The organism is Enterococcus sp. DIV0802b, from assembly GCF_050543535.1.
In the GTDB taxonomy this organism is placed as follows: Bacteria; Bacillota; Bacilli; order Lactobacillales; family Enterococcaceae; genus Enterococcus_D; species Enterococcus_D entomosocium.
In genome coordinates this window covers 173015-230533 of record NZ_CP172941.1, presented here as the reverse complement: position 1 = coordinate 230533, position 57519 = coordinate 173015, and the positions used below count along the sequence as shown (strand labels likewise).

Here is a 57519-nt window from a genome sequence, read left to right as displayed (position 1 = left end):
ATCACTTGATATTGCCCCCCACTAAATTGACTGCCGATCACTCCTGCTAATTCATTGATCTCATTCTTTTCTACTTTCGAATCATCTATCAAATTAAATCGTAAACGGGTAATGCAATGCCAGCTTTGGGATATGTTACTTTTTCCACCAACTAAGGCAATGATTTTTTTCGCTAATTCTTTATTTTCCATTGTTGCTCCTCCTTTACTAAAGAAAAAGCCCAAGTGAAAAAAACTTCCACTTAGGCTTATGCTCTTTTCTAGATAACACACCTTATCTTTATTTAGTTGTAATTCGTTCAATATGAATGACTAAATATACCAATTCATCCTCAGAGATTTTCCAATGGTACTCTCTATCTAGCATATCTTTAATGAGCAGACCACAGGCATAACTTTTCATATATCGTTCCTGAATCAGTTCACGTATTTGCTCGTCCATCTTCAACGACGTTTTTTTGTTTTTTTGGCGCATAATGAAATAACGAATATGAGTAATAAATCGTGAATAATCTGCTGTTGTTTTATCTAAGACTGTTCCATAAAGGATTTGGACGATTTTAACAATTTTTTTGATCACTTCTGTTATTTGCAATGTATCTGCCATATTCGACTGATCAATCTGTCCATTCACAAAATGAAGCGCAATAAATGCTGCTTCCTCTGGCAATAATTGCACAGCTAACTCTTGTTGAATAAGTGCCAACGCTTGCTTACCGATTTGATATTCTTTGTAATATAGATGAGGAATCTCCCATTTGATGGGATTTTCATTTTCTACCGAATTGTTCAACGAAAAAGTTAAATGGTCTGCTAAAGAAAACAACAATCCGGTACCAAACTTTTGATTTAATTCTGCTTCCCCAAGATCAATAATTTTTGCTGCAATACTTAATACTTCCGGCGTATAATTCTCTATCTTATGGCTATGCTTCTCCTCTTCATTGGGAGTAAAAATTTTACTGATCAATGCTTCATCAACCATGTCTCCACGTTTCTTTTTAAACCCAATTCCTGTCCCAAATAAAACTTTCTCAGTCCCTTGATCATCTCGTACCAAAACAATATTGTTATTCAGTGTTTTTACTATAGTCATCATTTCCACCTCCTTAAAGACAAAAAAACACCAAACCTAAAACGAAGCTTCCTGCGCTGTTACGCGAAGAATAACTTTGCTTTTGGACTTGGTGGTGCCTGACTTGTTTATCAGTAACACTCCTGCATCTTTGACAACATCGTACTATCTACAAAAGAAAATGTCAACCCTTACATTTTTCTTAAAATCGATGACTATACAAATCGATAAGGGCACCAAGTCGCAGTATTAGTTATAAAAACCAACGATTTTTTATAGCTACTTTTTCGTAATGTTTACTCATTTATTTAGGATTGTTTTCCAGAAAATCTAATTTAATAAGGAGGTTTTTTAAATTTTCATAACCGAATGATTTGTTATTTCATTCTTACTTCACCTGTTGTTTAAGAATTTCTGATCTTTTTCTCAAAGCAGACCACACTTACCTTCTGATCATTGACTGTTGTCACGGCTTTTCGTGTTTCTTTAAATCCTTGACTCTCCCAGAAAGATCTACCGGCTGTATTTTCTTCAATAACAGCGAGAGATACGAGAGAAATCCCCTTTATGCGCCAGTCTTGTTCTACTTGCTGATAAATAGCTTGCCCGTGCCTCTTACGTCTTTCGCCAACCAGCAGCAAGCCAATATACGCAGTGCCCTCTTGCGGATAATCAACAAGATAATCCATGATAGCAATAGGTTTTTGATCATAATAAATAATAGAAAATACCTTTTGCTCTTGAGCCACAGATGGCGGTAGAACAGTCATGTCCCGCATGAGTTGTTCGATGGAAGGTGTCTCTTTCGTTAAAGCAAAATAGGCCTGGTTTTTCTGATAAATACTATAGGCAGCTTGTTGGTTTTCTGACGTGACGGAATGAAACGTATACTCGTTCATGAATGCTCCTTTATTGTAGGTTTATTGAACCTTATTTCGACCAAAAGTGAAGCAGGTGGATTTGATGGCTCTTACTGCTAGTTTATCCTATTCAAGTCCCCTCGTAAATTACTCTCGAAACCTCTTCCTATTTACGTTTCATTCCTACGATGATAACCGAACTTGTCAACGTATAAAAAAGACACCCTAAAGCCTTAAGTCAGAAGCCTGCCACTTCTTCTCAAAAGCCCTTAAGATGTCTGATTATTGGCCATTTCTCTTGTCAAACAGTGAAAAAACTATTCCTTGACTGCGACTTTGTCCCACCAAGAAGTGGCGGTCTTTTGGATCACTTCATTCAAGTCTTCGATGTGCTGTTTTCCAGTACTTGCTAGCCATTCTTTGGCTGCTTCTGTTCCTTGTTTTACAAAGGGCTCAACACCATCTTTCCACGTTGCCCGGCCGCACAAGACGCCATTGAAGGTGGAGCCAGCTTCTTTGGCAAAAACCAGTGTTTCTTGGAATAAGCTGGCTGATACGCCTGCACTGAGAAAAATAAACGGCAGATGTGTCGCGTCGCTTTGCGCTTTGAAATACGCGGCAGCTTCTTCCTTGGTATGCACGGCTTCTCCCTTGGCAAAACCTGCCACATAATTCATGTTGACTGGTACTTCCACTTTTAACACATCGACTTTGTACTGCGGTTTTGAAAATTCCTTCATCAATCCAATGACTTTTTCTGGTTTGCGTTGCGCATATGCTTTTGAGTCGACTTCAGGCAGCTTAGCATCATAGGAAAGGACTTCTAAAAAGAAGGGCAGATCAGCCGCTTGGCATTCGCTGCCGAGTCGTTCCACAAAGACGTGTTTCAACTGATTGATCTGGGCATCTTCATCTACATCATAATAAAGCAAAAATTTGATGGCATCGGCGCCTGCTGCTTTTAATCGCTCAACTGACCATTCCCCTAATAAATCAGGCAAACGTCCCGGCGTAGTCGCATCATAGCCGGTTTTTTCATACGCCAGCAAAAGCCCCGCCTCTGGATCACGACTTTGCGCAGCTGCCAACCCATATTCTGGATCTAGTAAAATGGAAGACGCGTAAGGGGTCAATTCTTGTGAGACTAGCTTTTTAAACTGGCTGATTTTTTCTGCATCAGCCTCCACGCCAAGTGCTGCCATCATTTTTTTCAAGGCACCTCGTTGGTCGATTGCTAAAGCTGCGATCACTCCTTCTTTCGTTGACAGGCGATCCATCGCTGCTTTTTTGGCTTTCGTTACGGTTGCTTTCATTAAAATTCCTCCTTTTTTGTCCATGCCAAAGAATCAACCGCTTTCACTTTTTTCAGTGTTGGCGAAACGGTTGTCAGCCCGTATAAAAATGTCTATTGATGAAGCCGTTCGACTGATTGACCACCGCACGTATCGACTTCGTACACGAAAAGATACGTGCTCGTGGTGGTCTTTCTCAGTCATCGTTAGTTGTTATACGGATGAATCGTCACGCCTTTGACCACCCGATTGACGGTACGCGTTGGCGAAGGGGTATCCGGTGTATTACCGACTTTGATCGATGCCAACAGTGCGATCGTTTGCGCAAAAACAATGTCTACTAAGGCAAGATAACCGTCTGGCAATAATGTGTCATCTGGAAAGAAAAAGTTTGTTCCTGAAAAATTCACAGCTGCCGGCTGTCCGATGGCGGTCACTGCGGCGGCGATGCCGTCACTCTTTAACTCTTCCAACATATCAAGATCATACTGCCGCGTGTAGGGCGTATTGCTGACAAAAACAAAGACGAGGGTTTGATCATCTACGAATGATTTCGGTCCATGACGGAAGCCCATCGAAGAATCGAACACGGTGGCGATTTTTCCCGCAGTCAGTTCCAATACTTTTAGCTGTGCTTCCCTGGTCAACCCCGACAACGTGCCTGAACCAAGGTAAACGATTCGCTTAAAGGAACGGTCCGTCAGTACTTGGAGTTCTGTTTCTCTGTCGATCACTTCTTGCCCCAACCGGCTAAGGGTTTCAACATAATGCCCCTTTTCTGCCAGAGGCGTCTGGTCAAAAATCAGCAGTGCCGAAAGAGCCATGCAAGAAAAGCTTCCCGTCATCGCAAATCCAGCATCATTTGACCTCTCAGGCATCAATAACAGATAACTCGCTTCATCAGCGGCAGCTTGTTGTGCCAAAGATCCGTCGGCTGCACAAGTGATCGTCAAATGATAGCTGTCGGCAACGAATTGATCGACGATTTTGACCGCTGCTAAACTTTCTGGTGAATTGCCACTTCTAGCAAAAGAAACGAGCAGTGTTGGCTCATCCGCAAATAAAACTTGTTCTGGAGCAGCGACAATATCCGTCGTAGCAATACTTTCAAAAAGATAATCCACCGTTGCGCCGTTCTTATTCAAGTAAGGAACGATCGTATCTCCAACATATTGCGATGTCCCCGCTCCCGTGAAGACCACGCGGATTCGCTTGGCCGTCTTTTGCTTGATAGTACGTAAGAAAGCCGCGATCGCCTCTTGCTTTTCTTGATAGATCGTCAAGGTTTCTTGCCACAGTTCTGGCTGTTGTTTGATTTCCCTTGTTGTAATCTCCGCACCTAATTCTGCTAATTCCTTTGTTGACAGTTGAAACATCTCTCTTCCTCCTAGCTGCTGGTTTTCCAGTATGTATTCCCAGTGACGGTACGAGGAGCGTTGTCTTGGATGAATACTTAGCGATCACCCAAAGGGCAAACTTCCTCGACCTCACTGGTTTTGAATACACACCTTTTCTTTGCTCGAGCGGATCATTTCAGACTGTCTAGGAAATGCGCTACTCGTCGTTACGCAAGTGGCGGACTTTGTATCTAAATTGGTCTGCTCGAGCAACACTCAAGGTGTATTCGATCACTTCATTTTCAATATTGAACGTGCTGCGTACCAGGTTCAACACCGGCGCACCTTCGTGGATTTTTAGCAATGCCGCATCTTTCGCACTGGCAATGCTGGCAAAAAATTCTTCGTCCGCTAGGCGGATCACTTGATGAAAATCTTCATGGAAGATATCGTACAATGGTTTTTGCTCGATCATCTCACTCGTTAAATTCATGAAGCGCTTGACGGGCAGATAAGAACGCTCGATCATCATCGGTTGGCCATCAGCAAGACGCAATCGTTTTAACTTGTAGATCGGCTCGCCAATGGAAACTTGCAACTGAGTGGCAAAATATTTTGTCGCTTCCATTTTTTTGAATGCCAATACTCTAGTTTCCGGTTGTTTCCCCAGTGCTTTCATCTGTTCGGTAAAACTATAGGAACCCGATAAATTGGTTGCCTGCTTGCGGATATCCGAGACAAAGGTTCCTTTACCATGTTGGCGATAAATATAGCCTAATTTTTCTAACTCCTGTAGTGCCAAGCGAACGGTGGTCCGACTTAACCCGTAGCGCTTTGACAGTTCTCTTTCTGAGGGAAGCATCGTGTCTGCTTCCATTTCATTTTCGATTTTTTCAATCAGTAAATTTAACAATTGATCGTATAATGGTTGTCGATTTTTATTGATATTCATAAGCCCCTCCAAACTGGTTACTACCACATAACGAGTGTACTATTTCCCGATAGGCGTGTCAAACAATCGTCTACAGGGGCTCTGTTTCCTGAGCTTGCATCTCTTCACGTAGGAAAATGAACCAATTGCCAGCACGAGCTAAGCTAAAAAGTCAGCTTTTGCTTGCTTAGCAAAACTCCTCCTACGGTTTGCGCCGTTTCTTCTGCTAGCTTGCTTATTGCGGCCAAATGGATGGATACAGACCAAAGCCAGAACCGATCAAGCCGATCACTAGCAGCAAAGCGATACATTTCAACGGCGTCCAGCCGCGTTTTGATAAGAAGAAATACAGCATCAGTGTGATGGTCAATGGAATCACTTGCGGCAAGATCCCATCGAGGATTTTTTGAATATCGATCGTCACAGGCACTTCGTTGACTTTGTTAAACGTCAATTCATATTTGCCGTTAGCCAATTCGTTGACCGCCGCATTTTCTTGCAGTGTGTCGGTCAATTGTCCATTCTCATCCGTGGTATACAGCATGTCTTCGTAAGCGGCAATGGCTGCTTGATCATCCACGATCGTCGTCGCTTGTGTCACTTCATTGGTAGTACCGTTAGGGATCTGAATATCCAAAGACGTCGCCCCATACACGCAGGTCAAGGAACCGACAACAAAAATCCCTAAAATACTCGCTGCTCGGGTGAACTCTTTGGCCTTTTCCGTTAAGATCCCAATCGCATCTGTCCCTAAACGATAGGACCAATGCATCAAGAAGAACCGTAAACCAAATTGGGCCGCATTGAATACCAGTAAGAAAATAAACGGTGCAGCGATGTTGCCGTTGATCGCCATATTGGCTGTGATACCAGCTGTTATCGGTACCAGAGTGAACCAGAATAACGCGTCACCGATCCCGCCTAGCGGTCCCATCGCGGCGACTCGCACTGCCCGAATCATGGGAATATCGGCTTTGTTTTGTTCCATCGATAGAATGATCCCCATCACAAAGTTCACGAGGAATGGATGAGTATTGAAAAACTCTAGGTTATGGCTCATTGAAGCAGCCAAGTCCTTTTCATTTTTGTGGATCTTTTTCAATCCCGGTAAAATACTGAATAACCAGCCTCCTGCTTGCATTCGCTCATAGTTGAAAGAGGCTTGTAGAAATAAGGAACGCCAGACCATATTGTTCAAGGTCTTTTTATCCAGTTGTTCTGCGGGCGCTTGTTCGCTATAAGAATCGGGAATATTATATGCCATCTTCATCGCCTCCGAAATCATAGGTATTGGCTGTTGCTACTTTAAATTTGGACTGGATTTGATAATCCCAAAAGGCTAATGCAAAACCGATAAAGGCTAGAATGATCAAGGCTGGTCCTTGCAAGGAAGGTGCCGCCATTACGATCGTGGCTAAACCAAACCCCATAAAGAAGAAGCCCCACATTTCTTTGGAAACCATCACTTTTAGTAAAATCGCAAAACCGACATACCGCATCATGCCCCCAGCTGCGCCGAGCCCACCCATCAACCATTGAGGGATCGCTGCGACCGCCTGATTCCCGAAGGCAGCACCGCCGATAAAGAATAAGACCACAATCAAGCCGAAGATCGTTCCAAGACCCACCATCGCTAAATAATTGATCCGGTCAATGCCCTTCGTATTGGCATCATGGGCGTAGCTGTCAGCTTTTGACATCACTGGCGACATTAGTGAGAAGATAATCGTCACCCCATATTGCCCCAGCAAAGAAAACGGAATCGCCGTAGCGACGGCCACTGTCGGTTCCAGCTGCAGCGTGATCGCTAAGATTGCTGCCATAATTCCGCCAATCACCGCATTTGGCGGTTGCGCGCCGCCCACCGGCATATTGCCGATCGTCATTAACTGATAGGTTCCGCCAACGATCAAGCCGGTTTGAAGATCTCCAAGAATAAGTCCGATAACCATCCCGGTAACAATGGGCTGGTACAATGATTCTAAAAAACTAAATTGATCGATTGCGGCAATGAATGTAACTATGAAGACTAAAATTATTTGAAAAATCGTGTAATCCATTTTCTTTCTCCTTCCTTATCTCTGCATCACTGAAATAATTTCTTTTCATCTTCAACAGGTGTCGTTGGAACCCGCTGAATCACTAATTGCACCCCCATTTCCTTCAGTTTTTTAAAGGCATCGACATCTGCTTCATCGACGGCAACTGTCGTAGCAACCTGTCTTTTCCCTTCTGACATATGCATATTCCCAATGTTGAGTTTCTTGATTGGCACCCCACCTTCAGCTAATTTCAACGCATCTTGAGGATTTTCAACCACCATAAAAATCTTTTGTTTTGGCGATGCTTTATGAATGATCTCGATGGTTTTTTGAATCGAGAAATACCTCGTTTGGACGCCAGCTGGCGCCGCCATATCCATCAACCCTTGTCTGACTTTGTCTTTGGCGACCTTATCATTTGCCACTAAAATTAGATTTGCCCCCAACGTACCGTTCCATTGGGTGGCAACTTGCCCATGAATCAACCGATTGTCGATTCGCGTCAACAAAATATTTGGTTCTCCCATAAATATGTCCTCCTTCTATTTACTGCATGATTTCTGCAACCGCACTGCGTTCTACTTCGATCACCGTTCCCGATTTCACCCTTAGATCGACCGTCTCTTTCCCAAGTGCTTGAATCTCCCCAATAATGCCGCCGTATAATTTGATTTTCTGCCCCTTTTTCAAGGACTGCTGCAATTCAGCGAAATAGCCTTTTTGCTTTTTCAGATGTTTCCCATTCAAGAAAGATGAGACCGCCAAAAAGAGAAAGAGAAAAACAAGCACCACGATTGAGGCTGCTAAGATCATTTCCCACATCGTTAAATCCCTTCTTCCTCATTGGTTTCCTCATGACCTTTGATCTTTCCGTGAAAAATACCGCTCTTGCCAATCTCTGCCAGTTCTTGACAAAAACGCTCTGGATCAGTTGCCGTATATCTAGTCAACGAACCTTCCACTAGCAGCAGTAGATTGATGCCGCCGATGACCTCGACTTGCGGGACCTCATTGGCAGCGGTCATCGCAACATTAAAAGGGGTCCCGCCTACAAGGTCTGCACAAATCACGACCCCATCACAGGTTTCCTTTAATTGATCGATTGCTCCTTGCAACTCTTTTTCAAAGTCAGCTAACGGATTTTCCTCTAAAAACGACACTGCTAGAAACTGTTCTTGCGGCCCTGCAATCATCGCAAGCGCATTTTCCATCCCTTGCGCAAATCCTCCATGACCTGTTAAAACCAAACCAAGCATCTTATGTCCTCCCCTTACTCTCAACTGGTAGTAACCACATATCCAATATAAACGCTTTCATTTTGTCTGTCAACAATTTTTTTGTTTTTATATAAAAATGTCTTTGTTATCTTTAAATACAAAAAATGGCGCCAAAACAATGATTATCAATTAATAACCCAATTGATAAAGGTATTGAAATCCATCAAGGGAACGACCTTAATGTTATTTTTAACAAGTACGTTCACTGGTTTTTGAGTCTGGGTATCTAAAGAACCACAAGTCACTCACTATTCACCGATACAACAATCAACGTTGTTAAATAAAGGAACTATCAACAAATTTGCTTCCTTACTAAAAAACCAGCTAGGTATAATCCCTAACTGGTTTTGATCATCACCAAACTCATTTTCCATTATGCGTTTTATTAAATTGTATCTCCAACATTGCCAATACCACTCAGATGCCATCCTGTTTTTAGTTCGGATAGATGATTTGCGTCAGTTCTCCAATCTTATCGTTATAAGCATCAGAAATAATGACAACGTCTTCTGTACTAAAAGCTTTTACCGCGGCGACTTGTCCATATTTCGAACTGTCACACAATAAATAGGCGGTTTTGGCATTATTTAGAATTTCACGCTTTTTGTTCGCCTCTACCAAGTTGGGCGTGCTTACACCTTTTTCAGCATCAATACCATTAGCACCTAAAAAAGCCGTTTGAAAGTTAAACGTTTGTAAATTTGCATCCGTCAATGGACCATTCAAGGATGAAATAACGGGATTGTATCGGCCACCAAGAAGTAAAATCTCGGCAGGAGTTTCTTGTTGAATTGTAAAGACACTCGTATTGGTAGTAATAATCGTGATTTTTTTATTAATGATTTTATGCAGTAACGCTGTACAAGTCGAACCAGAATCTAGGTAGATCACATCACCATCGTGAACCAACTCAGCAGCCAAAGTAGCGATCGCTTCTTTCTCTTGGGAATACAAAGCAGCTTTAGCTGCAATCGGCATTTCGGAAGCCGTTGAACAAATCTTCACTGCGCCACCAGCCAACAATTCAACTCTTCCTGATTTTTCTAATTCTTTTAAATCCCGCCTCAATGTTGAGATAGAAACAGTAGGCAAAATGCTTTGCAATTGCTCTATTTTTAACAGTTCATCTTGAGCCAAAGCTTCTAAAATTTTTTCTTGTCTTTCATATGGAATCATAGCAACCTCCATTAATTGGTCAACTTCACTTTTTTTCAAATTATACCATACTTTTTCTCTCGGTATGAGCAAGGACTTTCATTGTTCGTCAATTTGATCTAGATTATGGGATAAATTTCTCGTTAACAAAAAAAGACGAGGATTCGCATTAGCGAATCCTCTAACCTTTGATCATTCTACTTCTAACTGACCAATCATTGCTACCCGTTTTTGGTGACGACCACCTTCAAACTCAGCAGCCAGCCATTCCTTAGTAATCATTTTCGCTAGTTCGACGCCCACGACGCGCGAACCAAACGCCAATACGTTGGTATTGTTATGCTCTTTTGAGAGCTTAGCACTATAGGGTTCGCTGCACACTACGGCTCGGATGCCCTTGATTTTGTTGGCAGCAATTGAGATACCCACGCCTGTGCCACAAATCAAGATTCCCAAATCACACTTTTGGGTTACCACCGCTTCTGCAACAGTCGCCGCATAATTGGGATAGTCAACGCGTTTATCACTTTCTGTCCCAAAATCCTGTACCGTGTGCCCTAACGACTCCAAATAGGTGATGATATCAGTTTTTAATTCAAACCCAACATGATCACAACCGATTGCTAGTTTCATGCTTGATCCTCCTCTTTATATATTGAGATCAGTTCTTGATACGATTCTTCTTTTCCAAAAAGAGCGGAGGTCCCTAAAACAAACCCATCAACACCTAAGGCGCTTAAGCGAGTCATTACGGCAGGCGAAATCGCTCCATCTGCCATTAATTGGTAGAAATAACGTTCCTTAACTGCAGCAAGCTGCTTTATTTTTCCTTCTACATGTGTCAAATACGCTTGACCTGAAAAACCGGGATCAACAGTCATTACCATCACGTAATCGATCAATGGCAGCAGTTCTTCAATCATTGCTACACTTGTTCCAGGATTGATAGCGATTCCGGCTTGTTTTCCCTTTTGCTTGATTTTGTTGATAGTTCTTGTAGGATGGCGATCTGCTTCCGGATGAAAATAAATGATATCTACACCTATATCCGCAAATTTCTCTACATACGCTCCCGGATCTTCAATCATCAAGTGGACATCAACTAAGGTTTCTGACCATTTGCAAATAGCTTCGATATCTTGAAGTCCCATACCAAAATTTGGAACAAATCGTCCGTCCATAACATCAAGATGAAAAATATCGATTTTCGCCGCTTTTAAAGCGGCAACCTCGTCCTTTAGCATTGAAAAATCAGCACACATCATAGATGGACACAAAATTTTTTTCTTCAAAACACTACCTCCTGTCAGCAACTGTTCTCACTCATTGATAACGCCAATCGTTTGTCCACAACGCCCTTGCTTCTCTGTAATCGTCAAGGTTCGCTGTGCGGAATTAGTGAAAACAACGATTACATCCGTTTCTTTGCCTTGTGATGCCAGAAACGGAAAATCAACGTTTGCCAGCACACTCTCGGCAGTAACTTTGTCACCTTCAGAAACTTTGGTATCGAATCCTGCGCCATTTAGTTCCACAGTATCGATCCCAATATGGACTAGAACTTCTAAGCCATTTTTGGTTTTTAACGAAATCGCATGTTTTGTAGGAAACACAGAGACCACCGTTCCTTCAATCGGTGCTGTAACAAGATCATCTGTTGGTACCACAGCAAACCCATCGCCTAATAGTTTGGTTGAAAACATCTCGTCCTTCACTTGGTCAATACTTTTCACCACGCCATTAGCTGGTGCATATATAACGTTTTTCTTCTTAAATAGACCCATATTTCCCCTGCTTTCTACGCCAACGTCTCGTCTCGATTGGTAAATACAAATGCTAAGACTGCTGAAACCACCATTGAAATCAGTAAGCCGATCATCGCTTGTATGAAATTCGAGGAAGTTGAGCCTACAAAGGCGGGAAAAGTGGTGACACTACCAAAGACAAAGGCATTCGTTACAACTTGCATCAATCCTAAATAGGCCCCACCCACAGCACCACCAATAATTTGCGCTAAGAAAAGTTTTTTATTTTTTACAAGTAAGCCGAACAAAGTAGCTTCGATAATCGCTGATAATGCGATCGTGACCAAGCCAGTTAAAGCAAAGCTTCGTAGTTTTTTATCTTTTGCTTTAAAGTAAACGCCAATCGTTGTACCTATCACAGCGAAGTTACATGCAAAAGTAAAAGGAACGATGTAATCAAAGCCATAGGTTGAAACGTTATTAATCATGATTGGATTGACTGCCCAGTGAATGCCCAAACTTACGAGAACACTCCAACCACCACCAACTAAGATTCCAGTTAGCACACTACTGCGCTCGATCAACCAATTCACCACATTAGCGACTGCTTCGCCACTATAGACCCCGATTGGTCCAATAACGATCACTGTCAATGGAACCATAATCGCTAGTGAGACTAAAGGAACGACCACCAATTTTAAAGTCTCCGGTATGTGTTTGTCTAAGAATTTGTAGAGATATGAAAAAGCCCAAATCGAAAGGATGATTGGTACGACAGTCGAATTGTAGTTCATCAAAACGACTGGAATCCCGAAGAACTCCGTCGTTGCACCGTTGCCTGCTCCTCCCATCAATGCAATAAAATCAGGATTGATTAACGCAGCCCCGATCAATGCCGAGATATACGGACTGGCACCAAACCGCCGCGCTGAAGTAAACGCTAACAATACGGGTAAGAAATAAAATACACTCATAGAAGCAACAAATAAAATCGAATAAGTGCCGCTGTCTTCACTGATCAACCCGAGCTGAACAAACAAAATCAGTAGTCCTCTTAAAATACCTGAGCCCGCCAAAACTGGGAGTAGTGGCGCAAAAATAGCAGATACGGCAGAAAAAACATTGCTGATAATACTGCCAGAAGCTTGTTCTTCTGTGGTAGGGCTACCAGAAATTTCGTCACCTTTAACTAACGGCTCAAACTCATCATAGAGCTTTCCAACTTCTGTCCCAATCAAAAGCTGGTACTGGCCCGCCTTATTAATGACATTGATCACTCCGTCGATATTCTCGACGGCTTGATCGTCCGCTTTTGCGGTGTCATGTAACGTTAGACGCAACCGGGTGGCACAATGTGTCATATTGCGAACATTTTCCGCTCCGCCTATTTTTTCTAAAATATTTTTTGCCATCACTTTGTAATCCATCTTCCCCACTCCTTTTATTTTGATTGATTTGTTGGTGACAAAAATTCAAGCAGCAACTGATTGGCTGCGACTGCATCGTTTTGATCGATCACAGCTTGAATCGCAGCCAAGCCTACGTTATCGATCATTTGATCCATTTGTTTGATCATTTTCATGTTTTGTTCGCACTCTTTTGAGGCATGCTCAATTACAGGGAACGTATCAAAATAAATCACACCGTCATAGTTATGCTTTTTGACATAATACAAGAATTCTAATGTTTTGAAGGGTGTTGCTGAACCGATCATCAATCCATCGTCGTTTAACCCATACCCATCATTCAGATGCACCCCGTATAATAACCCTTTTCCAGCGAACAGATCCGCAGCAAAAGCAGGGTTTTCGTGTTTCATTAGCATGTGGCAATAATCAAGGGTCACACCTACATTTTTACGGTTGATCTCATTAAGCATCATTCCAGTGACACCCATACTATCAATGAACGCATAGGCTCTTGGTTGAAATGGCTTATACTCGATACTGATTTTCAAATCTGGTGCGTAGTCAGCAATTTCAATAAAGGCAGCCCGAATCTGATTCCAAACCTTTTGGTAATTGATTTGAAAACTATAGTCAAAGCCATCAAACCCGAGCCAAATGGTTACGACTTCTCCACCTGCTGCACGACAATAATCAACAGCTTCTTTGCATAACGTTAAGGCATGCTGCGCAACCTGTGGGTCAGCATTGCCTAATTCACCGTTGATAAACTCTTCTCTGAATCGCAATGCAACACCATTCAATTTCAAATCAGCTTGTCCCAATCTCTCTTTCATTTCAGAGGCAGTCGTCCCACCGACGTGCTCCGGATAATTTAAATCTACGTAATCAAGCCCCAATTCTTTGAATGCGCCAAATACATTGTCTAAATCATTTTCGTAAATTGATAAAAATGAATTGATTCTCGTTGCTAATTTCATCTTCATTCTCCTTAGCCATTTATTATAGACTCAGAATAGCACAAAATTTTTCCATTAACAACCACTTTATTTCATATTATTTCAAATTAATTCATAAAGAAGCATTGTCTCTATTAAAAGAAATACTTCAAAAAATTGATTTATAAGCATTTATTTTGTTAAAACTCCATTTTGGAACCATTTGAAATAAATTGATTTTTTATGGATAATTTTAAAAAAGTTGTCTTGATTCACTGATTATGCTGATTTGACTCTATTCGTTTCAGAAAAAGGATCATTTGGTAAATTCCTAGTGGGCTGTTATTGAACTAGGCGTCCCTAGTAATGTATCCCCTCTCACTCTTTCGAATTGTTTTCACGTGAAACAAAAAAACCTAACCAACCAGCAGGATCGCTGTTTGATTAGGAAATGGGCACTGCTTTATTGTTTGGTCAACCACGTGCGCGAGTGTTCAACTTCTTCATACGTTAACTGATGACTTGGGGTCCAAACGGTTGAAAGGACTGCGCCCCGCGAGGTAAAGATCTCTTGGACGTAAGCACTGTCAGCTAGGGAAACGATCGGGTCGTTTCTGCCAAAACTCAGAAACACATGAGTGTCAGGCAAGGAATTCGTCGGTACATTCTCGACTGGATACATGGCGTGGTAGAGGATCGCTTTTTTGAAGTGGTCGCTATCATTTAGTAATAAGCGAATGGCAATGTTGGCGCCATTGGAATAACCCACCAGTACCACTTGCGCTAACGAAAAGTGGTGTTCTTTGGCGGCTTGCCGAATGAAATCGGCTAATTCGTCGCCGCGAAGTGCTAAGTCGGCTTCATCGTACACCCCTTCAGCTAGGCGTTTGAAGTAACGGGGCATGCCGTTTTCTAAGACATTGCCGCGAATACCTAATAGTGAAGCTTGGGGATCAAGGGCTTTTCCTACTTCTAGCAGCGACTGTTCGTCGCCACCAGTGCCGTGGAGCAGCACCAAAACTGGTGCGTCGGCTGCTCCTTGTTGGTAGATTGCTTTCATCGAAGTTCCTCCTTTAACTTGGTCGTTTGATATCGAAAATCTCCCCAATCGTTGCGTAAGAATTTCCCGCTAGCCGGCTGACTGCTTGTAAGGCACGGGGATCGATCTTGCCGTCTTGATAGACATCCTCTGCAATCTGGTAGCCGACGACTTCCAACAATAAGAGATCGGCAGTGGTCTGCTGGTCTTTTTTGATGGGTACGTGCTGATGCAGAATCGTTTCTAAGCGGACACTGGCTTCTTTCAAGCCAGGAACGGCAATCATTTTCGATGTCGTTGTGGTAAATCCAGAAACCGTCAACTCGCTTTGGTCTGCGGGCAATAATGCCGCGGTTTTATTGGCCTCTTGGACATTTGTTTGATCCAAAATATGCACAACGGCTTCTTTCGTCGCCAACAGATTGCGGGCGGTGTCTTTCAGTTCCCCCTCTTTGCGCTGGATAGCCAACGAGAGGATCACAGGTTCTGAGCTGACGATGTTAAAAAAACTGAATGGGGCGATGTTGACGATACCATCGGCTGATTGCGTACTGACCACAGCTACTGGCCGTGGAATGATGGAGCCAATCAGTAGTTTATAATTTTCTCGTTGGGTCAAATCCTTGGGATCTAAATAGTGCATACAGCGTCTCCTTTTTTCTAAACCGATAAGTCTGGCAAGCGATCCTCGATCTCTACACGGCGGCTTTCAAATTGGGCTGGCAGCATCAACTGCTGTCCTAACGTTTCTAATGGTTCATCAACTAAAAAGCCTGGGGTTTCTGTTGCGATCTCAAAGACGATATTGCCCCTTTCTTGGAAATAGACGGCTTTGAAATAGTTGCGGTCTTTGATTTCAGTGACTCCGTATCTTTGATCGTACAAGTATTCTTGCCACTCTTTTTGCACTGCTTCCGTTGGCACGGACCACGCGATGTGATGGACGGTGCCGACACCCCAGCGCCCTGCTGGCATTGCTTCATGGGGCACGACGATCTCATGAGCGAGGGTACCTGCGGTATGGAGATGCGTGCTTTTATTTGTTTGATTAAAAATGTCCAGACCTAGATCATCTGCCAACGTTTGAATGGTCGCTTTTGGTTGTGCCGAAAGCAAGACGGCCCCATGAAAGCCTAAAATCGCTGGTGTTTCTGCCGATTCTTCGGCTTCGACTAACGCCAAAGACAGGTCATGCTGATCATGAAGTTCTAAAGTTGGCCGATCAAACAATGTACTTTCTTGGACAGTTACTTGATGTTTCGCCAGATGTTCTTGCCAATAGGCACTGCTGCCTTTAGGAATACGAAACGCGATCGTGCCGACTTGTCCGCTTCCTACTCGCCCAGGATGGGCATTTGCCCAGGGGAAGAAGGTGATGATGGTCCCATTTTCTAATGCTTGATTGCTGTAATAAAGATGATACGTGTAGGGATCATCAAAATTGACGGTTTGTTTGACGAGGCGCAACCCCAACACGTCGCGGTAAAAGGCAACGTTCGTTTGCGGATCGCCTACGATGGCTGAAATATGGTGGATCTGTTGAATGGGTTGCATACTGTGTGCCTCCTTAGGCGCGTTTTGTATTGAAGGGTTTGATGACTCCTTCGATGTATTCACGGCGATTTTCTAAAAATGGTGCCAATGATAAGGACTCACCCAATGTTTCGTATGGCTCATCCCCCATGAACCCTGGTTCATCTGTTGCTAGTTCAAAAAGAATATGGCCGATGCGCACATACAAGGATTCAAAATAGTAGCGATCCACATAGCCGGAGTTGGCCAATCCCAAGTTATCAAAGATTTCTTGCCAAACTGCTAATGAGTCGTGGTGAGCTAAGCGAAAAGCGACATGATGCACTTCGCCATCGCCTTGTTGCGCTTGCGGGCTCGTGGTATCTTCCACTAAAACGACTTGAGCGCCATTGCCGCCTTCACCAACTTCTAGCAAATAGCGATTATCTACTTGATCAATGGTTTTGAAATCAAAAACGGATTCCAGCAGCCCTTTGAAATCTGCCAAGTAAGAAACAGACATTTCGACAGGACCTAAGCCATAAATCGCAAATTCAGTAGGAACCGGTCCTTTTTTCCAAGGAGTACCAGCTTTCACGCCAGTATTGTGTTCGTCAGAGATCAATTGATAAGCTTGCGTATCAAAATCCCAAAAACGCATCACTTTTTTCCCAAATTCGGTGGTGATTGCTTCGTGTTTTACCTCAAATTCATCAAAGCGTGCGGCATAATAATCAAGGGCAGCATCACTGGGTACTCGGAAACTGGTGCGGGTGATCGAGTTGGTTCCTTTGCTGCCGCGAGCGGTATTGGGAAAATCAAAGAACGTCATGGTCGTTCCCGGTGACCCTAAATCATCCGCAAAGTAGGTATGGTACGTATAAATGTCATCTTGATTGACGGTTTTTTTCACTAAACGCATCCCTAACACATCTGTAAAGAAATGGTAATTCCGTTCCACATCACTTGTCATGGCCGTCACATGGTGTACCCCTAATAATTGATCTTGTTTTCTCATTTTCTTTTCCTCATTTCTGATCGTAAGTTATTTTTCGTAAAATTGTTTTTAATTGTTGCAATTCTTCACTGCTGAGTTCGGAAAAACTCGCCGCAATCTTTTGTGCATGACTGGGAAAAATTTTCTCCATCAATGCCCTGCCTGCTTCCGTAATACTGACGTAAGTTACTCGTTGATCTTCTTGGCTAGGTTCCCGGCGCACGCAGCCTTTTTTGACTAATTGATCGACTACATAGGTTGTCGAGCTGCTGGCGATCAAAATTTTTTCCTTGATGGCTTGCGTCGTATGGGTGCCTTTATGGTAAAGCAATTCCAGTACAGAAAACTCTGTGATATTTAAGCCATAACAACGAACATCTTTTTTTGCCACTTGTTCCAAACGACTCGCCGTACGCAGCAAACCGATGTACGCTTTGAGCGCTTCTTCTTGATGCGCCATTTTCCTCACCTCTTTATTTCGAATTCGAGATAATCATAACTTACTTTTTGTAAGTTGTAAAAAGATATGCTTTGGTTGTTTAAGAAAATCATTCAATGCTTATTTTTATAGAGGTTAAGAACGGTTAGACACTAACGAAGGTCCCACCTTTTCTCTACGTCCCCTTCAAATCTAATAAAAAAACGGAACTCATGAAAGGTTCCATGAGTTCCGCTAAATATATATTTTACTGAAGAGGATTCGATCCATTCCATGTACCGATGAATGAAGCGCTGATTCCGACGCATACTTGTCCTTTTTAGATCATTGTGGTCGGCTGCACCTGCTTTTCCAAAGCCAGTAACCACTTTTTGCGTTCGACACCGCCGCCATAGCCGCCGATGCTGCCATCGCTATTGATGACGCGGTGGCATGGAACGATCAACGCCAATTGATTTTTTCCGTTGGCATTGGCAACAGCTCGGGTAGCTTTTTCATTGCCGATTCGCTGTGCCAATTGTTTGTAAGAGTATGTTTCTCCGATCTTCATCGCCAACAGCTGCTGCCAGACGGCTTTCTGAAAATCGGAGCCGATCAATGCAATTGGAATCGTGAAAACAGTTCGATTTCCTGCAAAATATTCCGTCAGTTCTTGCTTAAGCTGCTGGATGATTGCTGTTTGCTGGGGAATAATCACTGCATTCAAACGGCTTCTCAAAACAGCGATCTCCGTTTCTAGCCCTCTGCGATCCACGAATTCTAACAAGTAAAGCTGCTGCTGGTCGCTGATCGCCAACATCGATCCCAGCTTGGTCTCAAGCCAAGCAGAAGAAAGAATCGTTTTTTCGCGGCTGTTGGAAGGCAATTCCCCCATAATCCGGGAAAACGCATCTCGAAAGCCGTTGCCAGAATCGAAGCCGGCTTCTAATTGTGCTTGGATCAGCGGTTCTCCTTCACGAATCTGCTTAAACGCTAACCCTAAACGGTGTGAACGGGAATATTCGATAAAGGTCATGCCAAAATATTTTTTAAATTGTCGACGCGCAGTATTGGGATGGATCGCTAGCGCTTCAAAATCTTTGTCGGTCCACTTTTTCTCCGGGTTGCTCTCCACCGCTTCCACAAGGCTTTTCACGTCAGGGGATAAGTGGCTAGGTGAGCTGAGCGGGCGACATCGTTTGCAGGGACGATACGCCGCCAGCAGCGCTTCTTGTGCCGTCTGAAAAAACTCGCAGTTTTTCTTGAGCGGTTTTTTCGCTGGACAGGTAGGACGGCAAAAGACGCCGGTGGTTTTTACCCCAACGTAAAAAATCCCTTCATATTGGGAATTTTTTTCAATCAGCATGTCGTAATAGTGGTCCCGTTGTCGGCTATCTTCAATCATCTTGCGCATCCCTCCTTCTTTTCTACACTTACAAAAATACTTTGTACCTGTCCAAACACACGATCAACCAATGCAGCAGCCTGCAAAGGCAGGTCGAAAATTTGCCAACATCCTTCTGATGACATACGATCACCCTTTCCTCTGAATGACCTTAGTGTACAAAGAATGGTCTTGACGCATCCCATAAAAATTAACACCAATTTTTTAAAAAGGATCGAAGGCAGTTATCCTCCGATCCTTTTGATTTCCCGTTTGCCTATTTTTCGGCGAATCTTAAAAGCAACGCCTACAGGAACCTAGACCGTCGCCTTCTGCTTGACTTGCAGGGCACTTTTTTTCCGCAAGACTCGCTCCAAACGGGGGCGATTATAGCGTTGGATCATGATGAATGGGCAGTTGGCCAATAACGCATAGGCGATCATCACCCAGCCCGCCCACGTAGGATTCCAGAGGAAAAAGAACGGTGCTGGAACAATCAGCAGCCAATGGGTCAGCTCTGCTCGGCGTGTTTCGATGACGAATTTTTCCAGATAGTCCTTTTGTTGCTGAGCCAAGCGAGATTTGTCAAAGCCTTTTTTGGCAATCACAGTGCCGTCGGGCAATTTGTCTTTCCACTGACGAATACGAAATACCTCCGCCCAGATTCTGCCGCCTTTTTCAAAGGCAAAAGAACGGAACCAGTTGGCATGACGTTCAAAAAAAGCATCACTGACTTTGCGCAAGCTAAACGAGATGCCTAGATGAAACAGCAGCCAAGCCAAGCTGTCTGTAATGAGCAAGAGCAGTGGAGATAAGGTGATCAGCGGCATGTGCATCGCCTCCTATAAATTGATTTTTCGTCCTTTCCAGGTCACGGATTTCAACAAATGGGTTTGGATCCATGACCAACCAAATAAGCCTAGGAAAAAAAGAAAGTAACATGGGAAAAAAAGCAGCAAGACTCGGTTGAAGTTGCCGACACGGCGGGCAAAGCACACGGTTTGTCCAAAATAAGCAGCATAAAAAAGCAGTCCTAGCCAAAGCGGTTCCATCAGAAACGGTGCCGCCAGTACCCCAATGCTGCCGCTGATCCACAAGATGACACCTGCCATGATCAAAGGGTGAGTGAATTGCGAAGCAGTGGCAAAGTCCTTCGTCCAGCCTTGAACAAGTTGACGAACACCAGCTGGATACATCCGAAAGGCCAACAGGTCTTTTCCACCATACAAGGCGATCGGCAAGCGTTTTTTCTTAAAGCGTCTCGCTAATGCTAGATCATCTAAGATTCCTTGTGGCATGTCCTGATGCCCATTGGCTTGAAGGTACGCTGTTTTGCTGCACAAGATACACGGACCAAAGGCGCCGCCGGCTGAGAGTTTTTCGCCTACGATAGAAAAGCGGTTCAACCCGACAGGTAAGATGACATTAAAGACGGCAGATAGTTGTTCATACAGGCGCTTCGTTTGATGATAGGGCTGCACCGAGAGCAGGCCTTGTCCCGATCGCTCCTCATACGCAGCGAAAAGGCGCTCTAAGCCATCTTCTGCTAGAAAGAAGGTATCGGCATCCAAAAATAATAGATACTTGCCCACCGCTTGTGAGGCGCCTAACCAGCAAGCCGCCGCTTTCCCAGCAGAATCAGCAGCGGTTTTCAAGACCGTCGCACCGAAGCACTTGGCACAGGCGATCGTCTCGTCTTCCGATCCGTCATCAACCACCAAAATCTCCACAGGATAAAGGGTTTGCTGCTGCAAGGATGCCAACAATTGCGGCAAATTTTCTGCTTCATTGCGGGCGGGGATGATGATCGACAATTCTGCCCTCTCCTTCAAGTCTTTGGATGCGGCTGTCTCCTTGCGGGTGGGTATCGTCGGCAGGCGGAAAAAAATCAGCCAGCCTGCCAGCCAAGCAGCGCAAATACCAGCGAGCAGCAGGTACACAGTCATCATCCTTTCTTATCTTAGTGTTCTCTTTTGGTGATCATCTCACTGACTTGCTGGCCACTGAGGGTCACCATCGGCATACCGGCACCGGGATTGACCGTACCGCCAACGAAGTAAAGATTGTCGTAGCGTTCGCTGTGTTTCGGGTGTTTAAAGCCATGATTTTTTTTGCGATTAGAGACCGTGCCGTAGATGGCGCCGCGATGTGACAAATAATTCTTTTGGATGTCTTCGGGTGTCCAGCGGTCTTCATACACGATGTGCTTGCGTAGATCCGTTAAGCCCATGTTTTCCAGCTTGATCAAGATCCGTTCACGAAAGGCATCGTATTCCGCTTCCGTAAAGGGTTTATCCTGCAAATAAGGGATATGAGGCAAGATTTTGATGTTCTCATGCCCTGCCACTGTTTGCGAAGGATCGGTTTTGTTGGCATTGACCAAATAGATCGTTGGGTCTTCCGGCAGCTGATGCTGATGGAAATTTTGATCAAAGTTTTCTTTTGAGGCATTGGAAAAGAAAAAGTTGTGGTGCGCCAGTTGCGGATAGGAGGTTTTGACCCCTAAGTGCAAGACAAAGCCAGAACTTGCTGGTTCAAATTTTTCTTCCAGTTTTTGAGTAAAGGCCGGCGCTTCTTCTAACAGCTCTTCATAAGCCGGGATCACTTCCATGTTGGAAACAAAATAGTCGGCTTCGATCAACGTGCCATCATCCAAACGAGCGGCACGGATTTGTTCCTGTTCAACGATCAATTTTTCCACTTTGTGTCCCGTGTGGAAGGTCACACCAATCTCTTTTGCTAAGCAAACGATGCCTTCGGCTAACCGATGCATCCCGCCTGGCACGTACCAGACACCTTGGGCATGCTGCATGTAGATCATCATGTTCAAGACGGCTGGGGCGTCATAAGGAGACGAGCCGACATACTTGATAAAATAGCTCAGCATGTCTTGCAGCTGCGGATTGCTGACACGTTTTTGAATGGCATCATGCATGGAAGAGAAATAATCAAAGCCTTTCAGCGCTTTGATCACGCCGTGATACTTCAAGATTTCTTTCGTGGTATCTAAGCCTTTCTCGAAATAGCCTTTTTCCGTGATATCATAAATCTTTTGCCCATAGTCCAAAAAGTCTTGGTACTCTGCCATGTCTTTTTCCGACAAGTGGGGGTTTTCCTTTGCCATGCGGGCAAGATCGCCATAGAGATCAATCTTGGTGCCGTCGGGGAAAAAGGAGCGCCATTCCAATGGCAATCGGCGAATCGCAACATAATCCGCCATATCGCGATTGCTGCCAGTAAATAATTTTTCAAAAATCTGCGGCATCGTCAAAATCGAAGGACCTAAGTCAAAGCCGAAGCCGTTTGTTTCCAGTCGGTTCAATTTGCCACCTAAATGGTGATTTTTTTCATATAGTGATACATCAAAGCCATTTTGGGCTAATGAGACCGCCGCTGATAGACCACCAAGTCCGCCGCCGATCACTACAACTGTTTTTTTCTCATTCATTGAATTGCTCCTCGTTTGCTTTAATAAACGTCCCTATTTAGCCAATTCTTTTCACCGAAACAGACGGTTGCGTCTCACTGCAACTGCGTGTCTTCGCACTATTTTGGCATTGGCAACTTGAATCAAAGGATCGTTTTTCTAGATAATTCTATAGTATCACACCTTTGAAAAAATGACGGGGATGAGCCTACCGGTCAACTGATGCTGTTTTTTCTCAACCATGATTTCAGCGAATGAAAAAACAACCTGCTGGAAAAGAAAGGAAACCCAGTCATTTCGCCCATTCCGAAAATATTCTTTTTATAACAACAATTATCAGAATAGTTGAACATTTTTGACGTTAATACCAGCGAAAAACAAATCTTCGTATGGTTACGAAAAAACGCGTTTGAGCCAATTTGGAATATCCTGTACATTGAATGTAGCGAAAGTCCTTCCCCCAATCATTAAAAAAAACAAATGGGCCTTCTCAGTAAGACATTGCTTAACAGTGACTCTTTTTGATAATGACACGTATTGTCGCCCTTTCCTAACACTTATAAGGAGTATTGATATGAACTTAAAAACGATCCAATCAGCCGAAGAATATGTAAACTTTTTTGACGTAGAATTTATCCACTCGCCCTGTTCTTATACACACCCAAAAATCTTTAATTTTTATCTCTCTTTGCGCCAACGATTCTTGGCGATCTATGAACAAGACGAGGGTACTTTTTTCGAAAAAATGTCGTTGCTCTTAGATATCGACGCACAGCTGCAAATACTAAAAGAACTTTATGTTTTAAAAATTTCTTCTCTAAACGAGTATACGGAAGAAGAGATCATTCAGCTGACGGTCAAAGACAAAACCTGTTTCTATCGGGAATTGACCGGTCTTCAGCTAAACCAAAAGGCGCCTTGGAGTTTGATTTACTTAAGTGAAGCCCAATGATTTCGCCCACATTGATCGATTGAATTGAAAACCGCTGGTTCCAAAGGCTTGCATCCGTACCTGATGCATTCCCCACTTCCCCTTCCCACACTCCTGCACAGCTGCGGAGAGTCAAGCCATTAAAAAAGAAAGCATCTTTCCTTCTCACTGTCTAAGCAGTGAAGGAAAAATGCTTTCTTTTCATGTAAAAGGCCCTTTCTAGCAACTCTTTAGGTCAAAACAGAATGGGAAACTAGAAGAGGTCTTTTAGGGCAAATTGGCGGGTGACGTTAGGATTGATCCGTTCAAGCAGCCGATTCCAGTCAGAAGAAGAAGGGATCGTTTTGAAGACGATACATTCAACGATATCTCGAAATTCGGTCGCATGCTCGGCATAGTTCGTCACTAGCAGATCAATGGTATTTTGTTCTAAATACTGAGCATTGACTTCCCCTGAGTCAGGATAAAAGACTTGATGGGATCGGCTAAAATAGCGGTTGGACCAGCCCTCAATGTACTGAACGATATTGTTATTTCCTTCGAAGATAAAGGCGATATTTTTTCGGGGAAACCAATGACGTTCTCGAACAGATTCAATAAAAATCACTAAGTTTGCACAAAAATCCGTCAGATACTCCACAGAATAAAGGGTGTGGTACTCGCAACTACTTTCTAAAAACTCTCGGTAAGCAGCAAACTCCTTAGAAAAAGTTTTCTTAATAAACGCATTCACATCATAAATATTACGATTGGCCGAAGTGGATAAGCACTCCTTCAATTTGGCAGAAGTAAAAAAGGATTCGATCAGAATCTGATCTTCTTTAGGCTTTTTCGACGATACATTCAACATCTGATAAAACTCGTTGGTCAACGTGCGAATCTCGGTCCAATGATTATAAGAAAGACAAAACTTTTGTTCGACGATCACATTTTGCAGTTTTTTCTTTGTGATAATGCTAACAAACAAAAAGATAAGTTCATCGTTCGTCAATCGACATTGAAAGTACTTTTCAATAATGCCATTGATTCGCTGAAAGTGCATCAGCTGAATACTGTGTCGCAAGGCGTGGTACAATTCGTCGTTGATTTGCACAGTTTTGCCTTGCATAAATCGCTCAAGCGAAATATAAAGTAGATACGTATATTGTGAAAACGAAACGGTGTGATAACTATTTTTGTCAAACATCCTGCCGATTTCCGTTACTGCCTGTTGGACCGCAGCAGGCGGAAAGACAGTATGGGGTGTGCTATCTGTTTCATAGAAAAAGGTACAGAAGAAATTGCGGATATCTGCTTCTTGTCCAACGATATTCAGGGGATCTAGTGCTAGTTGGAGATCAAAACGTGCCAGTTGTTCATGAATGCGCTGCAAGTATTTTGATAAGGTACTCTTGGATAAAAACAAGCAGTCCGCCCACTCATCGATCGTCTTTAACTCTCCAATAAAAATATTTTCCAATAAAATAAAGAGCGGTTCATTCGCTAAAAGCGAGGCTTTTTTCTTTTCATACTGTGAATAATCAAATAGTTCAAACGAATAGCCTTGATTGGTGGAAGTGATCAGGATCAACCCACAGAAATAATCATTAATCTGACTGATGTCTTTGCCAATCGTCCTTGTAGTACTACTTGTTACTTCAGCCAAATGGCTGGCACTGCAAATTTCATTTTTTTCAAATTCACTTAGAATCTGCAGCCATCGGACGGTCGATTTGCTTGTGACAAAACTCAATTGAAAATTTTTCAAACATAAGCTCCTTACTAAGAATTTCTTTTTTGCGGCTAATTTACGCATGAAAGGCGCCTAAGCAGTCTCATTATATCGGTTTTCATCCTACATAAAAAATCGGTTTTTTCATAGACTGATGAAAAAAAGCGTTGTGTCCAGACTACTGTCTTATAACAATTATTTTATCGGCTATTAAAAATAGTGCAAGGATTTCGCTTTTGCTTTCATCAGATTCTGCTTAAGAAATAAGAAAATTCTTTGTATCATTTGCTTCATTTTGAAAAAAAGCTGCTATGTTGAAAATCACCTATGTTTTCTTTATTTGTCTAAATGTGTCTGTCATGATGTTTAAAAGCTGTTCATATTGCGTTTCTTGACTTACTTTTTTCATCTGCACGTTAAAGTCCTGTTCAATAAATTGTTTGGGTATCAACTGATCCATTTCTATTTTTGAAAGCCTCTCGGTACATTCCGCTAACAGTTGGTAATCCTTTACGAGTGTTTGCGGCAGCTTGTATGTTTGTGTAAAAAAGGAATAGCTCGCATTCTTTTGAATCGTTAGTGCCACCTGCTTTTGAATCAAATAGTGTAATTTTTCTAATTGCTTATCTGTGACGGATCGTTCACCGTTTTGTTCAAATAATTGACAGTAATAGTCTAAAAATTCGCTATTGGCCATCACTGCCTCAAAATCCGTTTTATTTATTCTCATAAAATGTTCCCCTCTTTTTTTATTTTATGCATCACTGTGTAAAACATTCTTTTCGTTTAACAGAAAAAAAGAGCAGCTCATTTATCTCTTCTACTTTTTTATGGTTAATCATTTCTTGTTAGTTCTTTTCAACGATCAATACTGATTAGAAAAAAAGGAGTAGACTTATAATTGATGCACTTCCTGATTATTCGCTCCCCTACTTCGTTAGCAAGTTTTTATTCGTAGGGGTAATAACTGTAACGATTTTGCTTCTCCGCTCATCATCAATAGCATTCGAACCTACCATTTGTGCTGCTGGCTGACCGATCTGTTCACGCCAGTTTATGGGTTAGCAACTGTTACGGTTATGTGAAAATTATAAAGAATCTATGCACGATTTTTTTAAACATTTTTTCGGTTTTCATGAAAAAAAAATTAAAATCGTTGCTCCCAAAAAATTGCTGGAAAAAGACAAAAAAAGAAAGTATCCACGATACTCTCTTTTCGGCAATCCTTATTTTGTTAAAAAAGCGATTGGATCGACCAATTTCGCTTGGCTCAAGCTAGGCGATGCACTGACTTCAAAGTGCAGGTGTGCGCCTGTGCTATTGCCCGTACTACCCATGAGCGCAATCGTTTCTCCTTGTTCCACTTGTTGACCAACCTTCACAAGATTCTGTTGATTGTGAGCATAGAGTGTCGTCATCCCGTCCTCATGGAGAATCGCTACATAATTCCCCCAAGAAGGATGAACCTCTGAACGGATGACCGTTCCAGATTGACTCGCCATGATGGGTGTCCCAAACGCTGCGGCAAAGTCAACGCCCCGATGAAAGCTTCCCCAACGTGGGCCAAAAGTAGAAGTGACAACGGCTTTTTCAACAGGAAAAAGATACGTCTCACTTGCGGTCACATCAGGTTTTTTCTGATCATAACGGGTCAACGCATAGGCTTCGATCAATGCGGTCAGCTTTTGATCATACGCGGTATCAGTGGCATACCGACCAGTCAAATAATGGGCAGCTTCTTGATAAGAAGCCGCTTCTGATTTCCATACACCTTTATAAAAATCAGACTGCTGTCCGACCCCTTCTTTCAACAAACGAGCATAGTCCATCAATGACTCTTTGTACCCAGTATATTGGCGGAACGTTGCCGTGATCGTATAGTGATTTCCCGAACCATCATCTTCTTGTGTCCGAAAGGCAACACCCTGTCCGTGATAGGTTCCTTTGATACCAAAGAGATTGAAGTACGGCGCCTGACTCAATCTGCTTTGACCGCCACCTGATTCTAAAATAGCCTGTGCAATCATGACAGAAGCGTACAAATCATTTTTCAAGCCAATATCTCGGGCATCTTCGCCGATTTCTTGGATAAAATCCCACACTTCTTTTACTGGTGTGACCGTCAAGCTCGTTTCGCTACCTTGCTGCGTTATAGGATCGGATTGACTTGGCCCGCTTGGTGCTTGGGTACTTGGTGGTATGATCGGAGACACAGCCGCCGGTGTTTCTTGACTTGCATCACTGTTTGCTTCTGGTGTCGGTTGCGTTTCTACAGGTTCTGACGGTTGGGGCTTCTCTGGCTGCGTCTCAGGTTTGGGCGCTTCAGGCTTCGTTGGTTTTTCTGGTTTCGGTGCTGGGGTTGGTTCTTCTGGCTGAGAAGGCTCTGGCTTACTCGGTAGTTCTGGCTCTGGTTTCGGCTCTGGTTTCGGTTCTGGCGTCGGTTGGGGATCTGGGGTTGGTTCTTCGGTTTGCTCTGTTCCCTCCGGCGCTGTCTCAGATCCTTCTGGTACACTTTCTACAGGTGCCGATCCTTGCTCCGAATCGGACACTTGTCCTTCCCCTGCTGGAGCAGTTTCTTCAACCGTCCCTGCTGTGCTGCTACTGTCACTTTCTTGTGCAGCTGTTTCTGATGTTTGGGCAACGATCGTACCTTCCGATGCAACAACCGCAGCTGAAACTGGCACACCAGCTAAAAGTTGTCCGCAAACCAAAAGAAGCGCTACCCCTTTTTGCGAATGCTTCATAGGCGATTTCCTTTCTCTCCTTTTTTCACTTAACAACCTCTATCAAAAAAACATGTTGTCATCCAAATAGTAAATAAATATCAATTCTCTTTTATTATACTACGCTTCGTTTTTTCGACTCAAGCAAATGACTCCCGTGCTTGTCAAAGAGAACGAGTTGTTGGAAGAATGGGTCTACTGGTAAAGGATCACGTTTTGCATCCAATTCGTTATCGAGTCTGGGTTGCAGCTTTTACTTTCTGTTGCCTAAGATCCTCTGGCGTCATCAGAAAAAAACACAGTTGTTCAAATGGGCAACTGCCAGTTGAACAACTGTGTTTTTATCGTCTTTTCTTACTTCATTAGCTTTTTATTTAGCGTTTGGAGCCTTTCTATTAGCGTTTCGTTTTCTCAAGTTTATGTATGATTTTTGGCAATTGGTTTCTCAGGTCCTTGCTATACTTACCGTGAACGATTGATATTCCCGGAAATGTTCTGCTGGTAGTCAGAGCCTTCAAGGCACTGTGGCAAGAACGCCTAACAGTTGAACGTTTCATTATCTGTGTAAATGATTATGCTATAATTATTTAAACTTATTTTTCGGAGGCTGACATGAAAACATTTCAATTAAAATTCATGCGAAATCGCACGTTGATTCGCTGGCTGCAATTGTTGAATGAATTTGAGAAAAGTCCCTCCCGTACACTGGGAGAACTCGCTGAAGTGACCGAGAGCAGTACGCGTACGTTGATTACTGACATTGCTAGCTTGCGAGAGTATTTTAAAGGGGCTATGGCGATCCATACAGCAAAAATCGGGTATCTTTTTGAAGAAATCGATCATGATAGGTATCGAAAGCAAAAGCAAGAACTGATAAAAGATGAACCGATTTTCCAGATTTTAGAAAGTATTTTTTATGATGAGCAGCAAACCCTCTTTGATTGGAGCTTAACGCTTAATATTTCTGAACAAGCGCTGATCAGCTACTTCCGGAAAATACAGCCATTTTTATCCCCTTTCGGTTTAAAAATAAAAACGGATCCCGTCTCTTTGGCAGGTTCGGAGATCGATATACGAAAATTTTTCTGTCTTTTTTACTACGAGTCTGACATTAATGTCCACACGTTATTTCCCTCGATCCATGTACAAGATGCGGTGATGGAAATCACTGACCTTTTGGAAACGAAGGCCTTACAGAGCTCTTCGTTTTCTTATTTTGCTTATATCCTTTATATTAGCGTGGAGCGCAGCAAACGCGGTTTACTTGCTGCCCCCTCTCCAGAACTAAGCGAGTTAGTTAAAAAAAATGGTTTACTTTCAAATTATGAGGACCTTAAAAAGATTATCCAGCGTTATTTTACCTTTGAGTTTCCTCAAGAAGAAGCAATCTATCTTTTGACTTGCATCATTTGTCGTCGCAAACTCAACACCGATCTAGAAACAAGCAAAGTGTTTTGTCTTAACTATAACCACTGGCCCGCGATCAAACAAATCACTGCTGATTTCTATGCCCAAAATCGCGGCAACAGCTTTGATGAACAAAAAGATTTGCTTTGGTTAGAGTCATTCTTCACTATTTTCAAGCTTCGTGAGTTGTTATCGCCAACGATGAACGTCAACATCGATGATTTGAATGCTTTCGTCAAAGAAAAATTTGCGGCTGAATATAAAAAAAATCGCCAGTTTTTGCTCTCACATCCTCTTGTGAAAACACTCTATTCTTTCGACCATTTGGATGATTTTTGTGCAAGTCTCACCTTCCACATGGAAGCCATCATTGAAGAGAATTGGGGCACACGGAGAACTATAGCTGTTATTTTTGAAGGTAACGAGTATGTTTGTGAGTACGCCGAAAGTATTATCCGAAAATATCTTGGCGTTTATCATGAAATGTACTACCCTGATTCAAACGAACTCTCCCACGAGTATTTAAAAGAAAAAAACATTAATTTTCTCATTACTAACTACTCCGAATACGCCACTGAATACTTACTGGATGTTGAAAGTGTCTTATTAAAATCAATACCCGACGCTGCCGATTGGAATTATCTTTTGAATCGAATCAATCCGAGAATTTTGCGGTTGGTCGTTCTTGATAATACGTAGTAATTCCAATCATTCACGCCGCTTCTCCAAAGAAAGAGAATTGATATTTCCTTGTCGCCTTTAAACGAACGCCTGACTAATCCTCCCATATAAAGCTGTTCTTTTTTAGTGGAAGCAGCTTTATATGGGACTTTTCCAATGAATCAAGTACGCTTTTTCCTTCTACGCCGCTACTATCAGCAATCATTGCTCTTTGGATTGATCTGCACTTAAAAATGTCCGTTTCGTAAAAGCCAGTGCGCCTACGAGGGTCATGAGTACGATGATTGGATGAGAAGATGCAGACAAGATCCCCAAAATCGCCGTCAACAGCGTGCCCGTATAACTCAAACCGATTGCCCATTGCTGAAGCCTTGAAAGCTCTCGCAGCTGCCCTTTAAAGGCCACCCCCAGCATCATTGCTCCGACAAAAGATAAAAGACCAAAAACTACATGTAAAAGTAACATTCTTTTTCCTCCTTTCTTAAATGTTCACATCGATCGCTTCAGCGATTCGTCTGCCGTATTCTGGGTCCGCACGGTAAAAATGCAAGACCTGCCGTTCTTTGATCTGTTGATTTTGAACCTGTCCCAAACTTCCCGCAATCGTTTGAATTAAACGTGTTCGTTCTTCTTCTGAGAGCAAACGATAAAAATCACCTGCTTGGCTATAATAGTCTTCACCGTAAGCAAAGGAACCGATCTCTCCTTCTAACGAATAGTGGATGCCCTTGGCATGCGGGTTTTCTTTGATGCCATCGAAACTGTTCGGTTCATAATTGATCCCTGAAGAATTCGTTTTGGTATTCATGAAACCATCCTGTTGGTGATTATGGACGGGCGCTTTTGGCGCATTGATCGGCAACTGGCTGCTATTGGGTCCAACTCGATAACGATGCGCATCACCGTAAGCAAACAGCCGACCTTGCAATAGTTTGTCCGGAGAAAAATCAATCCCTGGAACGATATTGCCCGGTGAAAAAGTGACTTGCTCGACTTCGTTGAAATAGTTCTCTGGATTGCGATTCAAAGTCATTCGTCCCACTTCAATGAGCGGATAGTCTTTTTGTGAGACTGTTTTGGTCACATCAAAAAGATTGACGGCAGCTGACCAACCTTCTTCAAAGGGAATGATTTGAACATAGAGTGTCCAAGAAGGATACTCCTTTGCCTCAATCGCTTTATATAGATCTTCAATATGATAATCAGGATTGCTTCCCGCAAGTTCTGCTGCGAGTGCCGCACTCATGTTCATAATGCCTTGATCCGTCCGAAAATGATATTTCACCCAAAAGCGTTCTCCCTCTGCGTTGAGCCAAGCGAATGTATGGCTCCCATACCCATGCATATGACGAAAGGTTGCCGGTAAGCCCCGATCCCCCATCAACAGGCTGACTTGATGGAGGGATTCCGGTGAATGAGACCAAAAATCCCATACCGCCTCTGGATTTTTCAAGTGCGTTCGCGGGTCTCTTTTTTGGGTATGGATAAAATCAGGAAACTTCAACGGATCACGAATAAAGAAAATCGGGGTATTATTGCCCACGAGATCATAATTCCCCGCTTCCGTGTAAAATTTAACCGCAAACCCCCGAGGATCGCGCAACGTATCCGCAGACCCTAGTTCTCCGGCAACCGTTGAAAAGCGAATAAACATCTCCGTTTCTTTCCCGATGGCTGAAAGAAACGCCGCTTTCGTGTACATCGTTACGTCGTTTGTTACTCGGAAGACCCCATGAGCCCCCGCACCTTTCGCATGAACGACCCGTTCGGGAATCCGCTCACGATTAAAATGTGCCAGTTTTTCTAGCAAATGGACATCGTGAATCAACACTGGGCCACGGCGCCCCGCTGTCAAAGAATTCTGGTTATCCGCTACACTGGCTCCTTGCGCAGTCGTCAACTTTTTTTTCATATCTTTCCTCTTTTCTCTATAAAATCAGTCAAGTGCAATTACTCTCAACAAAATACTTCTAATTAGTACAAAAATTATCATTATTCTTAAAATATATCAATTTATTTGCTCGTAAATAAGAATTAATTTAGATTTTTGACCATTCCCCAACTTTTCTATCGAAGTATCCAGGTTTTGCAGCAAGCCTCATGAATAGAAGGAAGCACAAAAAAGCAGTGAAGCGTTGGCTTCACTGCTGCTTTGCGTTCAATTCGATCCGAGACCACTCTACTGGCGATCAATTATTTTTTGCTGCCTGCTGCTTATTCGGCAGCTTCAATATCCTTGGCGATTTTTGCGACATCGATCTCCCGCTGCAAATAGTCTTGGTTGTCGATAGGAAAATGCTGACGAAATTCGGCTAGTTCCATCAATTCGACTTCGCCAGCTGCCACTTCAAAGTCTAAGACATGACCAGCAAATGTGCGATCATCACTAATAAAATGCAAATGGAAACCGGCGGCCGCAGCACCGTGGAACAGCAACGGGGTAAAGAACCCGACGATCGTGCCGCTGATATCTTCTGCTTGAAATTCCGGCTGATGCTGGATGATCTCAATGAATTTTGGGTACGGTTTTTCTTGCTTTGGGGCAACGCGGACGTGCATCTTGGTAAATACCCCATGAATCTTGACAGCGGAAAACAAATTCGGGCTGACTTCTGTCAGGACGTGGTTTTTCACTTCTTCATCGGTCATTTCTTGGCTGACCTGCAGGTGCTTCGCCGCAGAAAAATCAACGACTGCCGCATAGGGGGTTCCTTCATTTCCTTGGAGCACTTGTACCTTGCCCGACTCGTCTACATGGTAGATTTCACCATCTAAAATAATCACTTCACCATTGGAACCAGCCAAAGTACCAATCCCAAAATTGCCATATTCAAGCATTTTTCCGATTTGCTCCGTGCCATCCATTAAATCCTGCATCAACCCACCTAGGGTGCCATGCTGATATAAATAACTTTTGTTTTTCACTTTCATCTTGATGCTCCTTTGGTCTTAATAAAATTGATCAGGTAGGATCGTTTTGCCAAGATCGGCATTGTCTGAATAATCCACAGGGATATCAATGATCACTGGACCATCCGTTGCAAAGCCTTCTTCGATGGCTGCCATCAATTCTTGTTTGGTGGTTGCCCGTAAGCCTTTGGCACCAAACGCTTCGGCATATTTCACGAAATCAACTGGTCCAAAATCAACCCCAGAAGCACGATCATATTTCATTTCTTCTTGGAATTTCACCATATTGTAGGTACCGTCATTCCAAATCAAGTGAATGATGTTTTGTTTCAAACGGACGGCTGTTTCTAACTCTTGGGCAGAAAACAAGAAGCCACCATCGCCAGATACAGAGATCACTTGAGTATTTGGTCGCACGAGCGCTGCCGCGATCGCCCACGGCAAAGCGACCCCTAAAGTCTGCATGCCATTACTAAAGAGCAGATGCCGTGGCTCATAACTGCGGAAATGACGGGCCATCCAAATGTAGTGGCTGCCGACATCCACCGTCACCGTCATGTCATCGGTCACTTCTTGTTGCAAAGCATCAATGATTTCCAGGGGATGCAAGGTATTGTTGCTGCCTTCGACATCCGCTGGTTTTTCATTGAGTTTGGTTTGCAGCGTCGTTAAATAGTTTTGAGCGTCTTCGGTCAAGTGATACTGATCGATGGCTTTTGATAGTTGTTCAATAATTTTCGCGATACTGCCCATCAGTTCAACTTCTGGCTGCATAAATGGATCGATCTCCATAGGTACTTCATCGATGACGATCACGCGGGCATCTTTTTCCGCATTCCAGTTGCGAGCTTCGTATTCGATCGGGTCGTACCCCACAGCGATCACTAAGTCGCTGCGTTTCAACAGCATATCACCAGGCTGATTGCGGAACAAGCCGACGCGGCCAAAGAAATGCTCTTCTAATTCACGAGAAATGATCCCAGCGCCTTGGAAGGTCTCTACGACAGGCAACCCAGTTTTTGCAACTAAATGACGAATCGCTTGTGTTTCTTTCACGCCTGAAGCCCGCATTCCTAAGAGTAGGACAGGCAGCTTGGCTTCTTTGATCCGATCGACGAGTGCCTGGATATCTTCTGCATCGGCACTGCCTAATTTAGGCGAAGATAGTGGTTTGATCGCTGCCCCTTGAACGGTTCCGTCCGTCACATCTTGAGGAATGGATAAAAAGCTCGCCCCTTTTTTCGCTGTTTTTGCGATGCGAAAGGCGTTGGCAATACTTTCAGAAAGGGTTTCAGGATCTTGGACTTCACTGCTGAATTTCGTGATCGGCGCAAACAATGCCGCATTATTCATGCTTTGGTGGGTCAATTTTGAAAGGTCAGAACGCTTCACTTGGCCTGCTAGTGCCAGGACGGGATCACCTTCGGCAGTTGCCGTGACCAACCCAGTCGCTAAATTACTGGCTCCTGGTCCACTTGTCGCAATGACGACTCCTGGCTCTCCTGTCAGGCGACCGATTGCTTGTGCCATAAATGCCGCGTTTTGTTCATGTCGTGCCAAAATCAACTCTGGTCCCCGATCACTCAACACGTCAAATACGCCATCGATTTTTGCACCGGGAATCCCAAAGATATAAGGCACCCGATGATTTTCTAAACTTTCAACAATGATTTCTGATCCTTTTGCACCCACTGTATTACCTCTTTTCAAAAACTGTATTAATCACAATACATATAATAGCACTTTTTATTTATTTATCAACGAAAAACACTTATTAATATCTGTACTATAAAAACGTAGTTTTTTAGAGAGCGTTTGCATCTGCTTCAGACCGCAGGTGTATGTCTTTCCATTTTTCCGACAAAAAAAGGAGTGGATCACTCCACCCCATAAATCCTTTACTGTATCAGAACACCTCTAAAAAGAAGCTTCTTTTGTCGGTTTTTTATTCTGCTGGGACATTTTTTTCCGTCAGCCAACCGACAGCCAGTGTCATGGCAGCTCGTGCAGCTTGGGTCTGATCCATCGCATTGACCATCACAAAATCATGGATGATTCCTTGCAGACGTGCTTGGGTAACTTCCACGCCAGCTGCTCGTAAATGCTGCGCATAGGCTTCCCCTTCATCCCGCAAGACATCTGCTTCCCCCGTAATGATCAACGCTGGTGGCAGATCGGCTAACTCCTCTTTGGTCGCTCGTAAAGGAGAAGCGGTAATTTGATTCCGCTGTGTTTCATCCGTCGTGTATTGATCCCAGAACCATTGCATCCCTTCTTTGGTCAGAAAATAGTTTTCGCCAAATGCTTCATACGAAGGCGTATCAAAGCGGGCATCTGTCACAGGATAGAACAATAATTGCTGTGCGATCGGAATGCCACCACGGGCTTTCGTTAACAAGGTCATAACAGTCGCCATGTTCCCACCTACGGAATCGCCAGCCACGGTCAAACGGGTAAGGTCTAAGCCTTTGACATCGACAAATCCCGGTAATTGCTGCAAGACCGCATAATTTTGCTCGATCGCCGTTGGGTATTTTGCTTCTGGCGAACGACTGTATTCAGGAAAAATGACGATCGAGTTGGTTCGTACCGCCAATTCACGGATCAATTTATCATGAGTTGCGGCACTGCCGAAGACCCAGCCCGCGCCATGGAGATAATAAATGACAGGGAGAATCGCATGATTTCCTTCAGGACGAACAAAACGAACATTGATGGTCCCCCATTCGCCTGTATCTACGGTCTGATCTTCTATCTCAACCGCCAGTTTATTGACGGGTGACTCTTGGACTTGTTCCAATAGTGCGCGCCCTTCTTCTGGCGGTAATTCATAGATCCGTGGGTGCGGTGCATTTGCCTCACTAAATTCAACGGCTGCTTTTTCCAACGAAATTCTATCTGTCATACGATTCTCTCCTTTTGTTTGAAATCGTTCGTGTTGACCTTAAGGGTACCACCAAGTCATTCTGATGCAAAGAATCTTGCTTCCTTCTGCTTCCAGGCATTTTGTTCGACAAAAAAGGTGGTTTTTGCACTCTTAACTGCCTTGCCTTCATGACCGATAACTGTAAGACACTCGCTGTGTAAACTTCCCAAAAAACTGAAAGGCGTAGGTAAGTACGTATGAAATTCACATTAGATGAAACACAAAATAACCGTCTGCTCGCTGCTATTTTTCAAGAACTCGCTGTCATAGTCTTTGATCCGCAAAAAGAAGTTGTTTTCGCCAATGCCAACATGACTGATATCCTAGGGTACAGCCAAGAAGAAATCATTGGCTTGCCGCATCGGACCTTTTGTTTTGACCATTATGCTGCCAGTACGGATTACCAAGCTTTTTGGAATCAACTGCTGTACTCAAAGCAACGGTTTCAAGACAAAATCATCCGAAAAAACAAACAAGGAGAAAAACTGATTTTAGAAGGAATCTACTTCCCCGTCCTCGATGAGCAGCAAGAAGTCGTCAACGTCGTCAAAATCGCTTTTGACATTACCCAAAGAGAACAAGCCTTAGCGGTCACTATCAAAAAAGTGCAAGAAAGTGCTGCTTCCCTGACACGACTTTCTGCCAACGGGCATCAGCAAGTCGATCATTTGTCAGAGAACTTGGCGCAAGTCAAACGGCTGTCTGATCAAAATCAAGCAACGACCCATGCCTTAGAAATGGATAGCCAACAGGTGACAGCGGTGCTGCATGACATCGACCGCATTGCACAACAAACCAAACTGCTATCCTTCAACGCTTCCATCGAAACAGCACGGATCGGCGAACAAGCAGCTGGCTTTCGGGTAGTTGCCGATGAAATGCAAAAATTAGCCGAACAGACCAAGCAGTTGACCCAAACCATTGCCGCAACCATGCAAGCCATCAACCAACAAGCCTTAGTCGTGTTAGATAGTACCGAGTCGACGACTATGAAAATCAGTGATTCGCAAAAAAGTCTCGCTGCCGTTTTGCATTCTTACGACACGCTGCGAACGACGGCCAGTCTTTTAAACGATGAAGCCGAGTATTTAACAGAGACCAACAATGCTGAGTTGGAAACCACATAAAGTGAAAGAGAGCGCCGCTGTTTGCGACGCTCTCTTTGTTTTTTTGACCAATAAATTGATTCCCTATTTGATTTCATCGATACTCAGCACTAGCCAGTCTCCCACTCTTGCAGCAACTGCTGTAATTCTTGCAAAAATGATTGGGTCGCAAAGCCCAATGCTTGAAGAGGAACACGATATTCCTGTTGAATCACCAAAAAGCTACTAAACATTTTATGCTGGACCTCAAAACCGAGGTTTTTCCAAACAATCCAGGAAAAACTGACTATTCGTTTTTCTTTCTTTTCGTACGTGCACAAATACACTCGTTCAACGCCAAAAAGCAGTCCCGCATTCGCTTTCTTGCCAGTCATCTTTGACGTTAGCAACGCAAGAGGGGTCTCCGTTTCAGGCACTTGAAAACTAGCGAGGACTTGTCTTTGCCATTGCCTTGGTAGCACTTGTCTTTCTCCAGAAAAATAGAACAAAAAATTTTGTTTTTGAAAAAAGGCAGTCAAACGATTTTGTCGCTGGTTGCGCTGATGGATGGGCGCCCTTTGAATCGGAGACACCTGGTTTCTTGACGTTGGTTTTGGCTGCTCTTGTCCAACGAAAACGCCGGCTGATGGTGCGTTTTCCCTAAGAGCAGCAGATGGCAGACTGATTTTCTTCAAAAGAGCCGCCAGCTGGGTCAGCGCAAGCTGTTTGTCCGTCAGGGGACTGGACTGGGCAATTTTGGCGTGGTCAAAGGGCAATTTGATCACCATTTTCCCACGACAATACAGACAGACTGCCGTGCCGACACCCCAGTTTACTTCTAGTTCCCCTAAACAATGGGGACATTGAATGGGAATGATATCCACGAGATCATCCTTTCGTTTTGATGCATCGATCAGAGCTATTCGTTGTAAAAATACGGATCGTATTCCAGCTGACAAACGCCAGCAGCACTAGAAGAGATAAGCCATAAAAATCGAAATACCAAACCAATATTGCTAAGAAGAGAATCAAGGCAAATTCATACGCCATGTTTTCCAGACTGCTGTAAAATACTGTTTTTCGGACGAGTTTCTTTCTTCGGGCTTCAAATGTCTGCAAAATAGCTATTTGATCTGCCTGTGGCTGACTGAGTGCTTGATTCAGATCCTTTTTAAACTTTTTATGTTCTGTAAAGAAGTTGATTTTTTGCGTAATCAAAAAAAATGAAACTACTAGCCAAATGACAAAAAGCACGATCGATGTGCCAATCAAACTAAAGGAAACGGCAGGCATTAAAAATCCACCAAAAATAAAATTTAAAAGGGTCCCGGAAATTATTCCGAATGAAAAGAAGGTATAGCAGAATTGCCAAAGGACACTACTGGTCTTCGAAAAACTTTTCTTCACTTGCACCAGCTGTTCACATTCAGGAAGCTGGGTTGGAAAGAGACGTTCAGCATCGGTGCCATCAGCCACGAAAGAATAGGTTTGGTTTCCGTATTTGAATTCGCCAATGTAATAAGGAAAATACAGTTTTTCCGTATCACATTGTTTCGGAAAAAGAGTCAGTTGAACCTCATTGGCAACATCTGCTCCCACCAAATGGTCTTTGGCTTTTGCTTCAAAGACTTCCATTAGATGGGTATCAGAGAGTGCCGCTTCTCTGGAAATATCAAAGGGCAGCACCTGAGCGCCTTGGCTAAGTGCCGAAAACTGCTGCATATCCGTGCAATAGGCGGCTCCTTTTTGAAGATGCAGCGGCAGCTTACCATTGATACTGTAATCCGCTTCTTTTTGGGTATCCGTAGGGAAATATTCATTGAAAATTGTTGTGTTCCCGCTGTTATGTAAAGAAATATCGGCAGTAATGCGCCCACTCCCCCTCTGCTGTTCCTCGTGGACATAGCTCCCTCTCACTTGAGCATCATAAGCAATTTGAAAGTAATACATCGGGATAAATACACGTTTTAGATGAACCATCTCTAGCTCAAAAAAGATACTTTCCGAGATGGTCTCTTGCCATGCTAGTTTATTTTTTAACGCCGCTTCACATGCCTTTTCATCATAGGCAAACGGATAAAACCCTTCTTTGACAGTCCCTTGAATGTGTGGCAACTCTTTAAGCGAGACGACTTGTTTTGTTTGTTCCTGGTTTTTTTGTTCCGGTTTGATCAACAGCTCATTTAAACAATACTGACAGACTGCTTTCCCTGAGTCCCAATCAACTTCTAGACGTCCCAGACAGCTGGGACATTGGATTTGGGTGATTTTCATTTTTTCTCCTTTTTTATGAATCGTTTTTTCTTTTCAACAAGATGGTTTATCAAAGAAACCGAAGAATGTTCCAAATAAGGATAACGACCACGACCACATAAGCGAGCGTATCGAGCCAGCCATAAAATTTCCTCATTCTTGCAAGATGCTTTCCACGCTTCTCGTAGTTTGCTAAAAAAGCTGTCCCAGTTTTCTTACCTAATAATTCTCTTTGGAGCTCATCTCTAAATTTTTGGACTGTTTTGAGGTACTGTTCTTTTAGAAAGTGCAACACTATCCCCGATACTACCCAATAAACTGCAGTTGGCAGGGAACTCATGACAATCCCCCCTATGACAGCCCTAAATACTCTTCCTAGAGGAAGCCATTCAGAAATGAATAGCGCCAAGATCATCAGGATCACACCTAACGTAAAAAAGAGTACGGAGGACCAGCCAAAAACCTTACGAGCTTTTGAAAAATTCGCAACCGTTTGATAGGTAGCTTGGCACTGTGGGATAATCGGCAGCTTCATTCGGTCAGGATCTTTGCCGTCGATCGCAAATTCAAAGGATTGCTCTTGGTACTTGAAGGTGCCCATATACAGGGGAAAGTAGAGCTCTTCTGTAGCACAGCTGATCAGGGAAAGATTTAGGTGCAGCTCTTTTAGATGATCGGCAGATTCTTTCTTCTGGATCACCGCATTCGCATGAGCTCTCAATTCCGCTTGTTTTTCAGAACCAAAGAGCGCCTGCTCTTGCTCAATATCAAAGGGAAAAACATGAATAGCATGTGCTGAGACTAGCTGTTGAAATTCCTTTTGATCGGTATTAAAGTGCGGTTTTCTTTTCATTTCATCATTGACCTCAAAGCTCTGAGGAATTTCTTGTTCGATCACCTCCGAACTGCCGCATTGATAGAATATAACCGTCTCACCTGAATGGTCGCCTCGCTTCTTTTCCCACGTGGTCGTATGCGAGCCTTCCCATGCAATGGAATGGGTATCGTAGCCAAAGGCCCCCTCCCAGTGCATCGTATAGGTCACCTGAAATTCATAAATCGGAATAAAATATCGTTTTACCTCGCTGACTTCAAGATGAACGATAATGTCCTCAGGAACTGATTCCTGTTGGATCAGCCATTTTTTCAAGGCATTTGCTACCTCGTCTTCATTAAAGGCAAACGAATAAAACCCTTCTTTGACTTTTTGAAAAACTACGGGAGCCTGTTCATTCGAAGCTTCTTGCGTTTGTTTTGGCGGCGACTGTAGGACTGACTTAGTTAAGCAATACTGGCAGACTGCTTTTCCTGTCTCCCAGTCAACGGTTAACTGACCCAAGCAGCTGGGACATTGGATTTGTGTGATTTTCATTGCTACTCCTTTTGCACATACTGATTTTCTTATCAATGAAGTGGCTTAGTTGCACATGAGGGGGAATGTCTTTTTTATGGTGTTATTTGGGGAAAGCCGCTTGTTTGCAGGTATTTGCTCGATTTCATCCGTTTGTTCAAAGCGTCTTTTTCTAGTAATGAAGTAAATACGTGTATTAGGACCAAGAGCTGTTTAGCAAAAAAAGCAAATACAAACGAAAAACAACTCTTTCTACATCATTTTATAATAAAAATTTCCGTAAATCTATTTATTATTGATAAAAATCTATTGGTTTGCTAGTTGAACTCCCTCCATACGTTCAGCAACCCTTGCTAGCCGGTTATTAATGGCGGATAAGTTAGGAAAAATGTTATAATTAAATTATTCACAAGAAAGGAAATGGAAAAAAAGTATGGGGATATTTATTTTTGTTGTTGGTTTTTTGACAATGGTTGTAAGCGGAATCTTTTTTGTTCTTAGTTTGATCAAGAAAAAGTCGCTTCGCAACAAAATCGTTATTTTTATGGGTGGTTTTCTCTTATTGATTGGCGGAGCACTAATGACTCCAGCAGCAACACCGGAGCTTCACGTAGATGAAGCAGAACTGGTTACCAACGAACAAGGCGAAGCGGCGATTACGGGTCAAACCAACCCAGAAGCGCAACTGACGATCAACGGGGTGGAGGTTTCGCTGGCGGACGAAACATTTTCTTACACCGTGCAACTTGAAGATGAAGAGGAACAGGAATTTACTCTCCAAGCCTCAATGGGTGGAAGCGCCAAAGAAGAAGTCGTCACCGTCAAACCTTCTCGCGCATTTCTAGCGAATTTACAAGCTGAAAGACAAGAACAAGCAGCACTGGAAAAAGCTGAGACGGCACTGGCGCTTGCCGAAACCCAGCCAAACCAAAAGAATTATGACGAAGCCGTGACGCTGATTCATGCTTTAAGTAAAACCTACGAAAATTTTGCTACCCGGCTAGCTGTAGTTGAAGAACACCTTGCCATCGGCAAAGCCCTTGATACCGCTGAAGCTTCTCTTGAGCGCAAGGATTTCGATCAGGCAAAAGAATTGGTCGCACAAGCAGTGTTGAACAAGGAAACGTTTGAAAGTCGGTTATCCACTGTAGAAACTAAGATTTCTGAGAAAGAAGCAGAAGCACTCGTTGCAGAAGCTGTCCAAGCGGTGGAAGCGGCAGAGGCGGAGCCGACAAAAGATACCCTTGCTCGTGCAGAAGATGCTGTCGCTCGTCTCAAGACCCCCGATGAGGAATTAGCTACTCGAACAAAAACAGTGGCGCAAACGATCGCTGCCAACGAACAAGCAGCCGCTCAAGCCAAGGCGGAGGAAGAACGGCAGGCAGCCGCCGCTGTGCCAGAACAAAGTCAGCCAGTCGCTGCTAGCAATCAAGCCCAAACGTCGGTCCTCGTTACACCAACAGGTTCGAAATATCATACGAGAAAATGCGGCAACGGTACCTACACGCCTGCCACTTTAGCAGAAGCGCAAAGTCGCGGACTTACTCCTTGCGCAAAATGTTTTCCGTAATAGTCACTAATATTTTGCAACGAAAAAAAATAAACCTCATTTTTGTCTAAGGTTTGTCTGCAGTCTAAAGCGGTTGTCTCGTCGGAGGCAGCTGCTTTTCTGTCACTTGCTATTTCTCATCGTAAGAAAACTCGTACTCGTTTTGTTCGTCATCGATCAGACGCTTGTCATTGTTGTCCGCCATTTTGAATACTTTCTCAAAATCATCGCCAGTCATGCGCACTTCCTTTTTCTCTTGATCAATGATCACTTGGGCATTTGTCACTTCAAAGGTGTGCATAGTGCCGATGTCTGCCGCAGTCAGTGCTTTGCTTTTGGGAAACTCTGCTTGCAGTGTTTCGTTGATCTGCACTAATTGCGCCTCTTGTTCTTCTACCAAGTCCGCAGGTTCCTGATTCGGATCGACCAAAAAACTCAGCGTTTTATTGACAGTGATCCTTCCATCTTCAAATAGATACAAAGCATATTGTTGATGACTGTTGCTATTGGTCAATACTTGATTTGCAGCTGCAGAGTCAACCCCTGCGCGGCTGCAGCTTGCCAAAAAAAATAGCACCGCCAAACAAACGGTAGCAAACATTCTTCTACCTAACTTGCTTTTCGTTTTCATTTTTCCCCTCCTCGTTTTCCCTAAGTTTCCTTCTTTCATGATTTTTCGCAAACCCGTGGGTTTGTGTTTCCTGTCAAATTTAGTTATTTTCAGTATAGCATAAACAATTTGCTTTTATAGCTTTTTTTTATAGTGAGATTAATTTCACGCGCAAAAAAACCAACCTTGTCGAGACAAGATCGGCTTTCTTTAGGATTGATTCGTTGAGATCTTTGAACGTTCTCGCTGGGATATGATCGCTGCCTATTGTCCAATTAGTCCGACAACAAGCCCTAAAACGATCACTCCTAGAAACCCATTCACAAGGTGCAGCCCAACTAATTTACGGGACTGTCCCGAGTAAACAGCCATCACGAAGGTGGCGACCCCATACACCCCTAGCCACAATAAGCAAGCGACTTGCAAGGAGGTCATCAGCCAACCATCATGATCGAATGTGGCAAACCAATAGACGACTTGATAGGTCGCTGCCGATAAGAGAATCCCACCAACAATCGTGCCGCCAAAGGTAAAGAGCATGTCACCGGTCGTCATCTGCTGACCGTCCATCTTCTCTGCCATTCCTGATTCTTTCGCCCAAAACTTGCCCCACTTATGCATCGGATTGTAAAGCAGACTTTCCACCACAACCCAGCTGAGGGTGCCGAAAATCAATGTCCAAAAATTAACCATTTTCGTATTCTCCTTTACTTTATTTTTAGCCATGTTCCTGAGAAGCGAAAAAATAGCCAAGCGGGCTGTTCCTTCTCCATCAGTTTATGCCTTAAGGGAGGGTTCTTCAACTTTTTCCACTGGTGTCCCCTATTTTTCGATGGTTCCAATAAAAACTAAGAAAAATGATCGTATACAGCAATGCGGTGAAACCTGTAACCGCTAATGGGTTAGTGATCAAGATTCCGGCAAACAGCAAAAGCAACGCAAGGATCGCCCCACCCAAAAAAATCGTATAGCCCATTTTCTTCTGCTTGCGTACCAAAACAAACGCCGCCACACTGATCAACAACCAAATCAGTAATACAGTATACGACAGGGAGCCTGCCAGATAATTGAAGAGTTTGTCGCCTAAAAAGTAAGAAAGAACGACTCCAAGATATAAAGTACCGCTGCAAAACATGATCGCTCGTTGGGGCACGCTGTTTTTATTCAGCATCGTGAAGCGGCTTTTTTTCTGGCCATTGTTGCTTAACCGGAAAAACAACGTTCTTGAAGAAGCATAGACCCCAGAATTGATGGAGGAAAACAAGGCCAAAATGATCACTAAATTAACGATGTCGGAAGCAAAAGGCACATGGATTTTTTGAAACACCATTACAAAGGGACTGACATTTGGATCTGCTAATTGATTCCACGGATAAATGATCAGTAAAAGAAACATGGGAATGATGTAAAAAGCGGCAATCCGAGTCATTACTCCTTTGATTGCTTGAGGGATCGCTTTTTTTGGATTTTCTGCTTCACTAATCGTGATGGCTACTAACTCAGAACCGCCATAAGAATAGATTACGACCAATAAAGAATTGATAAATCCTTTGAGACCGTGAGGGGCAAAACCACCATAGTCTGTCATTTGTCTCATCGTCGGTAAAAAGCCCAGATCAAAGACTTGCGTGGCAACCAGATAGAGACCCACCAAGATCAGCACAATCACCACACTGATTTTGGCCCACGAAAGCCAGTATTCCGTTTCTGCAAACAAGCGGACCGAAAACAAATTGATGATGGTCGTGAGTAGTGCCAAAATCAAAACAAAGATCCAAGCTGGAATATTGGGAAACCACAGCTGCAAAAAGCTTGCGGCAGCAACTGCTTCGGCGATGATGTTGATCATCCACATTGACCAGTAGATCCAATCAATGAAATCAGCTGTATGCAAGCCAAGATACGGCTGGACTAAGCCCGAAAGGCCATGTTGTTTTTGGTCAGATAAAACCAACTGTCCCAGTCCTGTCATGACGACAAATAAGATCAGCCCACAAAAAATAAACGCTAGCAAGACCGCAGGCCCCGCTAACTGGATCGCTTCCCCACTGCCTTTGAATAGGCCGGCACCGATTGCGCCACCTAGTGCCAACATAGTGATGTGCCTGGTTTTCATCTGTTTTTTTAATTGATTTTTTTCTGTCATACGTTCCTCCTCGAAAACCGTTGATCCTTCATACACAGTGATTCTCTCACTGTTGCTATTTTTAATTATATGAATGATTTTTTTTAACTACCTCATAGAGAATACCAGACGTTTCTGCTATTGCAACTAAGAATTGAAAAAATTATCTATTTTTTCTGAAAATTCTATCATCCTCTAATCTTTTTCACCCAAATCAAATCTTGGCGAACTTTTCTTTAGGTGAAGGTACTAAAAAAAGCCATCTCCCAACATGTGGGAAATGACTTTCTGTCCGTTTCTTCAAGCAGGCTCGATGATCAATGGGTCGTAACCAACTCGTCTTTGATAGCGTCAGGGAGATCTTGCTCGGTCACCTCTTGATACGACTCCACATGTTTGCCCTTTGCATCAAGCTCTAGGTAGGCATTTTCTTTTAATTTTTGTGGTGCCCAAAACGTGATTTTTATTTTTTGTCCATCTTCATTGATTCCTTCTTGCGTATATTCATAGGCATCATGTTCTTGCGGCACGCCATACTCATTGGATGTTTTGACATAAACCTTTTTCTCCGGTACGAAAGGATTGAAACGATCCACCAGCTGAACCAGTTCGCTGGAATCATCTTTCGTAAAATAAGACCATGTAACCAATGTGACGGTCCCGATCGTTAACACGAGCAGGATCATACTAATTGCTTTTTTCAAGTGATTGTCCTCCGTTTTTTCTATCTACCTTCAGTATAAAAAAACAAGCGATAAATATAATCAAACTTAAGACGTATTTTTCCGTCGGTCATTGTGACTAAGGTATCAATAGAATATTTTCTGCTTTTTCCACCTAAATGTATAGACAAACAACTAAGTTACTCCTACAAAAACGTCCCTTCTCACAGGAAGACCAGACTGTTTAATAAGTATCGTGATTTTTCATTCTTTGTAGTAAACTAAACTGCAACAACTTACTTTTAAATACTCATGATTGAAAACTATAGAAAACCGAGGTGTCCCATGCTAGAAATCAAACTGATCGATCAAGAACACCAAGCTGATATCCGCTTGAAAAACGAACCCTTCTCCTTATGGGGGAAAATGCTGCCGTCTTATAATGAGGGCAACTGGCAGTACACGATCTGTAAATTTGCACCTGAAGACATTCAGACGATGCGTTTCCCAGATGAAAATTATTGCTATGATGAAATGAGCCGAAACAGTCTGTTTATCGGTGCTTATGATGATGGAAAATGCATCGGCTTAGCGATCGTTCAAGACGCTTTTTTCAAGTATCTGTACCTCTATGACTTAAAGGTCAACACAGACTACCGCAAGCAAGGAATCGGTCAACTGTTGATCCAACAGGCACTGAAAGCGGCCCTTGCCAAAGACTATCGCGGCATCTATACACAAGCGCAGGACAATAATCCTTCTGCCTGTCTGTTTTACTTGCGAGCAGGCTTTCGTATCGGAGGCCTGGATACGGAGGTGTACAAAGGAACCAATCAGGAAGGCAAAAGTGACATTTTGTTTTATTTGGATGCAGCGGAAACGGCTGTCAAAAAATAGCTGAAAAAAGAAAAAAATTCCTCCTGCCAGATGGTACACTTAAGGCAACAATGTTTTGAAAGGTGAGGAAGAAGAATGTACGTAGGATTTGATATTGGCGGAACAAGTATTAAATATGGGGTTTTAGATGAAACCGGAGTGATCCTTGAAAAATCAGCGATCCCCACTAGCTATGAGCCAGCCCAGTTTTATCAGGATCTACTCACGATCATCGAAGATGCCCAGAGCCGCCACACGATTGATGGCATTGGGATCAGTGCCCCAGGGATCGTTCAAAAAGACGGGTTTATGTTAACGGCTGGCGCTATCAAATCGTTATATGGTGAAAATTTTAAAGCAGTCTTGGAAGCGCGTACAGGATTGCCTGTGGCGGTGGAAAATGATGCCAATGCAGCAGCGATTGCTGAAAAATGGATCGGGAATGCGCAAGAGGTAGCCAACTATTTGTGTCTTGTCCTAGGCACTGGTGTAGGCGGTGGGATTGTAATCAATAATCAAGTCTACCGAGGTGCTCATGGCATGGCTGGTGAATTTGGTTGGATGGTGATCGATCAGCTGCCAGAAGAAGGCAATATCGAGGAAAGTTCCATCAATAAAAAAACTGCCGTCGTGGGCGGCTTGATTCGCCTCTACAATTTATCTGGCGCAGCAGTTCCTGGCTTTGAACCCACCCAAGACGCCAAAGAGATTTTTGACCGCGCGCAGCAAGGCGAAGCATTGGCGTTGAAGCTGACGGACCAATTTCTAACGGATTTGTCTGTAGGGTTGATCAATTTGATTAGCTGTTTTGACCCAGAATTGGTATTGATCGGCGGCGGCATCAGTGCCAATCCTTATTTCTGGGAACGCCTGCAGGCTCGCTTGACGATCACGGAAACACGGCATGAAGCGATCAATTATTTGCGCGGACAAACCATCGCGCCTGTTCGTCCAGCGAAGCTAAAAAACGATGCCGGCTTGATCGGCGCAGTCTATCAGATCCACCAACAGCTGCACCGTTAAAAGTTCGGATATGCTATACTGGTGTAAATTGATTATCTAGGACAGCGAGGAACCAGCATGGCGCTTTTTGAACAATTAAACTTGAACAAGCTCTCTGCGGTAGAACAAGAAATCTACCGTTTTATCGTCAATCACTTAGAAAAGATCCCGTATATGCGTGTGCGCGACATTGCCGATGATGCTCATGTCTCTTCGACTTCGGTCTTTCGTTTTATTCAAAAAGTCGGCTTTCAGTCGTTTCCAGAATTTCGCTTCTATATCAAAAATCATTTAGAAAAAGCCCATTTTGACGCGCATCCTGAACACTTAGGTTTAGAAGCGCGCATCAAAGGCTTGAATATGCAGATCTTCCACCCTGATGCGGAATACCAAATACGAAAACTTGCCGAAGCGATGCGGGATGCCGATTTGATCTTATTTATGGGGATGGGGGCATCCGGTGCGATCGCGCAATACGTTGCCCGCAAGCTAGCCAGTCTCGGTTACTTTAGTATCAGCATTGATGAGCTGACCTACCCAATCAAAAGCTTTTTGCGAAAAGATCAAAAAAATGTTTTGGTTTTTCTGAGTGTCTCTGGTGAAACCAAAGAACTGATCGAAGTCATTACCGGTTTAGACAATCAAGCGATCGTGCAAAAATATTGCATTACCCCCAATCGGGAAAGTACGTTGGCACGCCTGTGCGATTATTCGATCGAGTATGCGATCAAAGAGGAACGCAAAGACATCTTTCTTGATTTGACTAGTCAATTGCCTTCAGTAGCGATTTTAGAAACACTGATCGGCTATTTACAAGATTATCGTTCCAACCCTTGATGGTTCAGTTTACTGAACCATCTTTTTTTGTAACACTGTGTTCCGGATGCGGAATTTTTTTCATTTCTTGAGAGATATGTACGGAATCCGTATCCGCTTACTTTTAGCCGCTCTCATTCGCTATAATGATGGCATCAATTAAGGAAAGGTGTTATTATTATGCAAAAATTCAATGACCTGTTAGACCGCTCGTTGGTACCAATCGCAACAAAGTTGAACAATCAACGCCACGTAGCAGCGATCCGGGATGCATTCATGCTGATTTTCCCACTGACCATCGCTTCTTCTCTCGTTATTTTGGTCAACAATATTTTATTTTCCAATGAAAGTTTCATCGTGCAATTATTTCAACTGAATCGGCTTTTTCCTAATCTGGAAAGCGCCCAGCAAGTTCTAGCTTCCGTGGCGAACGGGACCATCAACATCATGAGTTTATTCATTGCGTTTCTTGTTGCCCAACTTTTAGCCAAGCATTTCCAAGCAGATGCTACGTTAGTTGGTTTGACAAGTGTCGCTGCCTTTATGATCTTGTACCCGACCTCGTTTGCAGTAGATGATGTCAATGTGATCTCTACACAATATTTAGGCGCCCAAGGGTTGTTCGTAGCTATGATCGTGGCTTGTTTGGTCGGTGAATTCTTACCCAAGCTTTTCAAGGTCAAACGATTGCAGATCAAAATGCCTGAAATGGTACCACCAGCTGTTTCCCGTTCCTTTTCTGGCATGATTCCGATCGTGATCATCGTGGCAGTCACTGCTTTGATCAATTTCTTAGTTTTAATGATTGCACCGGAAGGCATCAATGAACTGATTTACAACGGGATCCAAAGTCCATTGCGGGATCTGGGGGGCAATGTCGTCGGTGTCTTGATCTTGGCATTCTTGCAAACCACGTTGTTTGCGATCGGGATCCATGGACCAAACACATTGAATGCGGTTCGTTCAGCGATTTTTACCGAACAAGATCTAGCTAACCTAGACTTTATCAACCAGGGCGGCTCCTTGTGGGACGTTCCTTACAAAGAAACCTGGGGCGTTTTAAATGATATGTTCGCAAATATGGGCGGAACTGGTATGACATTGGGCTTGATCATTGCGATCTTCATCGCTTCAAAACGTCCAGAACAACGTGAGATCGCTAAGATGTCCTTAGTTCCAGGAATTTTCCAAATCAATGAACCGATGATCTTCGGTCTACCGATCGTCTTGAATCCAATCATGATCATTCCGTTTATTTTGACACCAATGGTCAATATTTTGGTGGGTTATTTTGTCACTGTTGTCTGGCCGATCATGCCGACCCCAGCGATTGGGGTACCATGGACGACCCCAGGAATCATTAATCTCTTTTTAGGAACTGGAGGAAATGCGATCGCTGCGGTTGTCGGTGTCGTTTGTCTTGCGATTTCGGTCTTGATCTATTTGCCTTTCGTGATCGCCTCTAACCGTTCCCAGAAAGTAGAATTATAAGCAAACGAATGAGTCGAGGAGGAATGAAATTTATGTCCGCAAAAATGCCGAAAGATTTTTTATGGGGCGGCGCGATCGCTGCCCATCAAGCGGAAGGCGCTTGGAATGTTGCTGGCCGTGGAATGAGTACCGCCGATGTCATGACGGCCGGTGGCAACGGTATTCCCCGTAAAATCACCAAAGGAGTCATTGAAGGGGAATATTACCCGAACCATGAAGCCATTGACTTTTATCACCGTTACAAAGAAGATATCCAGTTATTCAAAGAACTGGGCTTGAAATGTCTACGGACATCGATTTCTTGGAGCCGGATCTATCCAACTGGAACAGAAGAAGAACCAAATGAAGCCGGTCTCCAATACTACGATGATCTTTTCGACGAATTGCAGGCAAATGGCATCGAACCCGTCATCACTTTGTCTCACTTTGAAATGCCTTATGCCCTCTATGAAGAATTTGGTGGGTTTGCTAACAAAGAAGTGATTCCCCTCTTTGTCAAATTCGCTAAGACTGTTTTTCAACGGTATCATGACAAAGTGACGTATTGGATGACTTTCAATGAGATCAATAATCAAGCAGATGGGCAAGAGCCGCTGCACGTTTGGACCAATTCTGCCATGATCATCGAGGATGACAGTCAAAAAGAAGCACTCGTCTTTCAAGCGGGCGTCAATGAGTTGATTGCCAGCGCGGCAGCCGTGATCGAAGGCAAAAAAATCAATCCAGAGTTTCAGATTGGTTGTATGATGGCCTATGTCCCGGTCTACCCCTACTCTTGTGCGCCAGCTGATTTGATGGCATCCGTCAAAGCCAATGAACGGCGCTATTTTTACAGCGACGTCCACGTACGAGGCAAGATCCCAACCTATGTGCAAAAATATTGGGCAAAAAAAGGCATCACGATTGAGATCACGCCCGAGGAACAAGCGCTATTAAAAGCAGGAACCGTTGATTATATTGGGTTCAGCTATTACATGTCAGGAACGATCTCAACCCTTGATGAAGTGGCTGGCACACCAACTGAGGATATCCCGGGAGCAAAAATCGTGAGTAATCCTTATATCAGTGCTTCTGATTGGGGCTGGCCTATCGATCCAGTCGGGTTGCGCTATGTGTTAAATACGATCTATCAACGCTATGACTTGCCGCTATTTATCGTAGAAAATGGCTTTGGTGCTTACGATCAATTAACCAATGAACAGCAAGTCCATGATGACTACCGCATCACTTACCTGAAAGAGCATATCGAACAGATGGAAAAAGCGGTGGTTGAAGATGGTGTACCGCTATTAGGTTATACGCCTTGGGGGATCATTGATATCGTCAGCTTCGGCAGCGGCGAAATGGAGAAACGCTATGGCATGATCTATGTCGACAAAGACAATACCGGCAAAGGAACCTTGAATCGTTTGAAAAAAGATTCCTTTGCGTGGTACCAGCAAGTAATCGCCTCTAATGGTGAAACGCTCTAATTACTGCTTCCATGACTAACACAAAAACCGCCCCCTCGTTTCGCCATCCTCCTTTTTACATTAGGAGCCTGGCAACGAGGGGCGTTTTTTTATTAAAGAGGTGCGCCATTGCGAGGATGGCTTTTCTTATCATCACTAAACACTACCTCGATGCTTGTGGTACACTATAGCTATTCATTTACTTTTACGTTAAGGAGGAACTGCATGAAGCCGATATTTCGTCCGATCCAATCTCAAGATGATGCGCCATTAGCTGCTATCATTCGCAAAAGCTTGACCGACCACCAGTTGGCGGTTCCAGGAACTGCCTATTTTGATCCCGAGTTAGACCACTTAAGTGAATTTTATGCAGCAGATCCTGCTAGCCGCCATTATTTTGTCGTCACCGATGAATCGGGTATCCTTTTAGGCGGCGGTGGTCTTGCCGCTTATGATTCAGAAGGGAAAATCGCCGAGCTGCAAAAATTTTATCTCAGTGATGCTGCCAAAGGGCAGCGCCTCAGCTATCCCTTGCTGGCGAAGATCGAGGCCAAAGCTGATGAACTAGGTTATCGGCAACTCTATTTAGAATCCCATCATTCTCTAGAAGCAGCCTTGCATGTCTATCAAAAAGCCGGCTATCGCGCATTGTGCCAGCCACTATTGGCAGCACAGCATACCACGATGGATCGCTTTTATGTGAAAACACTCGCTGAAGAAAACGAATAGAAAAGCAGCCGTTCCTTGATCGCTAGGAATGGCTGCTTTTCCGTTATCCTTGTCCATAATAAGCATGTTCGCCATGCTTGCGGAAATAATGTTTATCCAGCAAATAATCAGCGATCGGTGTTCGATCCAAGGTCAAAGCTTCGGTACCTAATGCCATTTCTGCGACCTCTTCTAAAACAATACTATTGCTGACCGCTTGTTCCGCAGATTGCCCCCAAGTAAAGGGACCGTGTCCCGCTGTGAGGACAGCTGGGCATGCAAGTGGATCTAATCCCCGCTTTTCAAACGTCTCGACAATGACTTTGCCAGTTTCTTTTTCATAGTCTGCCGTTACCTCAGAGGCCCGTAACGGTCGTGTGCAAGGGACACTACCATAAAAAGTATCCGCATGCGTCGTTCCATATGCAGGAATGTCTCGCTGTGCTTGCGCCCATTTTACCGCATTTGTCGAATGCGTATGGACGATCGCCTTGACGCCTTCGAAGTGCTTATACAATAGCGCATGGGTTTTGATATCCGAGGAAGGCTTCAACGCCTTCGCCTCTTTCGGCGTTCCCGCTAAGTCGCAAACTACCATTGAATCAACCGTCATCGTCTGATAATCAACACCGCTGGGTTTAATGACGATGATCCCTAAATCTCGATCGATCTCACTGACATTTCCCCAAGTTAGCTTTACTAGTCCTTCCTCAGGCAGTCTCTTATTGGCTTGATAGACTCGCTCTTTCATCAATTGAAGCTGATTGATCAAGGTAACCGACCTCCTTTAGTTTTGGTAATAAAAATGCTTTGGCTTGTTCGATTTCCGCAATCGGGTCAGCGCTCGTCTCACTCCACATCTCGATGACAAAAGAACCGTTATAATTCAACCGCTTCAGCGTGCGTAAGCAGCCATCAAAATCAACACACCCAGTGCCAAACGGTACTTCTTTAAACTTTCCTCGAAACTTATCTGAAACCGCCAATGTATCTTTCAAATGAATCTGGGTTATCTCGCAAATGCCTTTTTCTAATTCATAACCGACATCATTTTCTGGCCAGGCCGATAGGTTCCCGACATCTGGATAGACTTGTAGATAGGGCGAAGGGATCTGCTCCTTGATCCGTAAATACTTTGAGATAGAATTTAGAAACGGATCATCCATGATCTCTAGTGACAAAACGACACCCTTTTCAGACGCCCTAGCGACCGCTTCTTTTAGATTGGCAATGAACCATTCTCGGCTACAAAGACTTTTTTCCTCATAGTACACGTCGTATCCGGCTAATTGGATGCAGCGAATACCCAAATCTGAAGCCAGGTCAATGGCTTTTTCCATCAGATGCATCGCGTGCTTGCGCTTTTTTTCATCGATCGAACCAAAGGGAAACCGCCGATGTCCACTGAGACATAAAGACAAGATTTTGATCCCCGAGGCATAGATTGCCTCGACGATCTCTTTGCGTTGCTCTTGGTCCCACTCTAAGCGTGCCAAGCGTTCATCGGTTTCATCAATGGACATTTCAATGAAATCGAAGCCTCGGTCTTTGACAAACTGCAATCGTTCCGACCAAGAGAGGGTTTTGGGTGTTGCTTTTTCATATAGACCGATCAAACTCATGGAAAACTACCCCCAAATCCGTAAAATCTCTTGCTTGAAATCAACTGCTGCTTGTTGCGGATCGTCAGCTGCAGTGATGCCTCGTCCTGTGATAAAGGTATACACATCAATGCCGGCAAACAGAGCCAACGTCTCGACGCTCAATCCTCCCGTGACTGACACTCGAAACCCCATATCGATCAATTTACGGACTTTCGTTAAATCTTTTTCTCCCCATGTTTCACCAGCTAACAGTGCGTCACGACTTTGATGATAGATAGCTTGTGAGATGCCGGCATCTAGCCACTGCTGTGCTTGCTGGTAGGTCCAGTCACCATATAATTCTACTTGGATCTCAGCAATTTCTTTTGCCGCTGCCTTCATTGTTGGGATCGTTGCTGCACAAATCACGGTCATATAATCCGCGCCAGCTTGCTGGCAGTTTTTGGCGACCGTCCCACCGGCATCGGCACATTTTGTGTCTGCTACGATCAACTTCTCCGGATACATTGCTCGGAAACAGCGTAATACCTGTTCTCCTTCTTGCAACAATAAAATAGTCCCTGCTTCAATAATATCAACCACATCGCCGACTTTTTTGATATCTGCCAGTGCACTAGCTAAATCGGAGTGATCGCAAGCAATCTGTAGTTTTGGTCTGCTCATGAAATTCCCCTCTCTTTTGTTTGACCAACCTTTTTGTTTTGCCACATCCTGTTACGCTGACTACTCCTTTGAAAGACCCGCTTCTCTGACCCGCTCAATGATTTCTTTTGGAGACATCACATTTCTGACCCCGATCACTGTTACGCCCTTTTCTTTTGCTTTATCGAACATATTGACAAAGTTCATTGGCGTAAAGACCACATCGTAATTCTTGGCGGTGCTTTTGCCTTCAGAAATCGCGCAGTGGTGGATAGAGGTGATCGTGATCCCTTCAGACTTCAAAGCTTTTTCAACACTCCGCATCATCATCAAACTTGTTCCTGATCCATTTGCACAAGATACTAATACTCTCATCTTTTTTCCTCCTAAGAATTCATTATTTTTGTTTTTCTACATACGCATCGTAATCATCTACGATCAAGAAATACCCTTCTGGATCTCTGCGGTACTGCAATTGTGGAATCACTAATAAGATCACCACCACAAGAACCACACCAATGATGCCTAAGAATTTCATCAATACTGTAAAGAATGGCCAGACGGTCGCCCAGTCGAACATACCAAGATAGCCGCCATATTGGGACAATCCTACCCAAGTAGCGATCAAGGCCGAACCACCGATCTGAATGATGCCTGATAAGAATGGGAAAAGACAAGCCGCCTTGATACCTCCACGGTTGTTGGCAAAAACGGCAATCGCTGCATTATCAAAGAACAGTGGGATAAACCCGGCAATCACGATCGTTGGTGACCGGAACAAAATCAGTAAAGCAATCATTAAAAATTGTCCTAATGCACCGAATAAAAAGCCCACCGTCACAGCATTTGGTGAACCAAAGGCAAAGGTTGCGGCGATATCGATCCCCGGAACAGCACCTGGTAAAATCGTATTTGAGATTCCTTGAAATGACTCGGTCAATTCGGAAACGAAGGTGCGCACACCTAATTGAAGAATTGCTAAGTAGACGGCAAACATCAGTGATGTTTGTAAAATATAAAATAAGAAACTTTGTCCTTCTGCCATAAATCCTGCTGTTATTAAATAATCTTGTCCAAGTGTCACTAAAATGATACCGAAGAAAAAGAGCATCAGGATCGAAGTCGATACCATATTTTCATTGAAGACCGATAAAAAACCCGGTAGTTCGACATCTTCTAATTTCCGGTTGGATTTGTTCTTTTTGAACCGTTCCGCAAGTCTCGCAAAGAAATAAACACCAAACATCTGTTGATGGGCAATCGCAAAACCAGCACCTTCCGTCAAATCTTGACAGATGCCCACGGTCAAATTGGAACCAACCGCCCAATAGCAGCCTAAGATCAAGCCCATGACAAGTAAGACTTCGATCCGACCCAAGTCTGGAAAACAAAATAGCAGCAACCAAAAGGCCGTTGCGGCTTGCTGTACTTGCACATTTCCAGTAGTGAAGACGGCCCGCAGCTTCGTATATTTTTTAAAGCGAACGAGTAAGATATTAAAAACAAAGGCAATCAATAATAAGAGCATCGTGTCACCAAAGGTGCGTCCGAATCGTTCTTCAATGCCGGCGGTGATCGCATTTTGACCAAAATACGGGTCAGTGACCATCGCATCTAATTCAAAACGCTCCTTAAGCCCCACCAGGATCGGACGGAAATTATTGACCAATCCACCAGAGCCAATCGTCAAAATCAAGTAACCAACGGTGGCTTTTAAGAAACCTGCGACACATTCAACAAACGGCCGTTTCAATAGTAAGTAACCGATCAGTACAATAAAACCGATCAAAAAAGCTGGCTGCATCAAAATATTCTGAGCAAAGTAATCCCAGCATCTCAATAAGAAATCTCCTACCACTTCCATCTAATCCCTGCTTTCTTTTTGGTCATATTTCTCCATCACCATTTCAAAATCTGCCATCGTTTTTACACCTAATAGATCTTCTACCAGCCCCTCTTCCATCAACATCTCTGATAAACCAGCGATATTGTTCATATGTGCTTCAGCGTTTTTGGCAGCGAGCATAAAGAACAACTGCGCCTCTTTGTCGGGGTCATCATCTTGAAATGAAACGGGGGCTGGAAAAATCGTCAATCCGATCCCTGTTCCTAAGACGCCTTTGCTTTCTGCTGAAGAATGGGGCATGGCTACTTTGGGAATGATCACAATATAAGGACCGTATTGATGGACATCCCGAATGACATCTTCAATGTACTGATCCGTAATCAACGCCTTTTGCTTTAATCCTTCGCCACTCGCCCAGATAGCAGCTTCCCAGTCTTCGGGCTGTTCATGGTTGATTGCAACCAACTCATTTTCATAAAAATAACGCAGCATTACCTTTGCTCCTTTCAAATTTGGCTTTTGCAGCATCCCCCTTCTTTTATAAGAAAGAAGGGAATGGCGTATCATTATCGACCGAAAACACATCTTTGAAGCCACGATAGAAATTAAATTCAAGATCATCTTTATTCGTTGGGTAGGTGAATTTGCCGCCAACTTGCCAAATATACGGTTTAAACTCATAGTTCAAACGATCTTTTTTAAACTTCCAAATCTCGGTGATCTCTTTTGGATCAGCCATAAAATTGGACCAGATATCATAATGTACGGGAATCACCACTTTGGCATTGAGGGATTCGGCCATCCGCAACATATCGACTGAAGTAACTTTGTCGGTGATGCCCCGCGGGTTTTCGCCATATGCACCTAAGCAAACATCGATCTTGTACTGATTCCCATGTTTAGCAAATACATTCGAATAATGAGAATCTCCTGCATGATAAATCGCCCCACCGGAAGTCTCAAACAAGTAATTGACTGCGATACGATCCATGTCCTGTGGCATTTTTCCTTTCAAGCTGGTATCCGGGTCTTCACAAGTAATCAGAGCGGTTCGATCGAATGCTTCTAAAGCGACGATTTTCACCTGCCCAATGGTCACTTCATCCCCCGGTTTGACCACGATGGTTTTTTCTTCTGGTATTCCCCATTTCAACCAAGTTGCAACGACTTCATGGGGACCGACGAATTTTGCTTCTGGACAATTTTGATGAACTGCGGCTGCGGTATTGATGTCTAAATGATCGGAATGGATGTGGGTCACCACTAATGCATCCACTCCTTTGATTGCAAATGGATCGATCACAAAGGGCTGCGTCCGTAGGTTA

At 43.6% G+C, this 57519-nt stretch carries 58 protein-coding genes (2 of these 58 only partly in view); 10 read left to right on the top strand and 48 right to left on the bottom strand.

From position 1 onward, the window contains the following. The 26 genes from IGJ12_RS01095 to IGJ12_RS00970 form a co-directional block, all read right to left on the bottom strand. Positions 1–191: the 5' end (the start) of a beta-glucoside-specific PTS transporter subunit IIABC gene (locus IGJ12_RS01095; protein WP_430619264.1), read on the bottom strand. It extends 1666 nt beyond the left edge of the window; 191 of the gene's 1857 nt are visible here — the first part of the coding sequence; it begins with the start codon at positions 189–191; its stop codon lies beyond the left edge, outside the window. Positions 192–279: 88 nt separating this feature from the next. After that, the gene (locus IGJ12_RS01090; RefSeq protein ID WP_223347153.1) at positions 280–1095 is read right to left on the bottom strand and encodes a PRD domain-containing protein; all 816 of its coding nucleotides are present in this window, start codon (positions 1093–1095) and stop codon (positions 280–282) included. 383 nt (positions 1096–1478) lie between these two features. Then, complete coding sequence (locus IGJ12_RS01085) at positions 1479–1973, bottom strand: GNAT family N-acetyltransferase (RefSeq protein WP_086332888.1); 495 nt, start codon at positions 1971–1973, stop codon at positions 1479–1481. A gap of 278 nt (positions 1974–2251) precedes the next feature. Further along, positions 2252–3247 (bottom strand): tagatose-bisphosphate aldolase, encoded by a 996-nt coding sequence (lacD, locus tag IGJ12_RS01080; protein ID WP_313769657.1) that lies wholly within the window; start codon positions 3245–3247, stop codon positions 2252–2254. Positions 3248–3432: 185 nt separating this feature from the next. Continuing rightward, complete coding sequence (locus IGJ12_RS01075; protein ID WP_086332886.1) at positions 3433–4602, bottom strand: SIS domain-containing protein; 1170 nt, start codon at positions 4600–4602, stop codon at positions 3433–3435. 178 nt (positions 4603–4780) lie between these two features. Then, positions 4781–5515, bottom strand: coding sequence for a GntR family transcriptional regulator (locus IGJ12_RS01070; protein ID WP_016619581.1), 735 nt, complete (start codon positions 5513–5515; stop codon positions 4781–4783). A 214-nt stretch (positions 5516–5729) separates the two neighbouring features. After that, a complete protein-coding gene (locus IGJ12_RS01065) occupies positions 5730–6758 on the bottom strand; it encodes a PTS system mannose/fructose/sorbose family transporter subunit IID (protein WP_430619263.1) in 1029 nt (342 codons plus the stop codon). Next, positions 6748–7554 (bottom strand): PTS mannose/fructose/sorbose/N-acetylgalactosamine transporter subunit IIC, encoded by an 807-nt coding sequence (locus tag IGJ12_RS01060; protein WP_005232623.1) that lies wholly within the window; start codon positions 7552–7554, stop codon positions 6748–6750. Before IGJ12_RS01060 ends, IGJ12_RS01065 begins: the two co-directional genes overlap by 11 nt. 26 nt (positions 7555–7580) lie before the next feature. After that, the gene (agaV, locus tag IGJ12_RS01055) at positions 7581–8063 is read right to left on the bottom strand and encodes a PTS N-acetylgalactosamine transporter subunit IIB (RefSeq protein WP_005232625.1); all 483 of its coding nucleotides are present in this window, start codon (positions 8061–8063) and stop codon (positions 7581–7583) included. A gap of 19 nt (positions 8064–8082) precedes the next feature. Then, the gene (gene yajC / locus IGJ12_RS01050; protein WP_008376459.1) at positions 8083–8358 is read right to left on the bottom strand and encodes a preprotein translocase subunit YajC; all 276 of its coding nucleotides are present in this window, start codon (positions 8356–8358) and stop codon (positions 8083–8085) included. 2 nt (positions 8359–8360) lie between these two features. Continuing rightward, entirely contained in the window at positions 8361–8792 is a 432-nt protein-coding gene (locus tag IGJ12_RS01045; protein WP_086332885.1) for a PTS sugar transporter subunit IIA, read from the bottom strand. A 456-nt stretch (positions 8793–9248) separates the two neighbouring features. Next, complete coding sequence (locus IGJ12_RS01040; RefSeq protein ID WP_005226765.1) at positions 9249–10001, bottom strand: DeoR/GlpR family DNA-binding transcription regulator; 753 nt, start codon at positions 9999–10001, stop codon at positions 9249–9251. A 159-nt stretch (positions 10002–10160) separates the two neighbouring features. After that, positions 10161–10601, bottom strand: coding sequence for a ribose 5-phosphate isomerase B (rpiB, locus tag IGJ12_RS01035; protein ID WP_016611535.1), 441 nt, complete (start codon positions 10599–10601; stop codon positions 10161–10163). Further along, complete coding sequence (locus IGJ12_RS01030) at positions 10598–11260, bottom strand: ribulose-phosphate 3-epimerase (protein ID WP_077453031.1); 663 nt, start codon at positions 11258–11260, stop codon at positions 10598–10600. The genes rpiB and IGJ12_RS01030 overlap by 4 nt, the downstream gene beginning before the upstream one ends. Before the next feature lie 27 nt (positions 11261–11287). Next, the gene (locus tag IGJ12_RS01025) at positions 11288–11752 is read right to left on the bottom strand and encodes a PTS sugar transporter subunit IIA (RefSeq protein ID WP_077453032.1); all 465 of its coding nucleotides are present in this window, start codon (positions 11750–11752) and stop codon (positions 11288–11290) included. A 14-nt stretch (positions 11753–11766) separates the two neighbouring features. Then, complete coding sequence (locus IGJ12_RS01020; protein WP_077453034.1) at positions 11767–13140, bottom strand: PTS transporter subunit EIIC; 1374 nt, start codon at positions 13138–13140, stop codon at positions 11767–11769. 14 nt (positions 13141–13154) lie between these two features. Then, positions 13155–14099, bottom strand: a complete 945-nt coding sequence (locus tag IGJ12_RS01015) for a sugar phosphate isomerase/epimerase family protein (RefSeq protein WP_077453036.1) — start codon at positions 14097–14099, stop codon at positions 13155–13157. Between the two features lie 421 nt (positions 14100–14520). After that, positions 14521–15117, bottom strand: a complete 597-nt coding sequence (locus IGJ12_RS01010) for an alpha/beta hydrolase (RefSeq protein WP_430619262.1) — start codon at positions 15115–15117, stop codon at positions 14521–14523. 13 nt (positions 15118–15130) lie between these two features. Then, positions 15131–15739 carry a flavin reductase family protein gene (locus IGJ12_RS01005; RefSeq protein ID WP_086332884.1) on the bottom strand — a complete coding sequence of 203 codons (609 nt, stop codon included), beginning with the start codon at positions 15737–15739 and terminating at the stop codon, positions 15131–15133. 17 nt (positions 15740–15756) lie between these two features. Beyond that, positions 15757–16650 carry a VOC family protein gene (locus IGJ12_RS01000; protein WP_086332883.1) on the bottom strand — a complete coding sequence of 298 codons (894 nt, stop codon included), beginning with the start codon at positions 16648–16650 and terminating at the stop codon, positions 15757–15759. Between the two features lie 13 nt (positions 16651–16663). After that, positions 16664–17626, bottom strand: coding sequence for a ring-cleaving dioxygenase (locus IGJ12_RS00995; protein ID WP_061053593.1), 963 nt, complete (start codon positions 17624–17626; stop codon positions 16664–16666). A 10-nt stretch (positions 17627–17636) separates the two neighbouring features. Further along, the gene (locus IGJ12_RS00990; RefSeq protein WP_016611544.1) at positions 17637–18065 is read right to left on the bottom strand and encodes a MarR family winged helix-turn-helix transcriptional regulator; all 429 of its coding nucleotides are present in this window, start codon (positions 18063–18065) and stop codon (positions 17637–17639) included. Between the two features lie 298 nt (positions 18066–18363). Next, positions 18364–19428, bottom strand: a complete 1065-nt coding sequence (locus IGJ12_RS00985; protein ID WP_430619261.1) for a bifunctional transcriptional activator/DNA repair enzyme AdaA — start codon at positions 19426–19428, stop codon at positions 18364–18366. 296 nt (positions 19429–19724) lie between these two features. Continuing rightward, complete coding sequence (locus IGJ12_RS00980) at positions 19725–20243, bottom strand: glycosyl-4,4'-diaponeurosporenoate acyltransferase (protein ID WP_086332881.1); 519 nt, start codon at positions 20241–20243, stop codon at positions 19725–19727. A gap of 6 nt (positions 20244–20249) precedes the next feature. Continuing rightward, a complete protein-coding gene (locus IGJ12_RS00975) occupies positions 20250–21356 on the bottom strand; it encodes a glycosyltransferase (protein WP_086332880.1) in 1107 nt (368 codons plus the stop codon). A gap of 11 nt (positions 21357–21367) precedes the next feature. Beyond that, entirely contained in the window at positions 21368–22855 is a 1488-nt protein-coding gene (locus IGJ12_RS00970) for a phytoene desaturase family protein (RefSeq protein ID WP_430619260.1), read from the bottom strand. A 553-nt stretch (positions 22856–23408) separates the two neighbouring features. Here IGJ12_RS00970 and IGJ12_RS00965 point away from each other — a divergent pair. After that, positions 23409–23786, top strand: coding sequence for a DUF7006 family protein (locus IGJ12_RS00965; RefSeq protein ID WP_005232663.1), 378 nt, complete (start codon positions 23409–23411; stop codon positions 23784–23786). A 232-nt stretch (positions 23787–24018) separates the two neighbouring features. Here the strand turns inward: IGJ12_RS00965 and IGJ12_RS00960 are convergent, their stop codons facing one another. The 3 genes from IGJ12_RS00960 to IGJ12_RS00950 form a co-directional block, all read right to left on the bottom strand. Further along, positions 24019–25512, bottom strand: coding sequence for a helix-turn-helix domain-containing protein (locus IGJ12_RS00960; protein WP_223347152.1), 1494 nt, complete (start codon positions 25510–25512; stop codon positions 24019–24021). Positions 25513–25801: 289 nt separating this feature from the next. Further along, positions 25802–26206: a hypothetical protein gene (locus tag IGJ12_RS00955; RefSeq protein ID WP_061053586.1), complete on the bottom strand. Its 405-nt coding sequence runs from the start codon at positions 26204–26206 to the stop codon at positions 25802–25804. Positions 26207–26702: 496 nt separating this feature from the next. Further along, a complete protein-coding gene (locus IGJ12_RS00950; protein WP_005232667.1) occupies positions 26703–28220 on the bottom strand; it encodes a peptidoglycan DD-metalloendopeptidase family protein in 1518 nt (505 codons plus the stop codon). A 591-nt stretch (positions 28221–28811) separates the two neighbouring features. Here IGJ12_RS00950 and IGJ12_RS00945 point away from each other — a divergent pair. Next, on the top strand, positions 28812–30305 hold the full coding sequence (locus IGJ12_RS00945) for a helix-turn-helix domain-containing protein (protein ID WP_142437297.1): 1494 nt from the start codon (positions 28812–28814) through the stop codon (positions 30303–30305). A gap of 183 nt (positions 30306–30488) precedes the next feature. On the opposite strand, the gene IGJ12_RS00940 is transcribed toward IGJ12_RS00945, so the two are convergent. From IGJ12_RS00940 to IGJ12_RS00920, 5 genes are all read right to left on the bottom strand, one after another. After that, on the bottom strand, positions 30489–30752 hold the full coding sequence (locus tag IGJ12_RS00940) for a hypothetical protein (RefSeq protein ID WP_077453058.1): 264 nt from the start codon (positions 30750–30752) through the stop codon (positions 30489–30491). Positions 30753–30768: 16 nt separating this feature from the next. Beyond that, the gene (locus tag IGJ12_RS00935) at positions 30769–32199 is read right to left on the bottom strand and encodes a catalase (RefSeq protein ID WP_430619259.1); all 1431 of its coding nucleotides are present in this window, start codon (positions 32197–32199) and stop codon (positions 30769–30771) included. A 302-nt stretch (positions 32200–32501) separates the two neighbouring features. Next, entirely contained in the window at positions 32502–33218 is a 717-nt protein-coding gene (budA, locus tag IGJ12_RS00930; RefSeq protein ID WP_005232672.1) for an acetolactate decarboxylase, read from the bottom strand. A gap of 18 nt (positions 33219–33236) precedes the next feature. Next, positions 33237–34889 (bottom strand): acetolactate synthase AlsS, encoded by a 1653-nt coding sequence (gene alsS / locus IGJ12_RS00925; protein ID WP_430617653.1) that lies wholly within the window; start codon positions 34887–34889, stop codon positions 33237–33239. 253 nt (positions 34890–35142) lie between these two features. After that, entirely contained in the window at positions 35143–36102 is a 960-nt protein-coding gene (locus IGJ12_RS00920; RefSeq protein ID WP_016611560.1) for an alpha/beta hydrolase, read from the bottom strand. Positions 36103–36320: 218 nt separating this feature from the next. Here IGJ12_RS00920 and IGJ12_RS00915 point away from each other — a divergent pair, with 218 nt between their 5' ends. After that, a complete protein-coding gene (locus IGJ12_RS00915; RefSeq protein ID WP_008376493.1) occupies positions 36321–37250 on the top strand; it encodes a methyl-accepting chemotaxis protein in 930 nt (309 codons plus the stop codon). An 89-nt stretch (positions 37251–37339) separates the two neighbouring features. Here IGJ12_RS00915 and IGJ12_RS00910 read toward each other — a convergent pair whose 3' ends face one another. The 3 genes from IGJ12_RS00910 to IGJ12_RS00900 are packed head-to-tail and all read right to left on the bottom strand — an operon-like array spanning position 37340 to position 40833. After that, positions 37340–38092, bottom strand: coding sequence for a hypothetical protein (locus tag IGJ12_RS00910; RefSeq protein WP_430617652.1), 753 nt, complete (start codon positions 38090–38092; stop codon positions 37340–37342). Positions 38093–38096: 4 nt separating this feature from the next. Beyond that, positions 38097–39482 (bottom strand): hypothetical protein, encoded by a 1386-nt coding sequence (locus IGJ12_RS00905; protein WP_016619560.1) that lies wholly within the window; start codon positions 39480–39482, stop codon positions 38097–38099. 49 nt (positions 39483–39531) lie between these two features. Then, positions 39532–40833, bottom strand: coding sequence for a hypothetical protein (locus IGJ12_RS00900; RefSeq protein ID WP_429970063.1), 1302 nt, complete (start codon positions 40831–40833; stop codon positions 39532–39534). A gap of 412 nt (positions 40834–41245) precedes the next feature. Here IGJ12_RS00900 and IGJ12_RS00895 point away from each other — a divergent pair, with 412 nt between their 5' ends. Beyond that, on the top strand, positions 41246–42382 hold the full coding sequence (locus tag IGJ12_RS00895) for a hypothetical protein (protein WP_008376502.1): 1137 nt from the start codon (positions 41246–41248) through the stop codon (positions 42380–42382). Between the two features lie 109 nt (positions 42383–42491). On the opposite strand, the gene IGJ12_RS00890 is transcribed toward IGJ12_RS00895, so the two are convergent. The 4 genes from IGJ12_RS00890 to IGJ12_RS00875 form a co-directional block, all read right to left on the bottom strand. Further along, the gene (locus IGJ12_RS00890; RefSeq protein ID WP_430619258.1) at positions 42492–42992 is read right to left on the bottom strand and encodes a hypothetical protein; all 501 of its coding nucleotides are present in this window, start codon (positions 42990–42992) and stop codon (positions 42492–42494) included. 243 nt (positions 42993–43235) lie between these two features. Further along, positions 43236–43664 carry a DUF1761 domain-containing protein gene (locus tag IGJ12_RS00885; protein WP_008376507.1) on the bottom strand — a complete coding sequence of 143 codons (429 nt, stop codon included), beginning with the start codon at positions 43662–43664 and terminating at the stop codon, positions 43236–43238. A gap of 106 nt (positions 43665–43770) precedes the next feature. Continuing rightward, positions 43771–45117 carry an amino acid permease gene (locus tag IGJ12_RS00880; RefSeq protein WP_008376509.1) on the bottom strand — a complete coding sequence of 449 codons (1347 nt, stop codon included), beginning with the start codon at positions 45115–45117 and terminating at the stop codon, positions 43771–43773. A gap of 296 nt (positions 45118–45413) precedes the next feature. Beyond that, positions 45414–45782: a YxeA family protein gene (locus IGJ12_RS00875; protein WP_016611572.1), complete on the bottom strand. Its 369-nt coding sequence runs from the start codon at positions 45780–45782 to the stop codon at positions 45414–45416. A gap of 321 nt (positions 45783–46103) precedes the next feature. On the opposite strand from IGJ12_RS00875, the gene IGJ12_RS00870 reads away from it, so the two are divergent. The 6 genes from IGJ12_RS00870 (at position 46104) to IGJ12_RS00845 (ending at position 52123) form a co-directional block, all read left to right on the top strand. Further along, positions 46104–46655, top strand: a complete 552-nt coding sequence (locus IGJ12_RS00870) for a GNAT family N-acetyltransferase (RefSeq protein ID WP_005232691.1) — start codon at positions 46104–46106, stop codon at positions 46653–46655. Between the two features lie 75 nt (positions 46656–46730). Next, positions 46731–47657: an ROK family protein gene (locus IGJ12_RS00865; RefSeq protein ID WP_005232693.1), complete on the top strand. Its 927-nt coding sequence runs from the start codon at positions 46731–46733 to the stop codon at positions 47655–47657. 57 nt (positions 47658–47714) lie between these two features. Then, positions 47715–48473 (top strand): MurR/RpiR family transcriptional regulator, encoded by a 759-nt coding sequence (locus tag IGJ12_RS00860; RefSeq protein WP_005232695.1) that lies wholly within the window; start codon positions 47715–47717, stop codon positions 48471–48473. Positions 48474–48632: 159 nt separating this feature from the next. Next, positions 48633–49943 (top strand): PTS sugar transporter subunit IIC, encoded by a 1311-nt coding sequence (locus IGJ12_RS00855; RefSeq protein WP_008376519.1) that lies wholly within the window; start codon positions 48633–48635, stop codon positions 49941–49943. A gap of 32 nt (positions 49944–49975) precedes the next feature. Then, entirely contained in the window at positions 49976–51415 is a 1440-nt protein-coding gene (locus IGJ12_RS00850) for a 6-phospho-beta-glucosidase (protein ID WP_034872089.1), read from the top strand. A 204-nt stretch (positions 51416–51619) separates the two neighbouring features. Next, the gene (locus tag IGJ12_RS00845) at positions 51620–52123 is read left to right on the top strand and encodes a GNAT family N-acetyltransferase (protein ID WP_218192988.1); all 504 of its coding nucleotides are present in this window, start codon (positions 51620–51622) and stop codon (positions 52121–52123) included. Between the two features lie 43 nt (positions 52124–52166). Here IGJ12_RS00845 and araD read toward each other — a convergent pair whose 3' ends face one another. The 7 genes in view from araD to ulaG are tightly spaced (at most 60 nt apart) and all read right to left on the bottom strand, a layout consistent with a single transcriptional unit that may run on beyond the window. Then, positions 52167–52853 carry an L-ribulose-5-phosphate 4-epimerase AraD gene (gene araD / locus IGJ12_RS00840; RefSeq protein WP_016609058.1) on the bottom strand — a complete coding sequence of 229 codons (687 nt, stop codon included), beginning with the start codon at positions 52851–52853 and terminating at the stop codon, positions 52167–52169. Then, the gene (locus tag IGJ12_RS00835; protein WP_010748565.1) at positions 52825–53724 is read right to left on the bottom strand and encodes an L-ribulose-5-phosphate 3-epimerase; all 900 of its coding nucleotides are present in this window, start codon (positions 53722–53724) and stop codon (positions 52825–52827) included. Before IGJ12_RS00835 ends, araD begins: the two co-directional genes overlap by 29 nt. 6 nt (positions 53725–53730) lie before the next feature. Further along, positions 53731–54369, bottom strand: coding sequence for a 3-keto-L-gulonate-6-phosphate decarboxylase UlaD (locus IGJ12_RS00830; protein WP_034872090.1), 639 nt, complete (start codon positions 54367–54369; stop codon positions 53731–53733). A 60-nt stretch (positions 54370–54429) separates the two neighbouring features. Further along, positions 54430–54723: a PTS sugar transporter subunit IIB gene (locus tag IGJ12_RS00825; protein WP_008376531.1), complete on the bottom strand. Its 294-nt coding sequence runs from the start codon at positions 54721–54723 to the stop codon at positions 54430–54432. A gap of 22 nt (positions 54724–54745) precedes the next feature. Continuing rightward, entirely contained in the window at positions 54746–56212 is a 1467-nt protein-coding gene (locus IGJ12_RS00820) for a PTS ascorbate transporter subunit IIC (protein ID WP_016611581.1), read from the bottom strand. Continuing rightward, positions 56213–56686: a PTS sugar transporter subunit IIA gene (locus IGJ12_RS00815; RefSeq protein ID WP_218192989.1), complete on the bottom strand. Its 474-nt coding sequence runs from the start codon at positions 56684–56686 to the stop codon at positions 56213–56215. 46 nt (positions 56687–56732) lie between these two features. Beyond that, positions 56733–57519: the 3' portion of an L-ascorbate 6-phosphate lactonase gene (ulaG, locus tag IGJ12_RS00810; RefSeq protein ID WP_005232716.1), read on the bottom strand. 278 nt of this gene lie beyond the right edge of the window; the window shows 787 of its 1065 coding nt (coding positions 279–1065); its start codon lies beyond the right edge, outside the window — the gene reads right to left on this strand; its stop codon occupies positions 56733–56735.

Excerpts from the sequence above, each read along its gene's own strand:
- IGJ12_RS00870 (WP_005232691.1), top strand. The coding sequence starts at position 46,104 with ATGCTAGAAATCAAACTGATCGATCAAGAACACCAAGCTGATATCCGC.
- araD (WP_016609058.1), bottom strand. The coding sequence starts at position 52,853 with ATGAAAGAGCGAGTCTATCAAGCCAATAAGAGACTGCCTGAGGAAGGA.
- IGJ12_RS00845 (WP_218192988.1), top strand. The coding sequence starts at position 51,620 with ATGAAGCCGATATTTCGTCCGATCCAATCTCAAGATGATGCGCCATTA.
- IGJ12_RS01045 (WP_086332885.1), bottom strand. The coding sequence starts at position 8,792 with ATGCTTGGTTTGGTTTTAACAGGTCATGGAGGATTTGCGCAAGGGATG.
- IGJ12_RS00975 (WP_086332880.1), bottom strand. The coding sequence starts at position 21,356 with ATGATGACTGTGTACCTGCTGCTCGCTGGTATTTGCGCTGCTTGGCTG.
- IGJ12_RS00815 (WP_218192989.1), bottom strand. The coding sequence starts at position 56,686 with ATGCTGCGTTATTTTTATGAAAATGAGTTGGTTGCAATCAACCATGAA.
- IGJ12_RS01015 (WP_077453036.1), bottom strand. The coding sequence starts at position 14,099 with ATGAAATTAGCAACGAGAATCAATTCATTTTTATCAATTTACGAAAAT.
- lacD (WP_313769657.1), bottom strand. The coding sequence starts at position 3,247 with ATGAAAGCAACCGTAACGAAAGCCAAAAAAGCAGCGATGGATCGCCTG.
- IGJ12_RS01020 (WP_077453034.1), bottom strand. The coding sequence starts at position 13,140 with ATGGATTACAAAGTGATGGCAAAAAATATTTTAGAAAAAATAGGCGGA.
- IGJ12_RS01060 (WP_005232623.1), bottom strand. The coding sequence starts at position 7,554 with ATGGATTACACGATTTTTCAAATAATTTTAGTCTTCATAGTTACATTC.
- IGJ12_RS00950 (WP_005232667.1), bottom strand. The coding sequence starts at position 28,220 with ATGAAGCATTCGCAAAAAGGGGTAGCGCTTCTTTTGGTTTGCGGACAA.
- IGJ12_RS00980 (WP_086332881.1), bottom strand. The coding sequence starts at position 20,243 with ATGCACATGCCGCTGATCACCTTATCTCCACTGCTCTTGCTCATTACA.
- IGJ12_RS00850 (WP_034872089.1), top strand. The coding sequence starts at position 49,976 with ATGTCCGCAAAAATGCCGAAAGATTTTTTATGGGGCGGCGCGATCGCT.
- IGJ12_RS00970 (WP_430619260.1), bottom strand. The coding sequence starts at position 22,855 with ATGAATGAGAAAAAAACAGTTGTAGTGATCGGCGGCGGACTTGGTGGT.
- IGJ12_RS00935 (WP_430619259.1), bottom strand. The coding sequence starts at position 32,199 with ATGAAAAAAAAGTTGACGACTGCGCAAGGAGCCAGTGTAGCGGATAAC.
- IGJ12_RS01085 (WP_086332888.1), bottom strand. The coding sequence starts at position 1,973 with ATGAACGAGTATACGTTTCATTCCGTCACGTCAGAAAACCAACAAGCT.
- IGJ12_RS00855 (WP_008376519.1), top strand. The coding sequence starts at position 48,633 with ATGCAAAAATTCAATGACCTGTTAGACCGCTCGTTGGTACCAATCGCA.
- IGJ12_RS00955 (WP_061053586.1), bottom strand. The coding sequence starts at position 26,206 with ATGAGAATAAATAAAACGGATTTTGAGGCAGTGATGGCCAATAGCGAA.
- IGJ12_RS00900 (WP_429970063.1), bottom strand. The coding sequence starts at position 40,833 with ATGAAAATCACACAAATCCAATGTCCCAGCTGCTTGGGTCAGTTAACC.
- IGJ12_RS00915 (WP_008376493.1), top strand. The coding sequence starts at position 36,321 with ATGAAATTCACATTAGATGAAACACAAAATAACCGTCTGCTCGCTGCT.
- IGJ12_RS00945 (WP_142437297.1), top strand. The coding sequence starts at position 28,812 with ATGAAAACATTTCAATTAAAATTCATGCGAAATCGCACGTTGATTCGC.
- IGJ12_RS01000 (WP_086332883.1), bottom strand. The coding sequence starts at position 16,650 with ATGCAACCCATTCAACAGATCCACCATATTTCAGCCATCGTAGGCGAT.
- IGJ12_RS00920 (WP_016611560.1), bottom strand. The coding sequence starts at position 36,102 with ATGACAGATAGAATTTCGTTGGAAAAAGCAGCCGTTGAATTTAGTGAG.
- budA (WP_005232672.1), bottom strand. The coding sequence starts at position 33,218 with ATGAAAGTGAAAAACAAAAGTTATTTATATCAGCATGGCACCCTAGGT.
- IGJ12_RS00875 (WP_016611572.1), bottom strand. The coding sequence starts at position 45,782 with ATGATCCTGCTCGTGTTAACGATCGGGACCGTCACATTGGTTACATGG.
- IGJ12_RS00995 (WP_061053593.1), bottom strand. The coding sequence starts at position 17,626 with ATGAGAAAACAAGATCAATTATTAGGGGTACACCATGTGACGGCCATG.
- IGJ12_RS00820 (WP_016611581.1), bottom strand. The coding sequence starts at position 56,212 with ATGGAAGTGGTAGGAGATTTCTTATTGAGATGCTGGGATTACTTTGCT.
- IGJ12_RS00835 (WP_010748565.1), bottom strand. The coding sequence starts at position 53,724 with ATGAGTTTGATCGGTCTATATGAAAAAGCAACACCCAAAACCCTCTCT.
- IGJ12_RS01040 (WP_005226765.1), bottom strand. The coding sequence starts at position 10,001 with ATGGAGGTTGCTATGATTCCATATGAAAGACAAGAAAAAATTTTAGAA.
- IGJ12_RS00890 (WP_430619258.1), bottom strand. The coding sequence starts at position 42,992 with ATGAAAACGAAAAGCAAGTTAGGTAGAAGAATGTTTGCTACCGTTTGT.
- IGJ12_RS00965 (WP_005232663.1), top strand. The coding sequence starts at position 23,409 with ATGAACTTAAAAACGATCCAATCAGCCGAAGAATATGTAAACTTTTTT.
- IGJ12_RS01090 (WP_223347153.1), bottom strand. The coding sequence starts at position 1,095 with ATGACTATAGTAAAAACACTGAATAACAATATTGTTTTGGTACGAGAT.
- IGJ12_RS00905 (WP_016619560.1), bottom strand. The coding sequence starts at position 39,482 with ATGAAAATCACCCAAATCCAATGTCCCAGCTGTCTGGGACGTCTAGAA.
- IGJ12_RS01075 (WP_086332886.1), bottom strand. The coding sequence starts at position 4,602 with ATGTTTCAACTGTCAACAAAGGAATTAGCAGAATTAGGTGCGGAGATT.
- IGJ12_RS01070 (WP_016619581.1), bottom strand. The coding sequence starts at position 5,515 with ATGAATATCAATAAAAATCGACAACCATTATACGATCAATTGTTAAAT.
- agaV (WP_005232625.1), bottom strand. The coding sequence starts at position 8,063 with ATGGGAGAACCAAATATTTTGTTGACGCGAATCGACAATCGGTTGATT.
- IGJ12_RS00940 (WP_077453058.1), bottom strand. The coding sequence starts at position 30,752 with ATGTTACTTTTACATGTAGTTTTTGGTCTTTTATCTTTTGTCGGAGCA.
- IGJ12_RS01065 (WP_430619263.1), bottom strand. The coding sequence starts at position 6,758 with ATGGCATATAATATTCCCGATTCTTATAGCGAACAAGCGCCCGCAGAA.
- IGJ12_RS01025 (WP_077453032.1), bottom strand. The coding sequence starts at position 11,752 with ATGGGTCTATTTAAGAAGAAAAACGTTATATATGCACCAGCTAATGGC.
- IGJ12_RS00865 (WP_005232693.1), top strand. The coding sequence starts at position 46,731 with ATGTACGTAGGATTTGATATTGGCGGAACAAGTATTAAATATGGGGTT.
- IGJ12_RS00990 (WP_016611544.1), bottom strand. The coding sequence starts at position 18,065 with ATGGCGCATCAAGAAGAAGCGCTCAAAGCGTACATCGGTTTGCTGCGT.
- IGJ12_RS00825 (WP_008376531.1), bottom strand. The coding sequence starts at position 54,723 with ATGAGAGTATTAGTATCTTGTGCAAATGGATCAGGAACAAGTTTGATG.
- IGJ12_RS00885 (WP_008376507.1), bottom strand. The coding sequence starts at position 43,664 with ATGGTTAATTTTTGGACATTGATTTTCGGCACCCTCAGCTGGGTTGTG.
- IGJ12_RS00830 (WP_034872090.1), bottom strand. The coding sequence starts at position 54,369 with ATGAGCAGACCAAAACTACAGATTGCTTGCGATCACTCCGATTTAGCT.
- IGJ12_RS00860 (WP_005232695.1), top strand. The coding sequence starts at position 47,715 with ATGGCGCTTTTTGAACAATTAAACTTGAACAAGCTCTCTGCGGTAGAA.
- IGJ12_RS00985 (WP_430619261.1), bottom strand. The coding sequence starts at position 19,428 with ATGATTGAAGATAGCCGACAACGGGACCACTATTACGACATGCTGATT.
- IGJ12_RS00880 (WP_008376509.1), bottom strand. The coding sequence starts at position 45,117 with ATGACAGAAAAAAATCAATTAAAAAAACAGATGAAAACCAGGCACATC.
- IGJ12_RS01010 (WP_430619262.1), bottom strand. The coding sequence starts at position 15,117 with ATGAAAGCAATCTACCAACAAGGAGCAGCCGACGCACCAGTTTTGGTG.
- yajC (WP_008376459.1), bottom strand. The coding sequence starts at position 8,358 with ATGTGGGAAATGATCTTAGCAGCCTCAATCGTGGTGCTTGTTTTTCTC.
- rpiB (WP_016611535.1), bottom strand. The coding sequence starts at position 10,601 with ATGAAACTAGCAATCGGTTGTGATCATGTTGGGTTTGAATTAAAAACT.
- IGJ12_RS00895 (WP_008376502.1), top strand. The coding sequence starts at position 41,246 with ATGGGGATATTTATTTTTGTTGTTGGTTTTTTGACAATGGTTGTAAGC.
- IGJ12_RS01005 (WP_086332884.1), bottom strand. The coding sequence starts at position 15,739 with ATGCACTATTTAGATCCCAAGGATTTGACCCAACGAGAAAATTATAAA.